The 57,671-nt window shown below is 42.4% G+C and carries 48 protein-coding genes; 26 read left to right on the top strand and 22 right to left on the bottom strand.

What is annotated here, in order from left to right:
- Positions 1–192: 192 nt before the first annotated feature.
- A complete protein-coding gene (locus tag KUV50_RS11885; RefSeq protein WP_222580375.1) occupies positions 193–936 on the top strand; it encodes a glycosyltransferase family 39 protein in 744 nt (247 codons plus the stop codon).
- Positions 937–1,169: 233 nt separating this feature from the next.
- Positions 1,170–2,042, top strand: coding sequence for a bile acid:sodium symporter family protein (locus tag KUV50_RS11880; RefSeq protein ID WP_222580374.1), 873 nt, complete (start codon positions 1,170–1,172; stop codon positions 2,040–2,042).
- 27 nt (positions 2,043–2,069) lie between these two features.
- On the opposite strand, the gene KUV50_RS11875 is transcribed toward KUV50_RS11880, so the two are convergent.
- The 11 genes from KUV50_RS11875 to purS all read right to left on the bottom strand — a co-directional run bounded on the left by KUV50_RS11875 (position 2,070) and on the right by purS (position 11,201).
- Positions 2,070–2,267: a hypothetical protein gene (locus KUV50_RS11875; RefSeq protein WP_222580373.1), complete on the bottom strand. Its 198-nt coding sequence runs from the start codon at positions 2,265–2,267 to the stop codon at positions 2,070–2,072.
- A gap of 199 nt (positions 2,268–2,466) precedes the next feature.
- Entirely contained in the window at positions 2,467–3,642 is a 1,176-nt protein-coding gene (locus KUV50_RS11870) for a glutamate-5-semialdehyde dehydrogenase (protein WP_222580372.1), read from the bottom strand.
- 232 nt (positions 3,643–3,874) lie between these two features.
- On the bottom strand, positions 3,875–4,180 hold the full coding sequence (locus tag KUV50_RS11865; protein WP_222580371.1) for a metal-sulfur cluster assembly factor: 306 nt from the start codon (positions 4,178–4,180) through the stop codon (positions 3,875–3,877).
- 15 nt (positions 4,181–4,195) lie between these two features.
- Positions 4,196–4,630 (bottom strand): SufE family protein, encoded by a 435-nt coding sequence (locus tag KUV50_RS11860; RefSeq protein WP_222580370.1) that lies wholly within the window; start codon positions 4,628–4,630, stop codon positions 4,196–4,198.
- Between the two features lie 2 nt (positions 4,631–4,632).
- Positions 4,633–5,880, bottom strand: coding sequence for an aminotransferase class V-fold PLP-dependent enzyme (locus KUV50_RS11855; protein ID WP_222580369.1), 1,248 nt, complete (start codon positions 5,878–5,880; stop codon positions 4,633–4,635).
- Between the two features lie 117 nt (positions 5,881–5,997).
- Positions 5,998–7,323: a Fe-S cluster assembly protein SufD gene (gene sufD / locus KUV50_RS11850; protein ID WP_222580368.1), complete on the bottom strand. Its 1,326-nt coding sequence runs from the start codon at positions 7,321–7,323 to the stop codon at positions 5,998–6,000.
- 26 nt (positions 7,324–7,349) lie between these two features.
- Entirely contained in the window at positions 7,350–8,105 is a 756-nt protein-coding gene (gene sufC, locus KUV50_RS11845; protein ID WP_222580367.1) for a Fe-S cluster assembly ATPase SufC, read from the bottom strand.
- A gap of 36 nt (positions 8,106–8,141) precedes the next feature.
- Complete coding sequence (gene sufB / locus KUV50_RS11840) at positions 8,142–9,587, bottom strand: Fe-S cluster assembly protein SufB (RefSeq protein ID WP_222580366.1); 1,446 nt, start codon at positions 9,585–9,587, stop codon at positions 8,142–8,144.
- A gap of 296 nt (positions 9,588–9,883) precedes the next feature.
- Positions 9,884–10,126, bottom strand: a complete 243-nt coding sequence (locus KUV50_RS11835) for a hypothetical protein (RefSeq protein ID WP_222580365.1) — start codon at positions 10,124–10,126, stop codon at positions 9,884–9,886.
- A gap of 131 nt (positions 10,127–10,257) precedes the next feature.
- Positions 10,258–10,947: a 16S rRNA (cytidine(1402)-2'-O)-methyltransferase gene (rsmI, locus tag KUV50_RS11830; protein ID WP_222580364.1), complete on the bottom strand. Its 690-nt coding sequence runs from the start codon at positions 10,945–10,947 to the stop codon at positions 10,258–10,260.
- Positions 10,947–11,201, bottom strand: coding sequence for a phosphoribosylformylglycinamidine synthase subunit PurS (gene purS, locus KUV50_RS11825; RefSeq protein WP_222580363.1), 255 nt, complete (start codon positions 11,199–11,201; stop codon positions 10,947–10,949). Before purS ends, rsmI begins: the two co-directional genes overlap by 1 nt.
- A gap of 324 nt (positions 11,202–11,525) precedes the next feature.
- Here purS and KUV50_RS11820 point away from each other — a divergent pair, with 324 nt between their 5' ends.
- The 9 genes from KUV50_RS11820 to KUV50_RS11780 all read left to right on the top strand — a co-directional run bounded on the left by KUV50_RS11820 (position 11,526) and on the right by KUV50_RS11780 (position 24,925).
- Entirely contained in the window at positions 11,526–12,338 is an 813-nt protein-coding gene (locus KUV50_RS11820) for an SDR family oxidoreductase (RefSeq protein ID WP_222580362.1), read from the top strand.
- Positions 12,339–12,400: 62 nt separating this feature from the next.
- The gene (uxuA, locus tag KUV50_RS11815; protein ID WP_222580455.1) at positions 12,401–13,546 is read left to right on the top strand and encodes a mannonate dehydratase; all 1,146 of its coding nucleotides are present in this window, start codon (positions 12,401–12,403) and stop codon (positions 13,544–13,546) included.
- Positions 13,543–14,526: a TRAP transporter substrate-binding protein gene (locus KUV50_RS11810; protein WP_222580361.1), complete on the top strand. Its 984-nt coding sequence runs from the start codon at positions 13,543–13,545 to the stop codon at positions 14,524–14,526. Before uxuA ends, KUV50_RS11810 begins: the two co-directional genes overlap by 4 nt.
- Positions 14,523–15,005 (top strand): TRAP transporter small permease, encoded by a 483-nt coding sequence (locus tag KUV50_RS11805; RefSeq protein WP_222580360.1) that lies wholly within the window; start codon positions 14,523–14,525, stop codon positions 15,003–15,005. Before KUV50_RS11810 ends, KUV50_RS11805 begins: the two co-directional genes overlap by 4 nt.
- A complete protein-coding gene (locus KUV50_RS11800) occupies positions 14,995–16,299 on the top strand; it encodes a TRAP transporter large permease (RefSeq protein ID WP_222580359.1) in 1,305 nt (434 codons plus the stop codon). Before KUV50_RS11805 ends, KUV50_RS11800 begins: the two co-directional genes overlap by 11 nt.
- A gap of 203 nt (positions 16,300–16,502) precedes the next feature.
- Positions 16,503–17,876, top strand: coding sequence for a DUF1080 domain-containing protein (locus KUV50_RS11795; RefSeq protein ID WP_222580454.1), 1,374 nt, complete (start codon positions 16,503–16,505; stop codon positions 17,874–17,876).
- Between the two features lie 66 nt (positions 17,877–17,942).
- Positions 17,943–19,346 (top strand): glucuronate isomerase, encoded by a 1,404-nt coding sequence (uxaC, locus tag KUV50_RS11790; RefSeq protein ID WP_222580358.1) that lies wholly within the window; start codon positions 17,943–17,945, stop codon positions 19,344–19,346.
- 227 nt (positions 19,347–19,573) lie between these two features.
- The gene (locus tag KUV50_RS11785; RefSeq protein WP_222580357.1) at positions 19,574–20,614 is read left to right on the top strand and encodes a LacI family DNA-binding transcriptional regulator; all 1,041 of its coding nucleotides are present in this window, start codon (positions 19,574–19,576) and stop codon (positions 20,612–20,614) included.
- A 357-nt stretch (positions 20,615–20,971) separates the two neighbouring features.
- Positions 20,972–24,925: a T9SS type A sorting domain-containing protein gene (locus KUV50_RS11780; RefSeq protein WP_222580356.1), complete on the top strand. Its 3,954-nt coding sequence runs from the start codon at positions 20,972–20,974 to the stop codon at positions 24,923–24,925.
- Positions 24,926–25,661: 736 nt separating this feature from the next.
- Here the strand turns inward: KUV50_RS11780 and KUV50_RS11775 are convergent.
- Positions 25,662–26,663: a glycosyltransferase family 9 protein gene (locus tag KUV50_RS11775; RefSeq protein ID WP_222580355.1), complete on the bottom strand. Its 1,002-nt coding sequence runs from the start codon at positions 26,661–26,663 to the stop codon at positions 25,662–25,664.
- Between the two features lie 1,011 nt (positions 26,664–27,674).
- Here KUV50_RS11775 and KUV50_RS11770 point away from each other — a divergent pair.
- The 10 genes from KUV50_RS11770 to KUV50_RS11725 all read left to right on the top strand — a co-directional run bounded on the left by KUV50_RS11770 (position 27,675) and on the right by KUV50_RS11725 (position 38,216).
- Positions 27,675–29,066, top strand: a complete 1,392-nt coding sequence (locus KUV50_RS11770) for an anthranilate synthase component I family protein (RefSeq protein WP_261395153.1) — start codon at positions 27,675–27,677, stop codon at positions 29,064–29,066.
- Positions 29,067–29,083: 17 nt separating this feature from the next.
- A complete protein-coding gene (locus KUV50_RS11765) occupies positions 29,084–29,680 on the top strand; it encodes an anthranilate synthase component II (RefSeq protein WP_222580354.1) in 597 nt (198 codons plus the stop codon).
- On the top strand, positions 29,677–30,669 hold the full coding sequence (gene trpD, locus KUV50_RS11760) for an anthranilate phosphoribosyltransferase (RefSeq protein WP_222580353.1): 993 nt from the start codon (positions 29,677–29,679) through the stop codon (positions 30,667–30,669). The genes KUV50_RS11765 and trpD overlap by 4 nt, the downstream gene beginning before the upstream one ends.
- The gene (trpC, locus tag KUV50_RS11755; RefSeq protein ID WP_222580352.1) at positions 30,669–31,469 is read left to right on the top strand and encodes an indole-3-glycerol phosphate synthase TrpC; all 801 of its coding nucleotides are present in this window, start codon (positions 30,669–30,671) and stop codon (positions 31,467–31,469) included. Before trpD ends, trpC begins: the two co-directional genes overlap by 1 nt.
- Positions 31,466–32,074: a phosphoribosylanthranilate isomerase gene (locus KUV50_RS11750; RefSeq protein ID WP_222580351.1), complete on the top strand. Its 609-nt coding sequence runs from the start codon at positions 31,466–31,468 to the stop codon at positions 32,072–32,074. Before trpC ends, KUV50_RS11750 begins: the two co-directional genes overlap by 4 nt.
- On the top strand, positions 32,058–33,242 hold the full coding sequence (gene trpB, locus KUV50_RS11745; RefSeq protein ID WP_222580350.1) for a tryptophan synthase subunit beta: 1,185 nt from the start codon (positions 32,058–32,060) through the stop codon (positions 33,240–33,242). The genes KUV50_RS11750 and trpB overlap by 17 nt, the downstream gene beginning before the upstream one ends.
- Entirely contained in the window at positions 33,235–34,023 is a 789-nt protein-coding gene (trpA, locus tag KUV50_RS11740; protein ID WP_222580349.1) for a tryptophan synthase subunit alpha, read from the top strand. Before trpB ends, trpA begins: the two co-directional genes overlap by 8 nt.
- Positions 34,020–35,039 (top strand): 3-deoxy-7-phosphoheptulonate synthase, encoded by a 1,020-nt coding sequence (gene aroF / locus KUV50_RS11735; protein ID WP_222580348.1) that lies wholly within the window; start codon positions 34,020–34,022, stop codon positions 35,037–35,039. The genes trpA and aroF overlap by 4 nt, the downstream gene beginning before the upstream one ends.
- A gap of 140 nt (positions 35,040–35,179) precedes the next feature.
- Positions 35,180–36,277, top strand: a complete 1,098-nt coding sequence (locus KUV50_RS11730; protein WP_222580347.1) for a PorV/PorQ family protein — start codon at positions 35,180–35,182, stop codon at positions 36,275–36,277.
- 136 nt (positions 36,278–36,413) lie between these two features.
- The gene (locus tag KUV50_RS11725) at positions 36,414–38,216 is read left to right on the top strand and encodes a hypothetical protein (RefSeq protein ID WP_222580346.1); all 1,803 of its coding nucleotides are present in this window, start codon (positions 36,414–36,416) and stop codon (positions 38,214–38,216) included.
- Between the two features lie 269 nt (positions 38,217–38,485).
- Here the strand turns inward: KUV50_RS11725 and KUV50_RS11720 are convergent, their stop codons facing one another.
- From KUV50_RS11720 to KUV50_RS11695, 6 genes are all read right to left on the bottom strand, one after another.
- Complete coding sequence (locus KUV50_RS11720) at positions 38,486–39,049, bottom strand: c-type cytochrome (RefSeq protein WP_222580345.1); 564 nt, start codon at positions 39,047–39,049, stop codon at positions 38,486–38,488.
- Positions 39,050–39,074: 25 nt separating this feature from the next.
- Positions 39,075–39,689 (bottom strand): SCO family protein, encoded by a 615-nt coding sequence (locus KUV50_RS11715; RefSeq protein WP_222580344.1) that lies wholly within the window; start codon positions 39,687–39,689, stop codon positions 39,075–39,077.
- The gene (locus KUV50_RS11710; RefSeq protein WP_222580343.1) at positions 39,682–41,430 is read right to left on the bottom strand and encodes a cbb3-type cytochrome c oxidase subunit I; all 1,749 of its coding nucleotides are present in this window, start codon (positions 41,428–41,430) and stop codon (positions 39,682–39,684) included. Before KUV50_RS11710 ends, KUV50_RS11715 begins: the two co-directional genes overlap by 8 nt.
- Positions 41,431–41,436: 6 nt before the next feature.
- Positions 41,437–41,886, bottom strand: a complete 450-nt coding sequence (locus KUV50_RS11705; protein ID WP_222580342.1) for a cytochrome c oxidase subunit II — start codon at positions 41,884–41,886, stop codon at positions 41,437–41,439.
- A gap of 303 nt (positions 41,887–42,189) precedes the next feature.
- Positions 42,190–42,783: a Crp/Fnr family transcriptional regulator gene (locus KUV50_RS11700; protein WP_222580341.1), complete on the bottom strand. Its 594-nt coding sequence runs from the start codon at positions 42,781–42,783 to the stop codon at positions 42,190–42,192.
- Positions 42,784–42,843: 60 nt separating this feature from the next.
- Positions 42,844–44,262, bottom strand: a complete 1,419-nt coding sequence (locus KUV50_RS11695; RefSeq protein ID WP_222580340.1) for a sulfatase — start codon at positions 44,260–44,262, stop codon at positions 42,844–42,846.
- Positions 44,263–44,476: 214 nt separating this feature from the next.
- On the opposite strand from KUV50_RS11695, the gene KUV50_RS11690 reads away from it, so the two are divergent.
- From KUV50_RS11690 to nth, 3 genes are read left to right on the top strand one after another with little or no spacing between them, the layout of a single operon-like run.
- Positions 44,477–45,526, top strand: a complete 1,050-nt coding sequence (locus KUV50_RS11690) for an RluA family pseudouridine synthase (protein ID WP_315899962.1) — start codon at positions 44,477–44,479, stop codon at positions 45,524–45,526.
- 3 nt (positions 45,527–45,529) lie between these two features.
- Positions 45,530–46,573 (top strand): acyl-CoA reductase, encoded by a 1,044-nt coding sequence (locus KUV50_RS11685; RefSeq protein ID WP_222580339.1) that lies wholly within the window; start codon positions 45,530–45,532, stop codon positions 46,571–46,573.
- On the top strand, positions 46,570–47,202 hold the full coding sequence (nth, locus tag KUV50_RS11680) for an endonuclease III (RefSeq protein ID WP_222580338.1): 633 nt from the start codon (positions 46,570–46,572) through the stop codon (positions 47,200–47,202). The genes KUV50_RS11685 and nth overlap by 4 nt, the downstream gene beginning before the upstream one ends.
- 291 nt (positions 47,203–47,493) lie before the next feature.
- Here nth and KUV50_RS11675 read toward each other — a convergent pair whose 3' ends face one another.
- Positions 47,494–49,842 carry a BamA/TamA family outer membrane protein gene (locus KUV50_RS11675; RefSeq protein WP_222580337.1) on the bottom strand — a complete coding sequence of 783 codons (2,349 nt, stop codon included), beginning with the start codon at positions 49,840–49,842 and terminating at the stop codon, positions 47,494–47,496.
- A gap of 224 nt (positions 49,843–50,066) precedes the next feature.
- Between KUV50_RS11675 and KUV50_RS11670 the strand changes: the two genes are divergently transcribed.
- Positions 50,067–50,840 carry a TrmH family RNA methyltransferase gene (locus tag KUV50_RS11670; RefSeq protein WP_222580336.1) on the top strand — a complete coding sequence of 258 codons (774 nt, stop codon included), beginning with the start codon at positions 50,067–50,069 and terminating at the stop codon, positions 50,838–50,840.
- A gap of 44 nt (positions 50,841–50,884) precedes the next feature.
- On the opposite strand, the gene KUV50_RS11665 is transcribed toward KUV50_RS11670, so the two are convergent.
- On the bottom strand, positions 50,885–51,967 hold the full coding sequence (locus KUV50_RS11665; protein ID WP_222580335.1) for a TlpA disulfide reductase family protein: 1,083 nt from the start codon (positions 51,965–51,967) through the stop codon (positions 50,885–50,887).
- The gene (gene purL / locus KUV50_RS11660) at positions 51,964–54,198 is read right to left on the bottom strand and encodes a phosphoribosylformylglycinamidine synthase subunit PurL (protein ID WP_222580334.1); all 2,235 of its coding nucleotides are present in this window, start codon (positions 54,196–54,198) and stop codon (positions 51,964–51,966) included. The genes KUV50_RS11665 and purL overlap by 4 nt, the downstream gene beginning before the upstream one ends.
- 434 nt (positions 54,199–54,632) lie before the next feature.
- Between purL and KUV50_RS11655 the strand changes: the two genes are divergently transcribed.
- A complete protein-coding gene (locus tag KUV50_RS11655) occupies positions 54,633–55,562 on the top strand; it encodes a DUF3078 domain-containing protein (protein WP_222580333.1) in 930 nt (309 codons plus the stop codon).
- 108 nt (positions 55,563–55,670) lie between these two features.
- Here the strand turns inward: KUV50_RS11655 and KUV50_RS11650 are convergent, their stop codons facing one another.
- Positions 55,671–57,398, bottom strand: a complete 1,728-nt coding sequence (locus KUV50_RS11650; protein WP_222580332.1) for a dynamin family protein — start codon at positions 57,396–57,398, stop codon at positions 55,671–55,673.
- Positions 57,399–57,671: the final 273 nt, after the last annotated feature.

The raw sequence follows: 57,671 nt of genomic DNA, 5'->3' as shown, positions 1-57,671 counted from the left end.
ATTGGACTGCCCAAATACCTTTCGCTAAAGTATTACCATGTATGTTGTGCTCTTCGCAAGACCAACAAATGATTAAAAATAAGTAGATCAAGGATAGATTTTGGAACTTCGAAAAAAGTTTGAAGTCATATAGCAAAAATTATAATTCTATATATTTGATGAAAAATGTAGAAATATATTATCTATATACATATGCTTCACAAATATGTCACCCTGTTTGTTTGTCTATTATTCATTCTTCGTCTGGCTTTTACCACCCAGCCCCCCATAGGATATGAACACACCTGGCGTCAATCCACAGGACTAATGTATGCCCGCAATTTTGTGGAGACCGATGCGAATTTTTTCCATCCGCGGATTGATGATAATGCCGGCGGAACCGGTATTCTGGTGCTGGAAGCTCCGATTTTGTATTATGGGATGTACTTGCTTTCTCAACCCTTTGGGTATCAGGATTGGTACGGCCGGCTGATCAATCTCATCGTATCTTCTTTGGGGTTGTATTTTTTCTTTTTGCTCGTTCGCCGATTTTTCACAGAACGCGTGGGTTTCTTTGCGACATTAATCCTGACCACGTCGCTGTGGTTGATCTTTTCGCGCGAGACCATGCAGGATACCATGGCTGTTTCTTTTCTCTTTATGGCGTTGCACTTTTGTTTCAATTACTTCAGCCGAGGTGGATGGAAAAATCTGGCCGGTTATGTCCTACTGGCTGCCCTGGGCCTGTTAGCAAAGTTGCCGGCTGGTATGTATTTACTTTTTCCGCTCATCTACTTGTTGAAGTACTCCGTGGATAAACAAAGAATCATCAACTGGGGGTTGATCACCTTAGTCCCGGTCGCCTTGTCCTGCCTTTGGTATTTTGGCTATGCACCCTATGCCTCCGAAAAATACGGGTATTGGCACAATGTCGGTGAATCATTTCCCGATGGATAAAAAATAAATCGTGCGTTTTTCACCCATTTGATTGCTGTTAAGTAATGAATGCCTTGTTTGATTCATGCAGGAGATGCATGGTTCTAGCGATAGATATAATTGAGCTTCTGGTAATCGCTGCCGATTCGGAGCTGGAAGCTTCAGCTACTTTTTGACTCAAGTTCAAAACAACTGTGACTATTTAATATATTTTATTATTTTACAGGCAAAATCTAAACCTCAATTGTAGAAGTATGGATAGTATATCAAATCTAATCCTGGCCATTGGCTTAATGTTGGTGATGTGGGGTATGGGGCTTTCCCTGGTTGTTGACGATTTTAAGCGGGTGGTGCGCTATCCCAAAGCCATGGTTATCGGACTGGTCAGTCAGCTTGTGTTACTTCCTCTGATCGGCTATGCGCTTGTTCTTCTGATGAATGTTCCGGCTGAAATTGCCGTTGGCGTAATGATTCTGGCAGCGTGTCCGGGCGGGGCTACCTCCAATCTAATTACCCACCTTTCCAGAGCGGATGCGGCATTATCAGTCTCATTGACAGCCGTTACCAGTGTGATCACCGTAGTGACTATTCCTTTGATTGTGAATTTTGCCATGGAGTCTTTTTTAGATCAATCGGAGATGATTCGTTTGGACTTCCTGGAAACGATCGTAAAAATTAGCATGATCGTACTAATTCCGGTAGCGCTTGGCATGACTGTCCGTCATTTTTGGCCGCACGTTGCGAACAAATTGGGTAAAACGGTCCGTATTGCTTCCGCAGCAATTCTAATCCTGATTATAGTAGGTGTCGTGATCAAGGAAAAGGATGTGTTGCCGGGTTATTTTGTGGATGCTGGTATTGTGAGCTTATTGCTCAACATTACAACCATATTGGTAGGATTCTTTTTGGGCCGGGTGTTTAGTTTGAGCCCACAGCAATCGACGAGTATCTCCATAGAATCAGGGATGCAAAATGGAACCCTCGCCTTGGCTGTTGCGGGTGGATTACTGAATAATGCAGCCTTTGCTATTGCGCCAGCGGTCTACAGCATCATTATGTTTTTCACGGCCGGCATGATCATATACTGGGGAGTAAATAACTTACCTGCTCCAAAAACTGAGATCTAAAAATGGGTGATCTATAACTGACGCCGTTTATTTACGTCCCATTACTATCACGCCAACAATTAAAAGGATCACACTGATAATGACCGGTGTCCAGTTTGCTGAACTGACCCCAATATCCAATCCAAGAAAACTAAAAGTTTCTGAATCTTGCGCGGCCTGAATCCCAAAAATGATGGTTCCTAACAGACCTATTACCGTTAATATAATTCCAATTGTATTTTTCATACGTGAAAACTAAAAAGAAGAAATGGGATTCCTAAAATAGAGACCGATCAATTTTGACTGAATTGTGTGATTTCGTCAACATTTGTATCAATTCTATCAAAACGATGATCTGTTAGAAATCCCTGGGCACTTATTTCATCAACCAAGATGATTTACAGTTGGTCGCAAACCGGATACATACCGTAATCTCCGGACTTATTTAGTCGCGGGTGTGTCCGTCACCAAAGACGTAATATTTGTTAGTGACGAGTTGTTCCAAGCCAAGTGGCCCTCTATGATGAAGCTTGTCCGTACTAATAGCCAGTTCGGCACCCACACCCATAGCTCCCCCATCGGTAAAGCGCGTGGATGCGTTGTGGTAGACGGCAGCACTGTCTACTTGTTCCATAAACCGGTGCGCAGCCTCGCTATTTTCAGTCAATATGGCGGTAGAATGTCCGCCGGAATATTCGTTAATTTTATCAATTGCTTCATCCATGTCGTCCACGAAATCAACCAGTATCTTCATTGCCAAAAACTCTTCGTACCAAATGTCCCCGTTTTCCGATGAATCTGAATCTGGTGTAATCACTTCCACACCATTTTCTTTCAAGGTGGCGAGCAAGCTTTTATACCTGGATTCCAGATCAGTTGCATTTTTATTGATTAGAACTTTGTCCAGCGCGTTGCATGCAGATATTTTATCGGTTTTCGCATTGAGGATAACCTTCATGGTTTTATCCCAATCGGCATCCGCATCAACATATAAGAAGTTGTTTCCACGACCACTGACCAACACAGGGCATTCTGCGTGTTCTTTGACAAAGGCGATTAATCGCTCACCGCCTCTGGGCACGATCAGATCTAATTTTTGATCCGGGTTTTTCAAAAACTCCTGAGTCGCCTGTCGATCCATGGTGAATAATGTGATCCAATCTTTATCCAATCCGTTTTCTTCCAGTGCCTGATGCCACAAGTCGACCAATACCTGGTTACTGTGGATTGCTTCTTTACCTCCTTTAAGTAGTATTTTATTGTTGGCTTTAAAAGCCAATACGGCAGCTTCTATGGTGACGTCTGGCCGTGATTCATAGATGATCATAATCGTACCAAATGGAGCGGTCCGGTTAATGATTTGTAATCCCGTATCCAGCTTACGTTCTGATTTTGTGACACCTACCGGATCATCCTGGTCCTTGACTTCCCGCACGGACCGGATCATATCATCCACTTTCTTATCGTCAACGATCAACCGGTCATATAGTGCCTGATCATCTCTCTGGAAGGCATCCAGGTCTTTCTTGTTTCCTGCTATAACTTGGTCTCTTTTCTGATCCAATAGGTTGATCATAGACTGTAGAACCTGATTCTTCTTCTCTGTGGTAAGTAACTTCATATACTGATTAAAAATTTATAATATAACTTTATACTGATTAAAAATTTATAATATAACTTATGGTGTTCCATCCAATTATCTAATGCCACCTGTCAAAGATTGTTCTATACAACCGGCTGCTTTTTATTATTTAAATTATGGTGTAAAATAGAATTTCAATGGAAAGCCCGTTGAAATTTCATTGGATGGCAGATCCAGACTTAAAGATGAGGGTGCTGATGGCGCATTGAAATTAAAGAAAATCCAATTCCAACTTGGCTTCTTCACTCATCATATCCATGGTCCAGGGTGGTTCGAAGGTCAGGTCAACATGAACATCAGTCACCTCTTCCAGCTCGCTGATCTTTTGCTGTACTTCCATGACGATCTGACCTGCAACCGGACAAGCCGGAGCGGTCAAAGTCATGACAACGAACACAACATTGTCATCTTTAATCGTAATATCATATACCAGCCCTAGTTCATAGATATTTACCGGAATCTCCGGGTCTTCTACAGTGTATAGTACTTCTATTATTTTATCTTTCAAAGTGGCCATATCATTCGTATTTTGTTATTTTATCTTTTGCTGTTGTAGTGCGACGGCATACAACTTCATTTGTTTGATCATGGCAAGCAAACCATTCGAACGAGTAGGGGAGAGGTGGTTTTGTAGTCCTATTTTCTGGATAAAGTAGAGTTTGGATGATGCAATATCTTCGGCTTTATGACCCGAAAGTACTTTTATCACAAGACTAACCAGTCCTTTTGTAATGATCGCATCACTGTCTGCTGTGTAAAAAACCTTGCCATTTTTTTCTTCTGCGTGCATCCAGACTTGAGACTGACACCCTTTTATCAAATGTTCGTCTTTTTTATATTGATCATCGATGAGCGGCACTTCCTTGCCGAGTTGAATAAGCAATTCATATTTGTCCATCCAGTCATCAAAATAGGAGAACTCCTCAATAATCTCATTCTGCTTTTCGTCGATCGTCTGTTTGTCCATAATTATCCCAACATTTTCTGGGCTTTCAAAATTCCTTCTTTGAGTTTATTCACGTCCGTTTTATTATTGTAGAAGGCGAACGATGCTCGGACCGTTCCCGGAATTCCATAAAAATCCATAATGGGTTCGGTACAGTGATGCCCGGTGCGCACAGCTATTCCCAATTTGTCCAGGATTTCACCTGTATCAAAAGGATGAATCCCATCCAATAAAAACGAGATGGCACCCGAACGATGTTTTGGAGTTGCTACAAACGATAAGCCATCGATGGCTGCTAACTCATCGACCGCATGGCTGATCAGCTTTTCCTCGTATTGACGAATAGACTTCAATCCTACTTTTTGGACGTATTTAATGGCAGCATCCAACCCGATGACCCCGGCTATATGTGGAGTTCCTGCTTCAAACTTAAAGGGCAGGCTGTTGAAAGTGGTCTTTTCAAAAGATACCGTTTTGATCATTTCTCCTCCTCCCTGATAAGGGGGCATCTTGTCCAGCCATTTCTCTTTTCCGTAAAGAATCCCCATTCCGGTTGGTCCAAAAACTTTGTGGCTCGAAAATGCCAGAAAATCCACGTCCAGCTTCTGGACATCGATCGTCATGTGTTGGATGGCTTGTGCACTGTCAAGCATCACCGGAATATCATGCCGGTGGGCCAGTTCAATAATTTTTTCTACCGGATTGACCGTGCCAAGCGCATTGGACACATAGGCCAGCGAAATAATTTTTACTTTATCATCGAACAGTTTTTCATACTCTTCCATGATTAGATCGCCATCCTGACCGATTGGAATCACGCGCAATTCTGCTTTTTGTTGCTCACAGATTAATTGCCACGGCACAATGTTGGAATGGTGTTCCAGCCCGGAAATAATTACAGCATCCCCTTCCTTTACAAAAGCCCGACCAAAACTGGAAGCCACCAGGTTGATGCTTTCTGTCGTTCCTCTGGTAAAGATGATTTCGTGCTCGTGCTCTGCATTGAGAAATTGACGCAATGTTCGACGCGCCTCTTCAAATTGATCCGTGGCTTTCTGGCTAAGATAGTGCACACCCCGGTGCACATTGCTATTGTCGGCCGAATAATAATTTGAAAGTACATCGATAACCGCTTGCGGCTTTTGGGTCGTGGCGGCATTATCAAGATACACCAGCGGTCGCCCATACACTTCCTGATGCAGTGCTGGGAAATCCCTTCGATATTGCGTAATATCGTTTATGGTCGAATCTATAGTAGACTTTTTTATCATTGGTTTTGATTTCCTGTTGTCATAATGACAACATGCCACGCGAATTGTTGAAGAACGACCGCAAAATAACGTATTCACTACTACCCGGTAAAGAGCAACAGCAGTCGCAATCGTTCCTTAGGAAATCACGCCGGTCATTACCTTGTCAATTTCTTCATTGAGCATTGCTTTGATTTCTTCATCAACCAATTTTTCAGTGACATCAAAAGCAAACGCATTAACCAACATACTTTGGGCATCTGCCTTGGACAACCCCCGGGCTCTTAGATAGAACAAAGCCTCATCATCCAATTGGCCTATGGTTGAACCATGACTACATTTGACGTCATCGGCAAATATTTCAAGCTGAGGCTTGGAATAAATCGCCGCATCATCACTAAATAGGATGTTGTTGTTCTGCTGAAACGCATTTGTTTTTTGAGCAATGGAGTGAACATAAACCTTACCGTTGAAGACAGCTCTGGAACGGTCCGTCAATATTCCTTTATACAATTGATTGCTTTCACAATCTGGCTCTCTGTGATTCACCAAAGTGTGGTTGTCAACCAGTTGGTTCTCATTGGTCAGATACAAACCATACATATGAGATTCAATGTTACTGCCGTTGATATCCAGATTGAGATTATTTCGCACAAAATTCATCCCAGGCAGTGTAAATGTATAGTTGTTATACAGACTGTCTTGTTTTTGCTCGACTTCGGTATGTTCGACCATGCGCAGATTGCTGTGCGCTTTTTGCAACTTAATGTGGTGAAGCGTAGCATTTGGTTCCACTAAAATTTCGGTGGCACTATTTCGAAAGCTAACAGGGGCATGACCAGAGTGGTAATAACTTTCAATAATTTCTGCTTCCCCGCCTTCTTCGACCACGAAAATATTCTTCGTGATGTTGAATTGTTTTTGCTCTCCGCCGGCATAATGAACCAAATGAATCGGATGATCGATTTTTACATTTTTGGGAATATGGATGTAAATTCCCTTTGTAAATAAAGCGGTATTCATAGCCAGAAAAGGATTGGCTCCGTAATTTCTGGATTTTGAAAGTCGCTCTTTTACGGTTGGCTCCCGAAGAACGTCAATAATGGGTGCGATGGTACATTGCGAAGAATCCGGTAATTCGGATTGTTCCGGATCAAACCGACCATTGATCATTACAATCTTATACCCAGGTAATTGTTTGCCAAAATATGGCGCATCTGCCGGTGCTATGGTGTTTGTATCCTCCTGATCTACTTCAAAAGGTTCGTTGAGGTATCGTTTGACGGGTGTATATTTCCAGTCTTCATTCTTCAATGTAGGAAATCCACTTTCCTGAAAAAAGCTAAAAGCAACTTCACGGATAGGTACCAGATAATCGGGCTTGTCGCAAACCTGACATTCGGATACTCCTTGATAATCATTCAGAATTTGCTCTCTGAATTCCACATCTATTTGAGCTAACATAGGCTATATTTATTATTATTTGATAGTTAGGAAGTAACTGGTTCTTTTTTGAGCCAGTCATATCCTTTTTCTTCCAATTCCAGTGCCAGATTTTTGTCACCGGAACGTACAATTTGACCATCGTTTAAGACATGGACAAAATCAGGTACGATATAATCCAACAAACGTTGGTAATGGGTAATAATGATAAACGCTTTATCTTTGGAATGAAGTTTATTCACGCCATCTGCAACTATGCGTAAAGCATCTATATCAAGGCCGGAATCAGTTTCATCCAAAATCGCTAAAGTAGGATCAAGCATGGCCATTTGAAATATTTCATTTCGTTTCTTTTCTCCACCGGAGAATCCTTCATTTAAAGATCTGTTCGCCAGGGCAGAATCAAATTGAACCAGCTCCTGCATTTCACGTGTTCGTTTTAAAAAATCACGTGCTGAAAGTGGCTCTAGTTTTTGATGCTCACGAACCTCGTTCACTGCGGTTTTGAGAAATGAAATATTGGATACTCCTGGAATTTCTACCGGATACTGGAAGGCCATAAATACACCATCTCGAGCCCGGATTTCCGGATCCATATCGAGAAGATCCTGTCCCTTGTAGGTGACATCGCCATCAGTGACTTCAAATTCTTCTCTTCCTGCTAATACCGAAGCAAGAGAACTTTTCCCCGATCCGTTGGGACCCATTATGGCGTGAATTTCGCCTGCATTTACTTTAAGATTCAGGCCTTTGAGAACCTCATTGCCATCAATTACCGCGTGGAGGTTTTTTATTTCCAACATATTATTCGTGTTAATTTTAGATTGCTTAATAAATATTTATCCGACACTGCCTTCCAGGGTAAGGGCGAGAAGCTTTTTGGCTTCGACCGCAAATTCCATTGGCAATTTACTGAGTACTTCTTTCGCATAGCCATTGACTATAAGAGCAACTGCTTTCTCAGGATCAATGCCCCGCTGGTTTAGATAAAAAATTTGGTCTTCACCAATTTTTGAGGTTGTAGCTTCGTGTTCCAGCATGGCTGTTTTGTTCCTGGATTCGATGTACGGAAAGGTATGGGCACCACATCGATTTCCGATTAGCAGGGAATCGCATTGGGTGAAATTCCGTGCTTTGTGGGCGCCTTTTCCGATCTGGACCAGACCCCGGTAACTGTTATTACTGTACCCAGCAGAAATTCCTTTGGATATTATTCGGCTTTTTGTGTTTTTGCCGATGTGGTTTATTTTGGTACCTGTGTCAGCGATCTGTTTGCCTTTGGTTACAGCCACCGAATAAAACTCACCAACCGAATCGTCTCCCTTTAGAATCACGCTCGGATACTTCCATGTGATGGAAGAACCGGTTTCCACCTGGGTCCATGATATCTTGGAACGATCTCCTTTACAAATTCCTCGCTTGGTTACAAAGTTGTAAATTCCTCCCTTCCCTTCTTCATCACCAGGAAACCAGTTCTGAACGGTCGAATATTTGATTTCTGCACCTTCCATGGCGACCAGCTCGACGACGGCGGCATGAAGTTGGTTTTCATCACGCTGGGGTGCTGTACATCCTTCGAGATAGCTGACATAGCTGTCTTTTTCTGCGATGATCAGCGTACGTTCAAATTGTCCTGTATTTTGAGCGTTAATTCTGAAATACGTCGATAGTTCCATCGGACAACGAACCCCTTCCGGAATATAGACAAAGGAACCATCAGAGAATACTGCTGAGTTCAATGAAGCGTAAATATTATCTGAATATGGAACTACGGTACCCAAATATTTGCGTACAAGCTCCGGATGGTTTTTGACTGCTTCACTCATCGAGCAGAATATAATCCCAAGTTTTCCTAATTCTTCTTTATAAGTGGTGGCTATGGATACACTGTCGAACACTGCATCAACAGCTACACCTGCCAACAATTTTTGTTCTTCAAGTGGAATGCCCAATCGTTCATATGTTCTGAGCAATTCAGGATCTACCTCATCGAGGCTGTCATATTTTGGTTGATCCTTCGGCGCTGCATAATAAGAGATGCCTTGAAAATCAACATCAGGTGCTTTAAAGTTCTGCCATTCAGGCATTTTCGATTTCAGAAAAGCCTGATACCCTTTCATTCTCCATTCCAAGAGCCACTCCGGTTCTTCTTTTTTTGCCGATATAAAGGCTACAACTTCCTCATTGAGCCCTGGAGGTAAAATATCCATGTCAATGTCCGTCACGAATCCATGTTCGTATTCCCGGGTGGTAAAGTCATCAATTATTTCATTTTCGGTTCTCATTGTCCTTATTTTTTAAGCGGTTAAAAGCCCAACATGTCTGTAGATTCGAAAACATTCTTATAAAACAGATTATCATGTTGATAGCCAATGTGGTAAATTAGATTTATAAGGCAGGCCTTCTAACCTTGTTTCCATGTGAATTCCAGTCGCCAAAGTTAAGCCCTTTGACCCGATTAACAAAAGTATTTGGGTTATGTTTATTCAGAATTAATATAAATACGAGGAATTGGTAGAAGAATTGGACAGGAATTATCAAAGCAGATGAGTCTGATTTTTTATGGAAGATTAGGATTGAATCAGAAGGCATCATTTTTCGGTCTATATTGTTGATGGGGGGAGAACATTGGGGAGTGTGATCTGTCCGTTTCCATATTATCCTTAAAGGCGCCCATCTCGTCCTTGAAAAGGAGCGTTTCATCTTTGAAGACCTTCATTTCATCTTTGAATTCTTTCAGTTCTGTTGAAAGAGTAGCTAGTTTTTTATTAGTTTGTTCAGCCTGATTGTTGACACGCTCAAAACTGCTTTCTGTGTTAACCATAAAGCGTTCAAATGCATTTTCAAGATTGGTGACCCGTTCATTTACATTTACCGCTATTGGATTTGTTGCTTAATATGAATTCAATTGATCAACTTGTACGGAATAAAGATATTTCCAGTGGATAAAATAAATTAATCTTCCACCGGCGGCTCATAGTCCTTTCCGGCAATGACTACAACCATTTCTCCTTTGATGGAGTCGCGTTCGTCCAGGATGCCTTTGACTTCGCTGACGGTTCCACGGATGTATTCTTCGTGGATTTTAGTTAATTCCCTCGCGATACATACCAAGCGGTCATTCCCCAGATAGGTTCCACATTCCATCAGGAATTTTTCGATTCTGTACGGGGATTCATAAGCTATGATTGTCTCTTTGCGGGTAGCGAGATTTTCCCATTTCTTTTTCCGGCCTTTTTTGTGTGGAAGAAAACCGGCAAAATAAAATTGATCTGAAGGGAGTCCGGAAGCGACAAGTGCTGCTGTGAGAGCATTGGGACCAGGGAGGCTGGACACAATAATATCTTCTTCTGTACATGCTCGAACCAGTAAAAATCCAGGATCAGAAATGCCCGGCATCCCCGCGTCTGAAACCAAAGCGACTTTTTTGCCTTCTTTTAAATGAGTGAGAACGGCATTGAGTTTTTTCTTTTCATTATGTTGATGGTAGGAGGTCGTTCTTGCATCAATCTCATAATGTCGCAAAAGGATTTGTGTCTTTCGGGTATCTTCTGCCAGTATATAATCAACAGACTTTAGTACTTCGATAGCCCGGACGGTAATGTCTTCCAGATTTCCAATCGGTGTAGGTACCAGGTATAGCATTAGGAGAGAGGTTCTATATTGAATTCATATTTTTCCATGATAAGGTTGGCCAATAATTTTTTGCAAGATGTATCAACAATCTTTTCCGCTTCTTCCTTGGAATCTGCGTCAACGATCATTTCAATATATTTCCCAATCCGAACTTGATCTACCTCATGAATACCAATATTGGGTAAATTCTTTCCAACTGTTTTACCCTGGGGGTCGAGCAGTTCAGCGTGAGGCATGATCTTTATTTCAGCTTTGTATTTCATGGTGTAATTGTATAATGAATCGCAAATATATTCAATATCCCCTAATAACAGGAATTATTCAGTGGAATTCATTGGGAGTATTGCTGCGCGGTTATGGGTTTTGACTTTTGCTCAATTGAATTGGTAATCAGCAACTGTACAATATAGCACATGAGGAGGCGTCTATCTCTCCATCCGTGTAAAGCAATAAGATAGAGCTGGCGGAATTTTAAGTTTAATTCCCTAAAATTTGGTTATGTAATCTTTTTTGATGTAGTTTTAGCTCAAATTCTTAGAAAGGAATACCTTTGAAATTTCATAACTTATCTAAAAACTTAATCGAAATTGTCCACATTTAACATTCAGGGAAAGAAAATTGTCATATCTGGAGGTACCGGAGTTCTGGGACAGACTGCTGTCTCATATTTTTTAGCACAAGGCGCAAAGGTTTGCATACTCAATCGGAATCCTGATAAACTAGAGAAATTATTAGAGGACTGGAGAGATATTTCCGGGGACGTATTTGGTTTTTCCGGCGATGTAACCGATGAGAAATTTTTACAAAAGGTTCGGGCGGGGATCGTAGAACGTTGGACGTCCATCGATGTGTTGGTGAATGCAGCAGGAGGCAATATGCCTGGAGCGGTTATTCAGCCTGATAGTTCATTTTTTGATGCCAGTGTTTCTGATCTTCGTAAAGTATTTGATCTTAATTTGATGGGAACTTTATTGCCAACCTATGTGCTGGCTGATCTTTTTCCGAAAGACAGTCATAGTAGTGTGATTAATTATTCGTCCATGTCGGCTGACCGGGTGATCACAAGAGTTCTGGGGTATTCAATGGCGAAAGGGGCCGTTGATATCTTTACCAAGTGGCTGGCTGTGGAATTTGCTACAAAATACGGTGAACGGATCCGTGTCAATGCTGTGGCCCCTGGTTTTTTTCTGACTGAGCAAAATAAAAATTTATTAACCAATACCGATGAAACACTAACTTCTCGGGGAGAAAGTATCATTCAGAATACACCGTTTGGACGATTTGGTAGAGCAGAAGAATTGAATGGAATATTACAATTCCTTATGAGTGATGCATCGTCCTTCATGACGGGGACAGTGATTCCGGTGGATGGTGGATTTAGTGCCTTTAGCGGCGTATAGGTTAGCGATTATTGATTACAACAAAATATAATATAAAAGTGGAATACATTTTTACACATACGATGCGGTGGTATGGACCTGACGATGCAGTAAGTCTCGCCGATATAAGACAATCAGGAGCAACGGGAGTTGTTACAGCGCTTCACCACATACCCAATGGGGATGTATGGTCGATGGAAGAGATTGAAAAAAGAAAATCAGAAGTTAATGAAGCTGGTCTGGATTGGCATGTCGTGGAGAGCCTTCCGGTTACCGAGGCGATGAAACTAAATCTTCCGGAAGCAAAAACCCACATTGAAAACTATAAAAAATCAATACGTAATCTTGCCATAGCCGGAGTCAAGGTCATTACATATAATTTTATGCCTGTATTGGACTGGACACGAACCCGGTTGTATCACGAATTGGAAGATGGTTCGCTGGCGCTATATTTTAGTATAGTTGATTTAGCCGCTTTTGATTTATATATCTTACAGCGTGAAGGAGCGGCAAACGATTATACCCCACAGATCATCGAAGAAGCTCGGAAACTGTTCGGTGAAATGACGGATAAAGCTAAAAAAATTCTTGCCCGGAATATTTTGGCCGGACTCCCCGGTTCTGAAGCAGGTTATGATCTAGCTACATTCAGAGACCGATTGGCAATGTATGATACAGTTAGTGCTGACCAGTTGCGTAGGAATCTGATAACTTTTCTAGAAGAAGTAGTCCCCGTCGCAGAAGAAAACGGTGTGTCACTGGCTATTCACCCGGATGATCCGCCTTTCCAAATCTTTGGAATTCCCCGTATTGTCAGCACAGAGGCAGATTACGATGCTTTTATTTCGGCAGTTCCATCAATTGCCAATGGCTTGTGTTTTTGTTCTGGTTCACTTGGGGCTCGAAGAGATAACGACCTGACGCATATGATGACCAAATATAGGGATCGAATACATTTTCTGCATCTCCGAAGCGTCGAATTGGTTGATGATTATCATTTCTATGAAGCCGATCATTTGGAAGGAAATGCTGATATGGTGTCTTTAGTAAACGTATTCAGTAATGATAACCGGTTCGTATATATGCGACCGGATCATGGGCATGCGATGATGTGCGATTTGGCAAACCGAAATACGAATCCGGGTTATACGGCGGTAGGTCGTATGAAAGGTTTGCGTGCGATTATGGGTATAGAAAAAGCGATCCTTCAATTAAATCAAAAATCATGAAAAGAATCGGATTCTTGTTGGTAGCTGTTTGGATATCCCTTGCCTTTTCGTGTCAGAAGAACGCGCAGCAAACTACGATTATCCTGGGACACTCGTTGCCCACAGCACACCCGGTTCATAATGCTATCATGTATTTTGCCGATCAAGCCTTTGCCAATTCAGATGGGAAGTTACAAATTAAAGTATATCCAAATAGTCAACTGGGGTCCGAACGGGAGGTTCTGGAATTAGTTCAAATCGGGAGTGTGGGGATGACCAAAGTAAGTGCAGGTACCATGGCAAATTTTTCTCCTAAATACCGTGTACTTGGAGTTCCTTATCTTTTCAGAGGAGAAGAACACGCCTGGGATGTTCTCGAGGGTGAAATCGGCCGGGAAATCCTGGATAGCGGACAGGAATACTTATTAAATGGATTGGTATTTTATGATGCAGGTAGCCGGAGTTTCTATACCAAAGATGTACCTATACGCACAGCAGAAGATGTGAAAGGATTGAAACTGAGAGTGATGAATGATCAAATGGCTATCGAGATGGTTAATTTGCTCGGTGGTTCCGCGACGCCCATGTCGTTTGGTGAATTGTATACGGCGCTTCAACAGGGGGTGGTCGATGGCGCAGAGAATAACGCTCCATCGGTCGTTTCTTCGAATCATTATGAAGTATGTAATTACTATACTTTAGATCGACACACCATGTTGCCCGATGTACTGGTCGTAGGTATGACTGTTTGGGAAAAACTTGATGACAAAGAAAAAAGCTGGCTTATGGAAGCGGCTAAGGCATCGCTTGTAGAAGAAAAGAAATTATGGCGTAAAGCGGTAGAAAGCGATATGAAATTCCTCAGAGAACAAGGAATGGAAATCATAGAACCTGACGCAGATTCATTTCGCGAAGCGACAAAGCCCATGAAAGATCGGCTTAGAGCTAATCCAGTGTTAGGTGATCTTCTTGATCGTATTGAAAATCTTAATAAATCATGATATCAGTTTTGAATAAAGTCACGGAGAATATCCTGGTTGGCGTATTCTTTGTGATGACCCTAAGCGTCGTCTGGCAGGTCATGAGTCGATATTTATTTAATATATCGGCTTCCTGGACCGAAGAATTGGCTCGATTTTGTCTGATGTGGCTGGCGGTTCTTGGAGCAGCCTATATTACCGGGAAAAGAGGTCATATTGAAATTGACTATTTCTTTGACAAGTTTTCCCCATCTCAAAAAAGGAGGTTGGATTATTTTGTTGAAACACTGATTTTGATATTCGCCGTTGTGATTTTGATCATCGGGGGTGCTTATTTGATGTATATGACATTTTATCTTGAGCAAAAGTCCCCGGCATTGCAGGTCCCTCTGGGTTTGGTTTATTGCATACTGCCAATAAGCGGAGCATTGATGGTGGTTTACACTATCGATTACATGAAACAAATTAAGAACATAAACTACAGCATCAATGAATCCTGAACTGATCAGCATACTGATACTTTTTATCACATTTTTTGTGCTGCTTTTTCTAAAAGTCCCTGTAGCATTCAGTATTGGGATATCGACAGCCATCACCTTGTTGATAAGCATCCCCTTTTTACCTGCTGTAACAACGATCAGTCAAAGAATGATTACCGGGTTGGATTCTTTTGCTCTGTTAGCCATCCCGTTTTTTATACTTGCGGGGGAAATTATGAACAGAGGCGGAATAGCCCGACGGATGATTAATTTTGCCAAATCTTTAATCGGCTCACTGCCTGGTGGATTGGCTTTTGTAAATATTTTATCTGCCATGCTGTTTGGCGCAATTTCAGGTTCATCAGTAGCTGCGGCTTCCGCAATTGGGGGTATTATGACTGATCGGATGGTAAAAGATGGTTATCCGAGAGGATTTACAGTAGGTGTCAACATCACCTCAGCTTCTACAGGGTTAATTATACCACCCAGTAACGCACTTATAGTTTTTGCGCTTGCTAGTGGCGGATCCGCTTCAGTGGCTGCTTTATTTTTGGCCGGGTATATTCCTGGCATACTGGTTGGTCTTGCTTTGATGGCGGTCGCTTACTATTATGCCAAAAAACTTGATTTGCCAAGAGCCGAGCGGGTGTCTTTTGGTCAGTTGTGGAAGGATTTCAAGGGCGCATTTTTTAGTTTACTCATGCTGGTAGTAGTCGTAGGTGGAATCGTGTTTGGCATTTTTACTGCGACAGAAGCAGCAGCCATCGCAGTGGTCTATGCTGCTGTATTGGCTTTGGTGTACCAGGAGATAAAAGTCTGGGATTTTAAAAGAATTTTACTGGAAAGTGCCAAAACCAACGCAGTGGTGACGTTTCTGATAGGAACATCTATGGCGATGTCCTGGTTGTTTTCTTTCGAAAGTTTCCCGCAGTTTATATCAGAAATATTGCTCAGTAATGTGAGCAATCCAATTATTATATTTTTAATTATTAATCTATTGTTGCTTATCGTAGGAACATTTATGGACCTGACGCCGGCAGTATTGATTTTCACGCCTATCTTTCTACCTTTGGTTACGGAATTAGGTATGAGTCCGGTGCACTTTGGAATTATTATGGTGCTGAATCTTTGCATCGGGTTATGTACGCCACCGGTTGGATCGCTGCTGTTTGTGGGAAGTGGAATTGCGAAGGTCAAGGTCACTGAAGTTATTAAACCTCTTATACCCTTGCTCTTAGCCATGGTCGCAGTGTTGATGCTGATAACCTATGTACCTGAATTGGTCATGTGGCTGCCCGAGTTGTTTGGATACTGATTAGAGAGTAAGGGCTGGTAGTAGTGCGCTGTGTTTTTAAAGGCGTGTTGCGACAGGAACTCTTAAGGAAGTAGAACAGTAGAACAAGACATAACCCATAATTCAGTAGATGATCCTACGTAGGACGAAACTTTTAAACGACTCAATAAATAATTAATTCAATAAATAATTTATAAAATATTGATATGAAAACATGGAATAAAATGATCTGGGTCATTATAGCGGTGGTACTTACCGGCCATTTTGGAGTAGCTCAAGAGGATGAACATTGGGTACCTTTATTTAATGGTGAGAATTTTGATGGATTTACGAAATTAAACGGTACCGCCAAATACCACGTAGAAGAAGGTCAAATGGTGGGTGTATCGGAAACGGGCACACCCAATACCTTTATGGCGACGGAAAAAATGTATGGGGATTTCATCCTCGAATTTGAGGTTCGGGTGGATGCCCGGCTTAACAGCGGGGTGCAAATCCGATCCAACAGTATCCCTTCTTATCGAAATGGCCGTGTGCACGGATATCAGGTGGAGATTGATCCGAGCAGCCGAGCATACAGCGGTGGAATTTACGATGAAGCACGTCGGGGATGGATCTATCCGTTGTCGCGCAATCCAAAAGGTCGAGCCGCTTTCAATACTGGTGGTTGGAATGCCTACCGGGTGGAAGCCATCGGGCCTTCGATCCGGGTATGGATTAATGGGGTTAATACAGCCAACCTCATCGATGATATGACCGCTGAGGGTTTTATCGGATTTCAGGTTCACGGCATTGGTGATAATAAAGATAAGGAAGGTGCAGAAGTTCGTTGGAGAAACATACGAATATCAACCACTAATCTGGATCGACACCGATGGGAAATGGATCCGGATGTCGTGGAGATCAACCTTATTCCCAACACCCTCAGTAATCAGGAGATCCGAAGAGGCTGGCGGATGCTTTGGGATGGTAAAACGAGCGAAGGATGGGTCGGTGCAAAAATTGACGAATTCCCTCAAAAAGGTTGGACGATGAAAGATGGGGAACTGATTGTAGAATCCAGTGGGGGAGCAGAATCACGGAATGGGGGTGACATCATCACGAAAGATAAATTTTCTGATTTTGAACTCTCCTTTGAATTTAATATTACAGAAGGGGCTAATTCAGGTGTGAAATATTTTGTAGACCCCAACCTTAACAAAGGAACCGGTTCAGCAATTGGTCTGGAGTATCAGGTCCTGGATGATAAAAAACATCCAGATGCCAAAAAGGGGGTCAGTGGTAATCGAACTGTTGCTTCGTTGTATGATTTGATCCCGGCTCACAATCTTTCGGTCCCAAGCCGATCAAAACCCTTTAACGGAGTAGGGAATTGGAACCGAGGTCGTATTCTAGTCAAAGGAAATCATGTAGAGCATTGGTTAAATGGATTTAAGGTGCTCGAGTATGAACGCCGAACACCCGCTTTCCGAGCTTTGGTCGCTTACAGTAAATACAAGGATTGGCCAAACTTCGGAGAGTGGGACGAAGGCCACATTCTATTGCAGGATCACGGTGATCGCGTCGCTTTTAGAAGTATTAAAGTACGTGAATTTTAGAGTCAGTATTGTGAAGTGTCAGCCTTCGGCATGGAATCACATGAAATATAAAAATCAAATATTGTTATGAGTAAATTTTTGGATAAGAATTTCATATTGGAAAACAAGTACGCAGAACAGCTGTACTTTGATCATGCGAAGGACATGCCGATTATTGATTATCACAACCACCTTCCACCCAAAGATATCTACCAAGAAAGAGTATATAAAGACATCACCGAAGCCTGGTTAGAAGGCGACCACTACAAATGGAGGGCGATGCGGGCCCTGGGCGTTGAGGAAGAAAAAATTACCGGTAAGGCTGGGTCGAGGGAGAAATTTCGAGCCTGGGCTGAATCCGTACCATATACCATGCGCAATCCATTGTATCATTGGACACACATGGAATTGCAAACCTATTTCGGAATCGAAGAATTACTTCATGGAGGAAACGCCGATAAAATATATGACCAAGCTTCGGAAATGCTCAATGATTCTGATAATTCCACCGTTCGGCTGTTAGAAAAGAGGAATGTTGAAGTGGTCTGCAGTACGGACGATCCAGCCGATTCGCTGGAGTATCATATCGAGTATCGAGACCATCCAAAAGGAAATTTTCAGATGTTTCCTACTTTTCGGCCCGATAAGATCCTTCGAATCGAGTCCGATGACTATCTGGAATATTTGGAAAAACTTGGCGCCACGGAAAATGTTTCTATTCATTCCATTGAAGATTTAAAGCAAGTTATTGAAAAACGGGTGGACTTTTTTGCTGCCCTGGGTTGCCGCGCATCAGATTACGGATTGGATCGCATTTATTCCGTACCTTACACAGAAGGTGGTGTTAAGGACCTTTTCGAAAAAAAATTGGCCAATCAATATGTGGACGCACAGGAAGTAGCAGAGTTCAAGTCCTATATGCTGGAATTCTTATGTCGGGCATATGATAAAAAAGGATGGGTACAGCAATTTCACCTCGGTTCATTGCGCAACAACAGCGACCGTATGTATCGCGAACTTGGTCCGGATACTGGGTTTGACTCTATGGGCGATGAAAATCACGCAAAGAGCATATCGCGGTTGTTTAATACCTTGGATTCCTCTGATTCATTAGCTAAAACCATTCTGTACAATAATAACCCGAAAGATAATGCAACTTTTGCCACGATGGCTGGTAATTATAACGACGGCAAAACGCGGGGAAAAATGCAATTTGGATCCGGGTGGTGGTTTTTGGATCAGAAGCGAGGCATGGAGGATCAGATCAATACCCTTTCGGAAATGGGCCTGTTATCACTTTTTGTCGGAATGCTTACGGATAGCCGGAGCTTTTTGTCTTTTCCACGTCATGATTATTTCCGCCGCATTCTCTGCAACATAATTGGTAACGATTTGGAAAAAGGTTTACTCCCCGTGTCCGAAATGGATTTTTTGGGCAAGATGGTGGAGGATATCTGCTATTATAACATTAAGAATTACCTTGATGTCTGAGCATTGGTTTGAATGCAAATGAAGATTTAGTAATCTACTTTAGAGACCCAATTTTTTTGGGGCCTACATTGGAATCCTTCATTATAAAACAATAAGGGTGTGAATTGTCTTCAAAGGATATATGTCTTGTCAAGCGCTCCTGTCAAATGGAAAAATATTGATCCGGAAGTACTGCGAAAGAGTAGAAGTGAACACGGAGTTGATTTCCCACAAATTTAGTATATGCTATGAGAAAAAAGAGTCAAAATAAAGCCTGCACCATTATTGACATTGCGGAAGCTTTGGAAGTTTCTGCTGCAACTGTATCACGCGCACTCAATGATCACAATGATATCAGCCTTGCCACAAAGAAACGGGTCCGTAAAATGGCTGATCAAATGGGGTATCAACCCAATCGCATCGCTGCCGGCTTGCGTCAAATGAAATCCAATACAATCGGAATAGTGGTGCCTATGTTTACAGCTATTTTTCATTCTTCAATGATCACGGTCATTCAAAACAGATTGTACGAATATGGGTACCATGTATTACTCTGTCAATCCAATGATTCTTACAATCTGGAAAAAGAACTCGTAAACACGCTTTATTCTTTTCGGGTCGATGCGATCGTATCAGCAATAACTCTATTTACGGAAGACTATTCCCATTTCCAACCATTTGTCGATCGGGATATTCCAGTCATCTTTTACGACCGGGTGCCGACACAAGACTTTCCCGCTCATTTTGTTATCAGTGATGACTTTCGGGGAGGGTATCTGGCCGGTCAACATCTGGCAGATGTGGGGGTGGAGAATCCGGCATTTATCTGTGGCCTAATGAGCTCCAACCTTTATCAAAAAAGAGATGCGGGTTTTCGGAAAGCGTTGAATCAGTCGGGCATAACGCTTAAAGAAAATCAAGTTTATTACCAGGAACTGACCCTTGAGAATGCATTGGAAACCTGCCGGAAGCTTTTTGATGTTCCCCATCCCCCTGATGGAATATTTACCGCCAACGATACCACCGCCATTGCTGTTTTAAAATTTGCTATAGAACGAGGAATAAATGTGCCTTCAGATCTCAAATTAATCGGCTATTCCAATGACCCCCGTTCAGCCATCGTGGAGCCTGCTATTACCACGATCGATCAGAATATTCCTAAAATGGCAGATAAAGTGGTGGAAAAAATATTGACCCTGCTCGGAGTAGAAGATCTCATTGAGATCAGACCCGGCCTGGATCAAAGAGAACTGGTAGATGTGAGTCTGGTGCGCAGAATGTCGACCTAAAAATTTGTGCGCAAGGATTTTAGATTGCGAAATATTGAACACAGAATGAGGAAAGTCAGACTGTATGCATTCTGAAATGTTTTCAATGTGTGTTTGTACTAAGATGTTCGACTTTTTCATCGTCCCATCTGAATCAGGTCTTTTGCAATAGGCCTTTCTTCCCCGACAACATTTTTTTGTCTGTGCTTCATGCCCGGAAGTCAACCGACTAATTATTTTTTATAGGGTAATAATCATTAATGTGTACCGAGACTGTATTTAATGGTTAATATATTAAGTATTTACGTAATTTGGCAAGGTTATTGTATCCATTGCATTGTCTGGTTTTTATCAACCAACTCAAAAATCTAAGGTGCAATGAAAATATTACGCAGAAAATTTATAGTTTATAGTACGAGACTGTTTATTTCAGCTCTTACGATAGCAGTATTGGGTTTACTCCCGAAAATGGCGGGGGCACAAGTTCCCGGTTGTACAAAATTTTCGGTCGGATTTCAGTCTGACGGACAATCCGTTATAACAGCACGGCAACTATTGGAAAATGAACCGGAATTACCGGTTTATCTCACCATTCGTGCGTCCAATCACAATACCATCTATGAGGGACAGATTACAGATCTGGATGCAGATATTAAGTTGGAATTGTGTGGGTATATCACCAAAGAATTGATTTATGAACTTCGGAATGAAGCCGGGTTTTGTAGTGATACATTGCTGATCAGTATCCCGCCTCCTCCACAAATGTCTGGACGTAAGGTCGAAGTACTATGCTCGGACGCTTTGGTTGCACCAGGTGCACTCATAGGCGATACCTTTCCCCATATTGAATACCCATGTGGACCGATTCCTGAACTGAAAGTGGTCGAAGATTTTCAAGAAGTAAAGGATTGTCAGAATTATGATCAGCCTATACAGCAGGTTATTTATCGTGAAATTGAGGGGTATGACAACTGGGGACAGCGGTTTTCCACGGTTGATACGATAGTGGTTTATAAACAACCTGAAATTACGGCGTATCACATCGCCTTAGATACAGTATACAATTTATACTGTGGCGAAAATGAAATTTTTGGACCCCAGATCTTGTTCGAAAATCCGATATCAAAAACCCTGGATACATTACCACTGCTTAAAGCAGTCCCGGCATCCGGACGTCAAGTGGAATTCATAGCCTCCTCATTTGCATCCATGTGCAATATGAGTGTAGAAGTGAACAGTACACTCATCAATAACACCAAGTGTGTGAAGCAATATGCTGTCCAACTGGAATTTGATCAGGAATGCTACTATGCGGATGGAACTCGGCCACTGGCTTCCAAACCCAAAAAAGGGTTGATTCGTATGGAACGAGGCCGATACCGAGCTTCTTTTAGTGTGATTGACATCGATACCTTGGCCCCAGTGATTTCAGTAGAACAACGTGTGGTGACTTCGTACACAGGATCCAGAGGTTGCGAAGCATCTTTGAAAGTACCTTCAATGACGATCAATGAAGAGTGTTCCGGGGTACGGCGGGTTACTGCTTCGGTTCCGGGGTATTTTACGGTCAACTTGGAGCAAAACAGAATGGGAGAATGGGTGCCGGATGAAAATGTGATTTTGCCAAAAGAAGGCCGGGTAATTATGGATAATGATACCATCATTGAAAATGCCTTTAAAGTTTATGTGGAAGCTTCGGATAGTTGTGATTTGACCTCCGTAGATTCATTTTATGTTCGTGTGGTGGATGACACCAAACCCCATGTTTCTATATTGCAGAACATTCGTGTCGGGTTGACCGGAGAGCTGACCTGGATTGATGTGTCGATCATGGATGAAGGGAGTTTTGACAATTGCGGCGTTGCTATGGTATTGGGACGACGAACGGATTGGGCCACAGCAGCTCATGTGGAGTTGTGCGATGGTTTGGAGACGGATGCCAGGGTCAATCCGGTGGAAGCGCATTATGCTTCATTCTTAGATGATTTAAAATATAGTAATGAATCGTGTACCAACTGGCTGTATGAAGAATGGCAAAAGGATTCCATGCGGGTGTGCAATGAGACATTACCGGATAGCCTGTTGCCACAAATCGGCGGCGGGTGGACCACTCAGATACCATTTACCTGTGAAGATGCATGTCAGGAAATCGAGGTGGAATTATTAGTTCTGGATAATTGGTGTAACTGGAGTACGATGCGAACGACTGTCAAAGTCAGAGATAAGCAGCCGATATCCCTGGTACAAGATTTAAAAAGTAGCGTGACCATGAATTGCTCCTCTTTCACAAATTACTACGCTGATGTGGTGAATCGGGCTAGTGTTTTGAATAATTACCCAGCCCACGATACCGCGCGAATTGCCGCTTTTGCAGCTTTAGATTCTCTGATGGGAGGTTATGTCAGTGTGTGGCAAGATTTGGATGGCCAAATGACAACCAACGATGGTCATAATGTAATTCCTTCTGAACATCAGGTAATAATTAAAAAAGACAATTGTGAGAATTATACGCAGCGAAAATCGGTAGAGGTATTTGATGAAAATAAGGGCGAGTTTGTGAGCCGAATGCAGGATGTTCCCATGACTCGTACCGTGACGGCGAATGAAGAGATTGAAAATGGAATTGTAGCGGTTAATTGCTCTTCTTCGACGTATGAGAAAATATTTGTTGATATCAATGAATGTGGCATAGGTACGATTCGCCGCCGGTTTTATATTGCTGCCGGCTGTGGGGAAACCGGATCTGGAGATTGGTTGTCTAAAAATGAAAACCGGATCGAGTATGTCCGGGAACAGGTGATCTATGTAGAGCCGGATTGTGAACTGGGGGCCGGAATGCTGGATATGCCCGCCGCCGTTTCAGCTGTAGATGTGTGCGAAATAGAAAAAAGTGCAAATGGCAATTACATCGGAGAATTACACCCTGATTTTACTGGATGGCCCAAGTATACCTGGGATAAGTCATGCCGAGATCTCGGTATTGGTTATCAAGATAAATTGTTCCGATTGTTCGGAAACAATGCGATTGGCCAGTGGAAGCTGGTGCGTAACTGGAAGATTACGGATCAATGTGAGGATACTGATGACGGATCGGTTCTGAACTATGAGCAGATATTAATCATCAATGAACTGGATCAATGCGATAGTGCGGCCAACCACTATGTAATTAGTGGCCGAATACAGGATCCGGGCGGGGCCCCTATTGAAAACGTATCTATTCGGTTGCACGATGGTGATGATGAGCGACTGGCCGCCCATTCTTCGATTCAGGGTACCTATAGTATTTCGGCTGATAAAGAACAGGCATACAAAGTTATTCCATACAAGAATGATGAAATGCTGAAAGGAATATCAACTTTTGACCTGGTCATGATTCAAAAGGACATCCTCAATATCAAACGGTTGGACAATGTTTACCGTCGGATTGCAGCTGATATAAACAACAATGGGGTGATTGATCCGGCAGATATCATCGAACTTCGAAAAGCGATCCTTCGTCCCGATTTTAAGTTTTCCAATAACACGAGTTACCAATTCCGGGCAGCGGGTTCCAAGTCCAATTTTGGAGACATCGAAAATCTGGACCAAAATACCAATATTGATTTTGTCGGTATAAAAATAGGAGACGTCAACTTTTCGGCTAGTACGGCGGTTCCTACTTCCCGAAGCAGAGGCATGAATATGGTATTACAGGATCAGTGGCTGCAAAGTGATGTTACTTACCGTATTCCCGTCCGCAATAACCGGGCCATGGATGTCCTTGGATTTCAGTTTGAATGGGATCTGAATGAGCAGGATGTAGCATCTGTTTCTCTGTCATCAGGGAGCGTGCAGGTCTCTACCGAAGACTATGCAGTGCTTGACGAGGGAAAATTGACCGTGTCTTGGTTCGATATCGATGAACGGTATTTTGATCAGGGCGAGGTTTTGTTTTACATAAATATAAAAACGAATCGACGAACCACGCTACAGGAGCTGATCCGTCCGTCCTCAGAGGTGCTGAAAACCGAAAGCTATGTGGAACCCGGTATTGTTAAAGATTTAAGCTTTACTTTTCGTGACATGAATCGATCGGTGAGTCATATACAGAATATACCCAATCCATTCAAGGACCGGACGATGATCCGCTTCGAACAGGATCGGGCTGAAACGGTCGTAATTGATGTGCACGATGTCACCGGAAAGATGGTTTTAAACCGTCGTATTGAGGGGCAGAAAGGGTTCAATGAAGTGATTATTTCAGGGTCGGAATTGCACGGACCGGGGCTGTATTATTATCGGATTTCAACATCGGATCAACAGTGGACCAATAAAATGATTTATATCAGGTAAACGACAGATCTATTCCGTATCAATGTAATAGCAAAGAAGCTCGTTTCGATCTTTCATTTTACAAGAATTATTAGTTTTTAGATTACTCAATCGTTAAAAAGGTCTCTGATTGGCAGGGGCCTTTTTTTATGAGGGTGTGGCTCTTTCCGCTGGGATCGAGGGAAGCGAGTGTCCCACACCTGAATTTGCGCTCGTGTGTGACACATGGATAAAAGCCTTGAATGAAGCGAGTCATCCACATCTGAAACCACCAAGAACATTCTCAACAGAATATGGGATGCCCTACCAATACAAATCGCTTACACGGCAATGAAACTTTTAATTTCAACCGCACAACCTTGAGTCAGGTAAGCTCGTCTTTCTTTATCTCAAGTTGACATGGAAAAACTCTACCAATCATTCGGAGTACCTAAAATAACCCAATATTTTTCTGTCCCATTTCCATTAGTTGGTATATTAACAATTTCCTATCTATGAAATTTCACTCCAATTGTTGAAAAGCGAGCAGGACAAATCTGCCTGGAGTTTAGTTAGGTTGCAGCCTTGTTTCAGATCTGGCAGGATTCTTCTTTTGCTCTTGATAAAACCTTTTACCAATATTCTACGATAAACGAAAAAAGCAAAGCGGTTAAACCACACTTTTGGGTGCCGGGCTCTGTCAGATCTATTACTGTCCTAATATTTCATATCCAGCACAAATATCTAAATAGCCTCTATTATAAGAGGTGACTCCAGTTTATAGATCCAGGAGGTTATTAATTTTTTGATCGACCTTTTTCGGGTCCAGTGCGGTCAGGCATTTAAAGTGCCCCTTTGGACATTGGTCATTGCCCAATTTGGAACAGGGATGGCAGGGGAGGTTTTCTTTTTCCAAAATGACAGAGTTCTGGATTAAATGTTTGGGCAAATAGGGGGTCATGCCCAGTTCGGGTGCGGTTGCACCCCACACAGATAAGATCTTTTTGCGGAAGGCAGCAGCCATATGCATGGTCGCTGTATCGTGAGAGATGACGTAGGTGGCATCATCTAATATTTTCCCGGTGGTATGTAAATTACATTGGTTGACCATATTGATACACCGACTTCCTAGATGGGCTTGAATGGTTTCGGCGGCTTCTGTTTCCGTTTTACCACCCAGTAAAACGAGGGGTAGGGGCAGATTGCCGAAATGTCGGATAATGTGCTCTGCAGGCATTTTCTTGGTCGTGTAAGTACCACCAATACCATAGGCTATGTATCTTTTGACTGATAGCGGGTTTTTGACATCGGAACCATAAAAGTAATCGAGACCTTCGCCATCATCACTTATTCCAAGGGCTTTTAGCGCCTCCAGATACCGGTCAACAAGGTGTCGTGGTTCCTTCATCCAGTCGCGATGGAAATTAACCAGAAACCATTTCTCTATATTTCTTTTGTCAAATGACAAGGTGGGTTTTCCCAGCGATCGTTTAAAACGCCATGTTCGAAGGTTTTTATGCAAATCAACTACGAGGTCAAAATTTTCTGATTTTAAAATCTGTGCAATCTCCTTAAAATTATCTTCATACCGATGAATGTGATCGATGTAGGGGTTGTGTTCATTGACAAAACTGTATGTTGCCTTCGTCAGCCAATGAATCTCCGCATTAAAGTGGTTCTTCAACAGACGGAACACCGGACTGCACAATACAATATCTCCGATGGAACTGAATCGGATGACGAGAACTTTTTTCGGGTGATTTGGGAGTTTCCTTGCCATGAGCGCAAGATAATTATAATGTACCAAAAGCATCATGCTATTGGTATATTATCCAACCTTCGAATCTGGAATGTTGGTTGAGTTTGTGAAGGCAAGAAGGCGAATTCGTATTAGGAAATTTAGATTTTCAGGAACTAGAGCCTATGGCCTGACTTCTTGTGCCCTTGAATCACCCACTTAGAATACTGTTTCAAAAATATCTGTGAGGCTGTGATATTAAAAAATAAAAATGTAATTTCGGGGTAAATCCGATGATTGTCCTGAATGACCCATAGAAATAGGTGGTTCAAAAAACCCTGACGTAAAAACAATCGGATTTCAAGACCAAAAAGTGGTTGGCTCCCAAAAGAATTTCTTGGTTTTCCACAAAATGTGGAAAACTTTCAACTATATTAGCAGCATAAAATAGAGAAATGGCCAGCGAAATACTGATCGAACCGTTGTATTATTGAATGATTTGTTGTGGAAAGATCTAATGTTCGATTCTGCAGAGTTGATTGTCAATAGGCTAGGCATGTGTGAAAAAATATATAAGTATTTTAGTAAAATAATTGGTGCAAAAATTAATATTGGCAAACTATTTGCATCTACAGAACCATACGTTGCTTGAAAATAATGTTATCCCAATGAAACATTTTGGAAACCTTTGGGGTTATTAGAGGTAAGATGTGATATATGTAAATTAAGAATATATAGTTTCCGGCACATCCAATGGAGCCGGTGATAAAGATCGTAGTTTTCTTGTTTTGAGACCTTAGTAGAAATTGCCCGAATTTGTATTTACAAATTTGGGCATTTCTCTTTTTGGTTTAAAAATTATTTATTAGGTTTGTCCTGATGTTTTAAAATATGAATAATGATTTTTAACGCAAATACAAATTGGTGGTGGCTTTCAAATCTCGAGGGATCTGGAAGTTAGCCAATTGTATGTGCATTAAAAATTAAAAGCAGCTTGTTGGTCCTTCCGGCAAGCTGTTTTTTTTTAGTTTAGATTCTAAAATTGTTGTCAAAATGAAAATATATACCCGCTCTGTTCAGATGTTGTCCGACCAGCTAACGCCGGTGAGTGCTTTTCTTAAAATCAGGGACATTACTGAGAAACCCTGCTTGTTGGAAAGTAATGATTACCAATCGTACGAAAATTCCAGATCCATTATCGGATTTGATCCATTGATAGAAATTTCGTTGGAGAAGGGGCGGCTTATGGTGACCACGCTGGGCCGGAAAGAAAGTATTGCTCCTGGAGGAATGGCTAGCATACCGGCTCTATTGGATCAGATAAGAACCACGATCGTGAATGAAGGAGAAGGGGTTGAGGTCAATGGTTTTCTTGGGCACACGAATTTTGAATCTGTTCGTCATTTTGATTCTGTCAAGATGGAAAAGGGTGAACATCATTTGGGAATTCCCGATTTACATTATTTTTTTTACCGGTATTTAATTGTATTTGATCACTACAGGGACAAAATGACGCTGATCGAAAATGTCCCCGATGGGGGTGTTTCTGATTTGGCTAAGATCAAGAAGATACTTCTGATGGGACACTACGAAGAGAAGAAATTCAGCCGGACCGGATCCAAGAAAAGTAATATGACCGATGAGGAATACCGGGATATGGTAAGTAAAGGTAAACATCACTGTCAGGTAGGAGATGTCTTCCAGATTGTGCTTTCACGTCAATATCAACAACCTTATCAAGGGGATGACTTTACCGTCTACCGCGTACTGCGTTCCATTAATCCTTCGCCTTATTTATACTTTTTTGACTTTGGTAATTACCATATTTTTGGCTCTTCCCCGGAGTCACAGTTAAATATAACCGATGGAAAAGCACAAGTGAACCCAATCGCTGGCACCTATCGCCGGACGGGGAATCATCAAGAGGATCTGAACCGAGCCCGGGAATTGACCGAAGATCCCAAAGAGGTCGCTGAACATACTATGTTGGTTGACCTCGCTCGAAATGACCTGGGGCGGCACTCCACGGATATTCAGATCAAATCATTGATGGAAATCCAATATTTTAGCCATGTGATCCACCTGGTATCTACGGTTCAGGGACAATTGCCTTCCGCATTCAATCCGTTTCGGATATATGCGGATACCTTCCCAGCCGGTACCTTATCCGGCGCACCAAAGATCAGAGCTATGGAATTAATTAATCAATATGAGAAAACACCCCGGGGACCGTATGGTGGCGGCATCGGTTATTTTGGCCTCGACGGCAATGTGTCTCAAGCCATCGTAATCCGTTCGTTTGTCAGTAAGGATCAGGTCCTGTATAGTCAGGCTGGTGCAGGCATTGTTATTTCGAGTGATGAGGAGAGTGAACTACAGGAAGTGAATAATAAACTGGCTGCTCTCAATACCGCCCTCGAACAAGCAGAACAAATTTTGTCATAAGTTAGATGTGCTATAAAATGAAAATATTACTCATAGATAATTACGACTCCTTCACGTTCAATCTTTATCAATATCTGACCGAGATTTCAGATCATGAAATTGAGGTTTTTCGAAATGATAAGATTCAGATAGAGGAAGTAGATGCATATGATATTATCATATTGTCTCCTGGACCTGGTGTTCCTAAAGATGCAGGCCATATGCCAGCGATCATCGACCGATACAGATCTTCCAAACCGATTTTGGGGGTGTGCCTGGGACACCAGGCGATTGGTGAATCGTATGGAGCAGAGTTGATTAATCTTTCGACGGTTTATCATGGCGTAGACACCGCTTTGAATATTTTAGACAATGGCGATCTTTTTGATCAGATTCCGGATGGGATCCGGGTTGGCCGATATCATTCGTGGAGCATCAAAAAAGGAAGTACTCCGGAAGAAATCATCATCACTGCATTGGATGATGAAGAGGAGATTATGGCATTGCGCCATCGCCACGATCCGGTTTTCGGGGTGCAATTTCATCCCGAATCTATACTGACACCAAATGGAAAAGATATCTTACGAAATTTTTTAAAAGAAGCAGAACGTTTCATCAATCAGACAGCATCATGAGACATTACTTAGAAAAATTATACGACGGCGGCTTTTTAACATCCCGGGAAGCCTACGGAATTATGAAGGATATTGGCGAGGGACAGCGATCCAATGAGATTCTATCTTCTATCTTGACCGTATTTCGAATGCGTCCGATCACCCCGGAAGAATTTGCTGGTTTTCGTTCTGCTATGTACGATCTTAGTAATCAGGTGACCTTTGATGCTGACCATGCTATTGATATCGTTGGTACAGGGGGCGATGGAAAAAACACATTTAACATATCCACACTGTCTTGTGTGGTATTGGCCGGTGCTGGATACAATGTTACGAAACATGGGAACTATGCAGCTTCTTCCATTTCGGGATCTTCCAATCTTCTGCAGAAACTGGGCTATGAATTCACCAATGATCAAGACCAGTTGCAACGTCAACTTGATAGTTACAATCTCTGCTTCTTGCATGCGCCTTTGTTTCATCCTTCGATGAAGTATGTAGCTCCCGTACGAAGCGCGCTGGGTGTAAAAACGATTTTTAACATCATGGGTCCGACGATTAATCCAAGTAAACCCAAGGCTATATTATTGGGGACTTATTGTAAAGAGGTGGCAGACCTTTATGCTGAAGTGATGGAATTATCCGATTATCAGTTTTCCATCGTTCATTCAGTGGATGGGTATGATGAAATTTCCCTGACGGATGATTTTTTACACTATACGCGGGACTATAAGACCCTGCGTCAACCGGGAGAACTGAATCTGCCAAAGGTGCGTCAAGAAGAGCTATTTAGCGGTGATACACTAGAGGAAGCCCGGGACATTTTTCTGGCTGTATTGAAAAACGAGGCTCCGCAGGCACACACTAATGTAATATTAGCAAATAGTGGTATTGCTATTCATACATTATTTCCCGAAAAAACAATCCAGGAAGGAATGGCGGAAGCCAAAGAAAGCATAGAATCGGGAAGAGCTTATGAAAATTTGAAAAATCTACTGAACAACCAATAATGGATATTTTACAGAAAATAAGAAAGCAAAAAGAAAAGGAGGTGGCAGAGCGAAAATCTTTATACCCGCTGAAATTGCTTCAGAAAAGTATGTATTATGACGTACCTGTCGTTTCGTTGGCGCATTACATACAGCGAAAGGATAAGTCCGGAATCATCGCTGAATTTAAGAAAAAGTCGCCCTCTGAAGGATTTATTAATCAATATGCAGATGTTGAAGCGGTGACCATGGGGTATATGCAGTCTGGTGCTTCGGCGCTGAGTGTATTGACCGATGAGACCTTTTTTGGTGGGTCCTCTGAAGATCTTAAGACGGCACGAACCTATAATTATTGTCCCATTTTACGCAAAGACTTTATCATTGATGAATACCAGATTCATGAGACAAAATCGATCGGGGCCGATGCGCTTTTATTGATTGCAGAGATGCTTACAGGGGAAGAAGTGAAACGTTTTTCGGAGACGGCACATGAGATTGGCCTGGAAGTCCTCCTGGAAATTCATGATGAAGATGAGATTTCAAAGTATGCAGAAGGAATTGCGGTGATGGGGGTGAACAACCGGAACCTGAGAGACTTTACGGTAGACATTCAGCATTCGATTGATCTCTATTCCCGACTACCTGCAGAACCAGTGAAGATTTCGGAAAGTGGTATCCACGACGCCAGGGACATGATCCGACTGTATAAAGCAGGTTTTGAAGGATTTCTCGTTGGCACCCAATTTATGCGTACCCCACATCCGGCAAAAGCATGCCGGTCGTTGATCGAAGCATTTCAAAAAGAAAGACAATCCCGATGAAAGTAAAGGTATGTGGCATGCGGGATCCCCAGAATATTCAGGCTGCTGAGGCTTCCGGAGTAGATCTTATGGGGTTTATTTTTTATGAAGGCTCCAGCCGGTTTGTCGGAGCCATGGATCCAGTGATGACGACGAAAGTTACGCGGGTCGGTGTCTTTGTTAATGAAGAAATAGAACGCATCCAGCATATAGCCAGGCAATGGCAGCTGGATATTATTCAGCTGCACGGAGATGAATCCCCATCCTTTTGCCAGCAAATCAAAAATCTGGGGCTAAGGGTAGTGAAGGCGTTCGCCATAGATGAAACGTTTGATTTTGCACAGCTCCGAGACTATGGGGACCACGTGGACTATTTTTTGTTTGATACGAAGGGAACTAATTACGGAGGAAATGGGGTGCTGTTTGATTGGGCATTGTTGTCAAAATACAATGAAGATGTTCCGTTTTGGCTCAGCGGAGGAATTCATCCGGGGGTGACGGAAGCGATATCCGCGCTTGATTTACCCGGATTGGTTGCGGTAGATGTAAATAGCGGTTTTGAAGAAGAACCCGGTTATAAAAATATTAAAAAATTAAAACGATTTACGGATGAGATACACCATTGACGATCGTGGATTTTACGGAAATTTTGGGGGAGCTTATATCCCCGAGATGCTGCATGCTAATATCGAAGAGCTGCAACAGCGGTATGTTGGTATTATTGAAGACCCCAAATTTCAAAAAGAATTTCACGATCTGTTGAAAGATTACGTGGGACGACCGTCCCCTTTATACTTTGCGAAACGGTTGTCAGAAAAGTATGGGAGTCGGCTTTATCTGAAGCGCGAAGATCTCAATCACACCGGTGCACATAAAATTAACAATACCATCGGGCAGATTCTATTAGCCCGTCGATTGGGTAAAACCCGAATTATTGCAGAGACCGGCGCTGGTCAGCATGGCGTAGCGACCGCGACAGTTTGTGCTTTGATGGGGATGGAATGCATTGTATATATGGGAGAAGTTGACATCGAACGCCAAAAGCCCAATGTGTTCCGGATGAAGATGCTGGGCGCGGAAGTACGACCGGCGCGCAGCGGTAGTAAAACCCTAAAAGATGCTACCAACGAAGCAATTCGGGACTGGATCAATCATCCTGTGGAAACACATTATATCATCGGATCAGTCGTCGGGCCACATCCTTATCCCGATATGGTAGCCCGATTTCAGTCCGTGGTGTCCCATGAACTGATGATCCAAATGGAAGAGAAAGAAGGACGGAATTATCCGGATCGGATAATTGCTTGTGTGGGTGGAGGATCCAATGCAGCTGGAGCGTATTATCATTACCTGGATGATGAACGGGTCAGGTTGGTGGCCGTAGAAGCGGCTGGCGAAGGAATCCATTCCGGACGATCAGCGGCAACTTCGGTTTTAGGTACGGAAGGAATTATTCATGGCAGCCGGACGCTTTTGATGCAAACCAAAGATGGACAGATCACCGAGCCTCATTCGATATCGGCCGGTTTGGATTATCCGGGAATTGGTCCCATGCATGCGCATCTGATTCGGACAGGCCGGGCCGAGGTCGTGTCAATCACCGATCAGGAATCGGTCGAAGCGGCCATGGAACTGAGCCGGCTGGAAGGAATTATCCCGGCGTTGGAGTCTGCGCATGCTTTGGCTGCCTTAAAGTATCTGACTTTGGATTCTGACGAAACCACAGTTATCAGTTTAAGTGGCCGGGGAGATAAAGATTTGGCTACATTTATGAAATACCTCGATGATGAATAATATAACTATGATTTTAAAAGATCGGCAAAGCCCAGCGCTCAATATCTATTTTACAGCCGGATTTCCCGAATTGGAAGATACTGTCCCGGTGATCCGGGCATTAAGTGAAAGTGGTGTTGACCTTATTGAGATAGGCATGCCTTATTCCGATCCCATGGCCGATGGACCGACCATTCAACAAAGCAGTGCCCGTGCACTAAAAAACGGAATGAGCATGGAAGTTTTGTTTGACCAGGTGGCTCAGATATCTGAGAAAGTGAGTACACCTTTAATCCTGATGGGATATCTCAATCAAATGATCCAATATGGAGAAGAAAGATTTTTAAAGCGGTGTCGGGAGACAGGGATATCCGGGTTGATTATACCCGATCTTCCCCCTGAATTGTATAAAATGCAGTATCAAGAAATGTTCCGGAACCATCAAGTAGAGATCATATTCCTGATAACGCCGCAGACCTCTGAAAAGCGGATCAGAACGATCGATGAATTATCGGATTCATTCATCTATGTTGTTTCCGATTCTTCAATTACTGGAAAATCGACAGAGATTTCGAAGGAACAGATTGCATATTTTCAACGGATTCAAAAAATGAAACTTCGAAATCCGACGTTAATAGGATTTGGAATCTCTGATCATCAAAGCTTTAGTCAGGCTGCTGAATATTCATCTGGAGCGATTATCGGGAGTGCTTTTATCAAACGTTTGGATAAAGAGTATGGTGAGAAAGGTATCGATGAAGTTGTCACTAAGTTTGTTAATGAAATAAAACATGGCGCATGATTATCCAAACTGACTCAAATATTACGAGTGATCAACAAAAGAAGATTACGCAACATCTCGAACGCATTGGCTATTCATGGTCTACGGTGACCACGCAATTCCGCCAATACATTATTGCGGTAGGGAACCGACCTTTTGATATTCGCCGGGTGGGCCAACTCTCTGGTGTAACGGACGTCCACCGGGTCAGTGATCCCTATAAATTAGTTTCCAAAAAATGGAAACTGGATTATTCTGACATCAATATTGGTGATGATTTGGTTATTGGACCAGACACCTTTACCATGATGGCAGGTCCCTGTTCTATTGAATCCGAAGCTCAGATTGAGTCTACAGTAGATCATTTGGTCAAAAATAATATTCCTGTAATGCGTGGCGGCGTGTACAAACCACGCTCATCTCCGTATTCCTTTCGCGGACTGGGCATGGATGGATTAAAATTGTTTGCTCAGTATTGCCGGGAACGAGGAATAAAAATAATCACCGAGGTGATGATGGTAGAACAAGTGGAAGAAATGCACGATTATGTCGATATCTTTCAGGTAGGTGCGCGGAATTCCCAAAATTTTAATTTGCTAGATGTGTTGGGGGGAGTAGATAAGCCGGTTCTTCTGAAGCGGGGTATGAGCATGACCATCCCTGAACTGCTCCAATCTGCAGAGTATATCTTCTCCAACGGCAATGAAAAAATTATCTTGTGTGAACGCGGGATTCGTACGTTTGAAAACTCGTACCGGAATACGATGGATATCAATGCGATAGCTATATTAAAAGAACGCTCTCACTTGCCGGTAATCGCAGATCCATCACATGGTGTTGGAATCCGTAAATATGTGGATAAAGTGGCGAAGAGTGCTGTGATGGCCGGAGCAGACGGGGTGATCATGGAAGTCCATGAAGTACCCCAACAGGCTTTTTCTGATGGACAACAGACCTTGGACTATGTTCAGGCGGAGCAATTGTATAAACAATTGCGGGAACTTTATCAGCTTCGAGAATCGTTCGACCGGGCGTAAAAGCTCAAAGCTCAAAGCTCAAAGCTGAGGCTGAAGGCTGAAGGCTGAAAGGGATAAGCTGAAGGGGTCACGAAAAAGGGGATAGAAGATGAAAGATAGGATAGGCTCAAGGCAAGAAAATTAAAAGATATGGTTGAAGTATGAAAATAGTAAAACTTTGGTTGGGACTTTTGGTTTTTTTTGGTGCATCAAGTCATTCCCTTGCTCAACAGATCTATAGCAATGATTTTTTGAATATTGGCGTCGGTGCGCGATCTCTTGCAATGGGTCGGGCAGTAGTATCCACCGAGACTTCGATTCAGGCAGCTTATTGGAACCCGGCAAATTTGAGCACCGGTGATGGTCCCATGCAGCTCAGTGCCATGCATGCGATATGGTTCGCCGGCGTGGTGAACTATGATTATCTTGGAACCGGTTTTAAATTGGGTTCCGACGGGAAGTCCTATGGAGCCGTTTCCATGATCCGTATGGGTATCGATGATATTCCCAATACTTTACACCTTTATGGACCGGATGGCCGAATCAATTATGCGAACATCCGATCATTTTCAGTCGCAGATTATGCATTTCTTTTCACATATGGCCGCCAATTGGGGGATAGTGATTGGAGGGTAGGTGGAAATGTAAAAGTGATTCGCAGGGTGTTGGGCAGCTTCGCTAAATCATGGGGTGGGGGGCTCGATCTTTCGGTGGCATATTCCGGAGAAGATTTTCGATTCGGTGCAGTGCTCCGGGATGCTACATCCACATTCAATGCCTGGTCTTATAGTTTTACATCGGATGAAATTGAAATTTTACACAATCTGGGAAATACCGTTCCTGAGTCCGCTCAGGAAGTTATCCGACCTTCCTTATCCACAGGAGTCTCATACAAATATAACATGAATGAGAATTTGGATGCCACTGTGGCGTTGGATGCTGATGTAACCTTCGATGGGCGTAGAAATACCTTAATTAATACCGATGGCATGAGCATCGAGCCTCATATCGGCATCGAACTGAGTTCGAGGAACATCTTGTTTTTGAGAACCGGTATTTCTTCCATCCAACGTCGGAAAAAAATAAACAATCCCACAGCCAATGAATACTTTATCCAACCCAATATGGGGATCGGATTGCAACTCGGTCGCATTGGGATCGACTATGCATTGGCCTTTCTGAATGAAAATGATGGAAAAAGCTCATTGAGTCATGTCTTCTCAGCACATTATACGCTGCAGTCCAGGTCATCCGAGTAATTTACTGTGTTATATAAGTTTTTGTCATGTATCTTATTCAGATAAATTTGTCTTAAATAAATACAGACATTGTTGTCTTTAAATATTTTTACTCATCTTCGCACTAAGCTTCACAGGATAAGTAAAAACAAACCTTATGAAAAACAGTCTTCATACTTTTCACATTCCGGTTATGGGCATCGGATTTACCGTTGACACCCCCCTGAAGGTAGCTCCCTTTGGCATAGATTCAGTCATCGCCATTGGAGATGACGGGCTCCTCGAAAAAATGCGCAAGATGTATTCGGAAAAATTTTCTCTTGACTATCGGCCGATATCCAAAAATTCGCCCGATGCTAGGGCAAACCGGATTACGGCCTATCTGAATATGGTTCAAACTTTGGTGACAAACAAATGGCGAGAGATGCAAAGCAATACCCATAAACTGATTACGAATGTGGCAGAAATTATTGAGATGTTGCCTGATAATCATAGCTTGGTTTCTGAGTTTCAAAAGTTGCGAACTAATCTTCCCAGAAATACATCGGAGTTAAAACGATTATTTAACAGGATTACCTTGGGTCGAATCGATGTCAATATCATGACAAAACTGGATAAAGAGAACTATGTGAATGGCGTGGAACTTCCCCGGGAGTTCAATGATGCGCATGCTGCATTGCGAGGCTATGCGCAGAGTGACCTAACTTCAGCCATCATTTTTTCAGCAGGCATGAATCCCAGGTTATATAGCTATTTGGAAGAATTTGAAGACTTTTACCCTGATTCTGAAGGAGGAATGAAAAAAGAAATTATCCTAAAAGTCAGTGATTTTCGATCGGCATATATTCAGGGGTTATTTATGGCTAAAAAAGGATTATGGGTTTCAGAGTTTCGGGTGGAATCCGGATTGAATTGCGGTGGCCATGCATTTGCTACAGCAGGGCATCTGATGGGGCCGATTCTCGAAGAATTCAAAGAGAAGAGAAGAGATCTGATCCAGACGATTCATGAAAAATATGTCGAAGCATTGGGTAAAAAATCTAGGTCCGTACCTAATCAAATTCCTGAGCTTCGGATTACGGTACAAGGTGGGGTCGGAACTCCGGAAGAACATCAGTTCTTGATTGATAGGTATCAACTGGATTCGGTGGGCTGGGGAACCCCGTTTTTGTTGGTCCCGGAAGTGACCAATGTCGACCAGGAAACCCGTGATAAGCTCAAAGAAGCACGTGAGAAAGACCTTTATTTAAGCAATATTTCCCCACTCGGAGTTCCATTTCACAGTTTACGGAACAATTCCAAAGATGAAGAAAAATTAATGAATATACGGAAAGGCCGGCCCGGTAGTGCTTGTCCGAAAGAACTCCTATCGCTTAATAAAGAATTTACGGATAAACCCATATGCACTGCTTCACGTCAGTACCAGCGTTTGAAACTTCTGGAACTGGAACGAAAACAACTGAGCCCTGAAAAGCGCAAGAAAGAAGAGGAAAGAATCACTGAAAAGTCATGCATTTGTGTCGGTTTGGGCACTGCTGCATTAAAAGTCAATGGTATAGATACCCGACGAGAAGGTCCCGGCGTATCGATATGTCCGGGGCCCAATATGGCTTATTTTTCTGAAGAAGTTAATCTGCAAACGATGGTGGATCACATTTATGGAAGAGGTGGGTTAACCGTGCGTGCAGACCGGCCTCATATGTTCATAAAAGAATTGTCTTTGTATCTGGCTTATTTTGAGAATGAACTCAAAGAAATTGAAGGATCATTAAGCACAAAGCAAGAAAAGTATTTCAATAAATTCGCACAAAATTTAAAACAGGGTATAGCGTACTATAAAAATATATGTACGGAATGCACAGACCATTTCAAGGATGACCACGACTTCATTAAGACGCTGGATAAGAGCATGGATCAGCTTGAAGAGAATTTACGCAGACTTCATACCATTTGTATTTGACAATACCGTAAATGCGGAGGTATAGCTTGAGTTACATCGAGATTCATTGACCAAAAGAATCGAAGAATATTTGGAGTATTTCCGGCATCCATTAATTCAAATCGAAAAATCTTCTACAAGCAGTTGTTTTATAAAATGATATCGCCTGATTCAGATTTTACTTCCAATTTGCCCGGACGGTTATTCGCATTTATTTTCATCATGTAATCATGATGCAGAATGATATCACAAACCATGAATACTCAGAACTGATATCCATTCGCCATCAATCACAGTTCTTCCTGGGGAACGACAACCTCTTTCCGCGCTTCCTTTAAGGCATCGTTGGCATAGGTAAAGCCAACTAAGGTCGCTATTAATAAGAGTACTGTAATGGTCATCGGTATCCAAAAAATCATATCACCAAAGGTAAACTGTCGATAATTCGCGCCATAGAACTCTTCCGGACGTGGGATGGGATGTGTACTGGCAGTTTGTGAGGCCGCCTCTTCAGCTTCACTGTCAATGTGATTAAGAATCGCAGTGATTTCTTCTGTACTTAAGTGTGGATGTGATGGCATGGGGACTTTGTTAAACCGATTGAACAGTTCAACGGCAATGGGGTCACCGGCTTGGATCATCTCCTGGGAATTAATGATAAATCCATACAGCCAGGCACTATCCCGGCGTTCTGTGACACCTTTTAGGGCTGGACCGACCAAGTCCTGCTCGATGCTATGGCAGGAGGCACAGTTTTGTCTAAAAAGTGCCTTGGCATCTTCTTGTGCCAGGCTGGGTGTCACATTGAGTATAAACATGAAAATGACGCCCAAGAAAAAATCTGTTCGTTTCATTGAATGCAATAGATTGTCCATATTTTTATAATTTATACTCTTTTTTGAGTTTTTTAATTGATTCCAAGACCATTTGATTTGCTTTGGGACCGGTACCATTAATGATATCCCGGATCCGGTGTTCCGGGTCGATAATCATAATATTTTCTGAATGCAAAAAATCACCTTCGTCCCCGGCACCTTCGGAGGCAGAAAGCAGAAAATCTTTACGTGCCAGGCGATATATTTCTTTTTTTTCGCCCGTCAATAAAAACCAAGAATCTAAGCTGGCGTTGTATTTTTCACCATATCTATACAACACGTCCGGGGTATCTCTTTTAGGATCTACGGTCATACTGATTGTAACAATGGATTCATCATTTCGCATCAAATCATGTACTTCCTGAATGTTTTTCATCACCTTCGGACATACGATCGGACAGCTGGAAAAAAAACAATTTACGATCCATATTTTACCATCGTGCTTTTCAGAATGAAAAGAGTGTCCCTGCTGATCGGTCAGACTAAAAGAACTCACAGTATGATCGTCATCCCCATAGACTGGCAATGGGGTATTGTTTTCTAATACTTCGAAAATACCGTATCCGACGGCTGTAAAACCGATAATTACAAGAAAGAAATAGAATATTCCCTTATTCATCTTGATTTAAATTGAGTGTTTCCCCCTCATCCACTTCTCCCACATCTTGCTTATGCAGCTCCAGTGGAATCGGATTTTGCGGCGCATATGGCGGTGCCTCCTTACCAGTATATTTCATAACATTAAATATAGCCGGTACATAAGCCACCAAAATAAGCAGGAACATAATGACGAGCCAGGGTTTGAAACTATTCAAAAACGGGATCACTTTTTCCTGGTGATAGGTGCGGTATGTCGGGAAAGATATATAGCTTTCCTTGGTCTTTTTGGCAAAGAGCAAATCGAGTAAAACGATGAAAAACAGACCTGCCGCTGCGAACAGTATTACACCACCGATCACTGTAGTTCCTGTAGTCCATACCCAGTCCGGTCGATATAAAGGACTGTCCGGGTCCATGTAGCTGATGCCCATGTTCGTTCGTCGTGGTTCACCACGGAGTCCGCCGACCATCAATCCTGTTGAAAATATAAACATTCCAATTGTCCACAAGTAGGGGATGGCATTAGTTATTCGTTTTAAACGGACTTCTTTCCCTGAAATACGCTCCAGTAAATAAAGGCTCATACCGATAATTCCCAGAAAAGTAGGACCTGCGACTGTCATATGAAAATGGCCGGGTAAGAATGCTGTATTATGTACCAGACTATTTAGAGAATAGCTCGCATTGATAATTCCGGTAATTCCACCAAAAATAAATATAATCAATCCGCAAATGAGGTAAGAGAACAAGTATCTGTCTTTTTCAAAGTAAGGCAACTTGGCCATCCAGCTGAACCAGTTTTTCCTTTTATCTCCTCGTTTCCATGCCGCATATTCCAAGGAAGCTGCAATCGTAAAAGCGGTTATAAAACTAGGTAAAGCTACACCATAGGTTAACAAAGACTGGAAGTATTTCACACCTTGCGTAATAGCTGGCTCAGCAAATTGGTGATGTGTTCCTACAGGTATAGAAAATACCAGGAAGAGGAAAAATACCAGTTTTCCGGCGTTATCCGAATACAGCTTTCCGCCTGCCAGCGTAGGCAGCATAACGTAGTACATCAGATAAACAGGCAGCAAAAAGAAATAAACCAATGCATGTCCAAAAAACCAGAACAAGGTTCTGGTCAATGGGATATTGACCGTAGCTGTTATACCCATAGACCAAGGTAGTAATAACACGAGGGTAGAATACGCCACCGGGATGGAGCAGACAAACCACATCGTAAAATTCACCATGGTGGCGACCACTGCCAGAGGTGTTCTTTCTCCTTTGTGTTCTCTGCGCCACTTGCGATATATGCCCACCCAACCGAAAAACGCGACCCAGGAGCCTGCTATTAGCAGTGCATTGCCCACATAGAATAACGGATGGGCTTTCATAGGCGCATAAAAGGTATATAACACGGATGACTCACCGGCCAGAATCGTAGCGATAGTCATGATCGTTCCCACGACCATCATTACCGCAGAAATCCAAGCAGTAGTCATATGCATCTTAATCCCTGTGTAGTACGACATGCAAATATGGCCAAAGGCCACTGCAAAGAAAATGGTCAATACCAGCGCATTTATTACCCCGTGCAGGGTAAGGCCTTGGTAATACTCCAGGGCTGCAAATGAGGTTTGTGATATCATTCCGGATCGGTACAGTGTCTGCATCAGACCGTGGTAGATACCCAATGTCAGTAAAATCAGTGGAACGCTTAAAAGTAAAAGGCTCAGTCTTTTTTCTGACTTCCTTAGGTTGATCTTCATCATAGTAGATTAGTTGTTGGGATAGTTAACAATGATTTCACCCATCATATGCTGATGGCCTGAACCGCAATATTCATGACATACTATTTTATAGACACCTGGTTTTTTAAACGTTACTGTCTCTTTGTTAATACCACCAGGTACTGCCATCATGTTTAGTGATACGTCATGGATGTTCAGACCGTGCACGACATCTTTGGAAGTGAGGTATATATCCACTTCTGCTCCCACCGGCAGTCGTATTTCACTGGGTTCAAAACTCCACATTTGTGCCAGTGCAAAAATCTGATATAATTTATCGTCCAGTTTTTCTATCCGGGGCTGGGTGAACGATTCATCGTATGGTATACACTCTGGAATGCCTGTAGCGTAGGTGAACGAAGACCGGAGAATGGCGACCATAAAAATAGCCAAAGTGATTCCAGTCAGGACCATAATTCTTATTTCGTACTTATCCATGTTGGGTTAAAATTTTGATACTTGCAAAAAGTATGCGGTAAAGAATACAATAGCTGTTAAGATTAGAATTAAAATGAGAAACGCTACGGCTCCTCTTGGTATAAAGTCTTCATCTTTCGGTTCCATGCGGTTAATGTTTTAGTAGTTCAATGTGGAAAGTTCCGGTACGATCAATGTTGGATTAGCCACAAAAATACAATATGCCTATGTCCTCTTTTATGATCTATGTCATAATACTCATAATATAGAATAAAACTAAATTTTAGCGTAATAATTTTTAATATGGCAAATGATTACTATGGTTTAACGAATTATTTTACCACCCTGAACGTTAAGAATGTTCTGTTCTTTGAGTGAACTGATGGTTCGGATGACCGTCTCTACCCGCAATCCGACCAAATCACCGATTTGTTGCCTGGTCAAAGGCACCTTATAATTTTCGTGTTCTTTATAGCCCTCTTTTTGTTTCATATAGTCTATGAGTGTTAAAATGCATTTCTCCGCCTTTTCATTGGAAATGACCTGTGCCATGGTCGCTTTATAATGAAGACGCAAGGACAATCTTCGGAGAAGAACGGTGTAATAATGCGGGTAAGCGGAAAGAAACTTTAGAAATTTATCTTTGGGTAGCACGATCAGATCAGTTTGTTTCATGGCATGTGCGCTGGCCGGATAAGCAATATCCACAAATAATGGTGGTTCACCAAAGCTTTCACCGCTTTGCATAATGCCCTGGATAAATTCTTTCCCATCGTCATTGATCGTGGACATCTGTACCTGTCCTTTCTTGATCTGATAGAAATTTCTGGCGTATTCTTCTTGCTGAAATATGATTCCTCCGCTTTTTATATGATCTATTCGACCCCCATGCTGAAGAAGAAGCTTCTCTGGTATCATTTGAACGTTTTTCTGTGAATATCGATAATGTCATTAGCTGAAGAAATAAACGTATTTTATCTATTCTGCATAATTTGGATTTAATTTCGGAAATTGACCATGATTACTTTTGATCAGAGATTTAAGGTCACTAAACATGGCTGCTGCGATGTCCGGATGTTTTGCACGTACATTGATGCTTTCACCTGGATCTGAGTGCAAATCGTATAGTTCAACGACGCCTGATTCGTAAAAATGAATGAGTTTCCATCTACCCTGTCGAAGTGCTGCTCCTGGTTTCCAGCCACTACCATGGTAATGGGGATAATCCCAAAACAACAGGCGCTGAGTACCTTGTATGCCTCCAAATATGTCGTATCCATCCATGGCGTCCAGTGATGATGGATCCCAACCGGCTGCACTCCATAGGAGAGGAAGTAGATCCTGATGTGTGGTAGGTACATCTGTGTGCGAAATCATTCGGGGTTGGTCTGGGCGGTGAATGATTTGTGGGATGCGAATTCCTCCTTCATAAGCCCAGCCTTTTCCGGCGCGAAGCGGCCTGTTGCTGGTTGGGATTTTCCAGTCCCGAATCAGTGTGGATAATCCTCCGTTGTCTGAAGTAAACAGAAATACTGTATTTTCCCATAATCCCATTTCTTTTAGGGATTGGATGAGTTTTCCAACATTCCGATCCATCGCGGACACCATGGAGGCATAGTCAAGATTGTTCTGATATAAAAGACTGACTCCATCATGTTCTGGATAAGTCACATCCGGGATGGTGAGCGAATCATAATCCGGTCGATCTTCTTTACTTGCTTGGATCGGTGTATGGACTGTATAGTAGGATAGAAAGGCGAAGAAGCGTTCATTTTTATTTTTTCGAATGAACCCGATCGTTTCTTCGGTCAATCGGTCGGTGAGATATTCTCCTTTGGGACCGTCTGTTAATTTAGGGTTTTTATACGGAGCATAATAACCGTTTGGAGGCTGTCCTTTGTGAATCCCACCAATATTGATGTCAAAACCCTGGTGTTCCGGGCCATGTGATTCTCCGCCTAGATGCCACTTGCCCGCAAAAAATGTGTGGTAACCGACTTCTTTGAAATATTCAGCTATGGTTTTCTCCTGAAGCGGTAACTCATTCCTGATTTTTGGTCCGAGTAGAGGTTTGTCCTTCGGAGCGGATCCTGGAATCCAGTCCGTGATACCAAGACGAGTTGGATTTTTACCTGTCATGATGGCTGCCCGAGAAGGGGAGCACACCGGATGTGCAGAGTAAGCCTGTGTGAATACGGTGGCTTTGGATGCCAATTCATCCAGATGAGGCGTTTTATATAGAGCACTCCCTGCGTAGCCTACATCTGTCCAACCGAGATCATCAACAAGGACCACAACGACATTTTTCTTAGAGTCCAAATTCTGAGCATGCATCGTATTAGGCAAAAAACTACCTGTTGCAAGGATTAAAAGTAAATGGAAAAAAAATTTTTTCATGATCATATTATTTTATGACACGAGGTATGGAAATACACCTCTTACCACGTCATGTTTTGCTTGTCAAGATAGTCAGTTTTATAAATTTAGTAAATAGTTGTGAAACCACTTCAAAATAGAAACACATAAAATCTTGTATTTTTGCATCGAATAAGTCCATTTTGGATGATTGCAGTCGTTAATTCACCTGTAAATAAGCCTAAAATATATCAATGTGAATGTATCCGGTTCTGATGAGGAAATGAATGATGTACGAACGATCGTGGTCGACCCCGGTCAAGCCCTGTTGCGAATAGATAAGTTTCTGATGGATCGTTTGCCACAGGTCTCCCGCAACAAAATTCAGGAAGGCCTCCGGGATCAGCGAATACTGGTCAATGGTGGGAAAGTCAAACCCAATTATAAAGTGCGCCCTGACGACGAGATCACTATCGAAACACCGGTTAATGACGAATACGACGGAGAAATTGTTCCTGAAAATATACCGATGGATATTCGATATGAAGACGAGTATCTGATGGTCGTACACAAACCGGCTGGAATGGTGGTTCACCCGGGTTATGGAAATTATTCAGGTACGTTAGTGAACGCGCTGGCTTATTACCTCGATCATCATGCGTTACCCGTATTACCGGGAAACGAAGCGGACCGTCCGGGGCTGGTGCACCGGTTGGATAAAGACACAAGTGGAATGCTGGTTATTGCCAAAAAAGAAAATGTTTTGCAACAATTGGCTGCTCAGTTTCACGATCATAAACCAGATCGGCGATATTTGGCGATCGTGTGGGGTAGCCCTGAACCGAATGAAGGTACTATACGTAAACCAATCGCCCGGCATCCCAAAAATCGGTTGATCTTTACGGCCGTGGAAGAAGACAGTGCACTGGAGGGACGTGAGGCAGTGACGCATTACAAAGTAATTAAAGATTATTATTATATTTCCCTGATAGAATGTCGGCTCGAGACAGGCCGAACACATCAGATCAGAGTGCACATGGAGTCTATGGGACATCCGGTATTTAATGATGTCCGCTATGGAGGGGATCGGATTCGGAAGGGCACCATATTTTCAAAGTACAGGCAATTCGTAGAGAATTGCTTTTCCACCTGCCCACGACAAGCTTTACACGCCCGATCGCTGGCATTTGTACATCCGATAACCCGCAAAAAAATGTCTTTTTCATCCGAACTGCCTTCGGATATGCACGAACTTTTGCACAAATGGGACCGTTATGTTAAGGATCGATCACAAAAAGAATTGTAAATTATGGTAAAGAAAAATAGGATGATCAACGCTTTGCTGGAACTGGGGAAAAAAATCCAAGACCGTCATCCATTGTTGGAGGCTACTATTCACCGGACCTCTTTTCATAATCCCTGGTTTGAAAAATCCAACTATTGGAAAGCATTGGATGCTTTGGCAGAATCTATGCTTACCAGGGAGGAATTAACCAAATGGTGTGATACCTATCAATTTCCCGTCCCCGGTGAACACGGAAAAACAGTAGGGCTGATCTTTGCGGGTAATATACCATTGGTCGGGTTTCATGATTTTGTTACCGTGTATCTTTCCGGCCATGCAGCCGAGATAAAATTGTCCAGCAAAGATCCGTATGTGTTTCCAGCGATTTTGGCACTTCTGAGTGAACAGGATTCCGATGTAGAACACCGTATAAAAATCGTTGAAAAACTGGAAAATCATGAGGGTGTCATCGCGACCGGGTCCAACAATACCAACAGATATTTCGAAAAATATTTTGAAAGCTATCCCGCTTTGTTGCGGAAAAACAGAACTTCGGTTGCTGTATTGGACGGATCTGAATCTGCGGATGATCTAAATGGATTGGCGCATGATATCTTTGATTACTTTGGTTTAGGTTGTCGGAATGTCACCAAACTTTATGTGCCGGAAGGCTATGATTTTGATCCATTGATTCAGGCGATGAATCCTTTTGCCGCGTCCATGAACAATATTAAATACAAAAATAACTATGATTACAATCTGTCGATCGAGCTGTTGAACCGGAGTGATATCATTTCTACGGAATTTGTGCTGCTGAAACATGTACCCGAGGAGTTGTTTTCTCCGGTTGGGATGATATTTTATGAAGCATATGACTCAGTGTCTCAATTGCACACTGCGTTGGTCCAGTTGCGAGAACAACTTCAGACTGTGGTTGGGAAGTATCCGGTAGCGGGGGTATCCCACAGTGGTTTTGGAGAAACGCAGCGACCAGGGTTGTTTGATTATCCGGACGGCGAAGATATCGGACATTTTTTATTTGATTTATCTTGTAAGACTGTATCATGACACGAAAAGAGCGAGCTGCTAGGATCGGGGTGATCCTTGATGAATTGTACCCCGAAATGGAAATTCCATTGCACCACAAGGATCCCTATACCTTATTAATAGCAGTACTACTTTCCGCGCAGTCAACCGATAAAAGGGTTAATCTGACGACGCCTGCTTTGTTTGAGTTGGCGGATAACCCATTTGATATGGCCCGGGTATCTGTAGAAGACGTGCGTGCCATTATACGTCCGGTGGGGTTGTCTCCTCAAAAATCCAAGGCGATCGTTAAACTTTCACAGATTCTCGTTGATAAATATGATGGCGAGGTTCCCGCTGACATGGAGTTGCTCGAAGAATTGCCCGGGGTAGGGCATAAGACAGCTTCTGTGGTCATGGTGCAGGCATTTGGAAAACCTGCCTTTCCTGTGGATACACACATCCACCGACTGGCTTACCGGTGGTTGCTGAGTACTGGACGTTCTGTTAAGAAAACTGAGGAACATTTGAAGAAAGCCTTTCCGATGGAAGAATGGGATCGGCGTCATCTACAGATGATCTATTTTGGCCGGGAGTATTGCCCGGCACGGGGACACCAGCCGGAAGAGTGTCCCATTTGTTCTGTGTATGGCCGAAGATCGATGTTTTAGAAATTGAAGTGTTGAGGTGTTTATTTGTTGAGGTGTTGAGTCAAAGTGTAGCACAATCAATGGATCTGCCACTGCTATGATCTTATGACGAGGTAAAAAACGGAGGTTTAGCTGGAAATACACCGCGTATTTTGACGAAGAGAATCGAAGAATTTTTCGGAATATATGCGGCAATTATGAATTCAAATGGTACTGGTTGTGGGAAAAGTGCAATTCCGGCTACAACACCACAGCGGTCTTAATCCCTGACAATTCGGCTCCCTAGCACCTAACTGTACAGCGTCCTTACCTCTAAAAAGGCATACTAATCGCCAGGTTTAGATTTGATTTTTTGAGATACTGTCCAAAGGAGGAGTAAGCCCAATAAGAGCCATTGTCTTGTCGGTAGGGGAGTTTTAGTTTTATTCCCCAGTCCAGCCGAAGGGTGAAAAAAGTAAGATCCATGCGTATTCCAGTACCCGTTCCGACAGCAAATTCTTTCCAAAAATCGGAGGTGAACCGACTCTCTGGTTGATCAGATTTTCCCAAGATCCATATGTTACCTACATCAAGAAATAGAGCGCTGTTCAGACGCCAAAAAAGAGGAAACCGGTATTCTGCATTCATTTCTATTTTTAGATCACCGACATTGGCATACGGTTGATTAGTTCCTGAAAGTGCGGTGGAGTCCTGAAGTGATCCAGGTCCCAATTCTCTGATCCGCCATGCCCTCATGCTCGAGGGACCTCCCACAAAAAACTGTTTGACAAAGGGAACCGATACTGATCCGGTCAGAGGTGTAGCGATCCCAATATTCAGACGAGAGGCGAATGAGGTGGTAGCTGATAAATCTTTTAAAAACCGCCCATCCAAATCAACCTTGAAGTATTTTGCAAAATCAAACTTGTTGAAGAGTTGGAAGGTATCCCTAAATCCATTAGTGATGGCATTGGCAGCCAGGATTTCCAATCCTGAAAACTCCATCGACCCGTAAAAAGAAAATTGCCGCTGGGCGTAGTCTTTTCTTCCGACGTGGGTGAATTGGGCATTGCTAAAGAGTAGACTTGTAAATATTTGTGGATCCAGTGATTTTCGGACAAATTGCCGGTCTTTGATCTCCTCAATAAAACTGGGAAATAAATCTGGTAAAAAGACATTCAACGAAAGGTTGTTGACTCTTAGGTTGTTCCGACCTGCAGCCCAGTTGAAATTGTTCCCCGCCTGCCATAAAAAGGAATGGTATTTATACAATTGATCCGTGTAAACATATTCATAGTTCAGATCGATCGTGCTGATCCCGTTTGATTGCAGTATGGAATAAAAATCCGGCGATACACCCGAGAGGAGTTCATACATTTTAAAATAATCTACGAAACGTGGCATAATTAAATTGTTCCGAAACCCGGCGATAAAGGTTTGAACCGTGGATCTTTCTGTCGTATCAGACTGACCGAAAGGATTAAATTCGGTCTGAAACTGGAGTCCCATGGTATAGGTTTCCCCGCCGCCAAATGTATTTCGATTGGACAGTTCCGGCCCTACGGAAACACCCAATAATGACGAACGGGAGCTATACTCGGTATTGTTGAGATCGAAATCAACTTTAAATTCGTATTTTTTCGAAGGCTGTAAGATAAAATAGATGTTCAGCACATTGGGGTCTTCCGGTGACGGAATGCGTTGGACCACCACGGATGAATAGATATTGTAACGGACAATATTTTGTCGCGCTTTCTCCAATGCTTCTGCACTGAACAAATCCCCATTGCGAAACGGGATGGATTGGTTCATCACCTGCCGGTTCAAGGACTTTTCTTTGTCAAAATTCAGATGCTGAATGGCATCGATGGTAGCGGTATCACTCGCTGGCTCAAATGCAAATGGATTGTAGTTGTGATCGACCACAATATCTCCAAACCGATACCGGCGAAGTCCAATGCTGTCTGCATCATTTAATATTTCAAAATAAAGATCTATTTGATCAGCCAGTTTAATGGCTTGCGGTCGTTTTGAAATATTCAGTGATGTAAAATAAGGATACCCATTGTTTTGCATAATGGAGGCAATCCTGTTTTTTTCCTTTTCGTAAGCTTGAAGAGAGAGTACGTCATTTCTTTTCAAGAACGATTCATCGTTGCGATTTTCGATTAATCGTTTGATCGTTTCATTGGGGTAACTTACTTTTTTGCTGGCAATGGTGTACAGCGGGCCGGTATTTATGGTATAGGATATAGTGGCTTTTCGTTTTTTTATCTGATCAGAAAAGAAAACCTGCGCATCATAATACCCTTTGTCCATGACGTACCGTTTAATGACGTCGGACGCCTGACCGCCGTGGCCTTGTTTGTAGATACTTGGTCTAGTGGCAGCTTGCTCGTAAAAAAAATGATTGAGTGTGCCCGTATCAGCGTCCTGGTATTTATAATACAACCAGATGCGCCAATTTCGATTTTCTATCCGTTGGAGCGTGTCGAGATAATAGATTTCATTTTCAAGTATCTTTTTTTGTCTGGATGCCACGGGACCGTTAATGTTAATGGCATAATCCGAAAGTAAATATTCATCTTCCGCCAGAAATTTGGTCACGTTGCATGATGACAACATGAAAAGCCCCCCGAACAATAAAAGACATGAATATATAGCCGCTTTTTTACTTTTCATGAAATGAAAAAGTGATGAAAATCAGATAATAAATCATTGAACGATTCCTTCACATCAATCTGTTTTACGGCTTTTTAAATACTGCTGAGCTCAACTTCTTCTAACTTTTTTATAAGCGTGTCGCCCAGCCTTTTTCCAATGTTGGGCAATGTCATGCGGTAAAATTAATAATTTGTTGTTAATTCACATCATAACAATTTTTCAACCACTAAAGTAACCATAAGATGTTTCCTATATTGTCCAGGAATCAAATAAAGTTTATTCGGTCCTTAAAACAAAAGAAAAACCGGTATAAATTTAAAAATTACGTTGTCGAAGGGGAAAAATTGATCATGGACCTTGTCAGGCACAGACCGTCGCTGATTCAGTATATAGTCATAGATGATGGCATCAGACACCTGTCGTTTCCAGACGGAATATCGGTATATCAGTCAGACCATCACTCATTTCTCGAACTTTCTAATTTGGTTACGCCGCAGGGGGTGATGGCAGTGTGCGCAATTCCGGATCACTATTTCAGATCAATTCAGCGAAATCATGCATTTGGTTTGTATTTTGATGGGGTACAAGATCCGGGAAATCTCGGCACCATGCTTCGTGCAGCCGAATGGTTCGGTGTGCCCCATATTCTGATCGGACCCGGAACCGCAGACCCTTTTAGCCCGAAAGTTGTACAGGCTGCCATGGGAAGCCATAGTTATCTCACTATGGTAAAATGCAGTCACCAGGAATTGTCTGAAACTTCCGGCGCGATAATATCAGCCGTCATGGATGGTGAGGATGCGTTTGAATATGCCTGGCCACGTACTGGTGTTTTGGTATTGGGTAACGAGGGTCAGGGAATTTCAGCTACTGTCGCGAGATTATCGACAAACCGGATAACATTACCCGCTGCGGCGGGTGCTCAGACTGAATCTCTCAATGTAAGTATGGCGTGCACGTCATTATTGACACTGCGGCATAAATATCAGCAGAGCAATAAGCAAATGCGACTATAGATCTGGTCAAGAATAAAAAGGTCTGTGATAAATTACGCTCTTTCCTAAAGCAATTTTTGGATTTCTTCTTCCATATTTGCTCTGGGATTTAAAGCTTGGATTTTTCCTTCCCGATCAAGTAAAAAAGTTGCCGGAATAGCCGTGATGCCGTATCTTCGGGCAGGTTCAGACTGCCAATACTTCAGATCACTGACGTGAGACTCCCATGCCAGACCATCCTGCTTGATTGCATTGACCCAGCGTTCTTTCTGACCGTTTCTATCCAGAGACACAGAAAATACAGTGAACCCGTCATCTTTGTATTTTTCGTACAATTTTACAACGTGCGGGTTTGCTCTCCGACATGGACCACACCAACTGGCCCAGAAATCCAAAAGAACGACCTTCCCTTTAAGGTCAGACAAACGCATTATTTCGCCGTCCGGATTGGGCAATGCAATTTCAGGTGCTGGTTGTCCCAGCTGCACGGCGTACTGACTAGAGTTGTTGGTAGATTCTTTTAATTTTGCATCGTAAAATGCCACAAACTCTTTGAATTCACTCACATATGGGGATCCGCGTAAATCTGCATCTACCTTATTGACAATTTTTCGCACATCTGCGTAATCTTCCGGACTACCCATCAGGAATGATACCCCAGTCTGGATAGCAATCAAACTATTCTCGGTTTCATTCATGTATCGCACGATCTCAGATTTGGGCCATTTATCATTGACCATATTGTAAAATGCAATAATCTGAAGACCAGTTTCTTTTGAACCGCTTAGTTCAAAATCATATTGGTCTATCGTACTAAACTTCCCATTGATCTTAATATCTGTATCTTCTCCCGTGAGTACAAAAGAAGCGCCTTTGTTTGCAACGGAAAATTGATAAATAGCCTGGGGTATAGGCTCTTCAGAAGTCATGGAAAAATTTCCCCGTTGATCGGCCTGGGTAGACATCACCAAAGCCTTTTGGCCTTTGAGTGATATGCGATAAAGCGCTACCGGTTTATTCGCACCGTCAATTATTTTTCCCGAGATGGTCAGCCGTTCACCGTCGGTCGTACTTTGATCGGTACTATTACACGCCCATATAAAAAAAAGCCCTAGACTGGCCAGAAGTCCATATTTCAACAATTTCATTGTTCCAGTTTTTTACCTAATAAATCATTATATAATTCTTTCCACTCTGACACCGGTCCGAAATCGATCTCATTGACCAAAATGGATGATTTCTCCACGATACCAATTTGTTGTATGGGAACAGAATTCTGGTTCGAAATGTTATGTAATTTGTCTAAATTTTCTGGCTTTATACTGACAATAATTCGGGACTGGGACTCGCCAAATAGAAAACTATCCATTCGCACTGGGGGATTGTAGGTGATTTTGGCTCCCATATTATTTTCAAGGCATGATTCAAGTAAGTTGGTAAACAATCCACCATCCGAAATATCATGAGCAGATTCAAGCAACTTTAGTTTGTTAGCTTCGTATACGGTCTGTTGCACATCATATTCATCCTCCAATGAGAAATAGGGGGCTTTTGAATCCGTGATCCCATGATGCCAGGAAAGGTATTGTGAATTGTTTAAATCAAAGATCTCCTTACCAATCATAACGATCAGATCGCCCTCATTTCTAAAGCTGGAGGTGAGGTAATCATCGGTATGTTCCAGAATGCCAAGCATCCCAATGACTGGTGTCGGTTTGACAGGTTCTACTTTTCCATCCAGTTCAGTTTGATTGTAGAAACTGACGTTTCCCCCTGTAACCGGCGTCTCAAACCGCCGGCAAGCTTCACTCATGCCTTTTATTACGTGGACAAATTGCCAATAAACTTCTTTGTTATAAGGATTGCCAAAATTGAGGCAATTCGTAATAGCCACTGGTTGGGCTCCACTGCAAACTACGTTTCTGGCTGCTTCCGACACTGCGATCATACCTCCGATATAGGGGTCAGCATACACAAAATCAGAGTTGCAATCCACACTCATTGCCAAGGCTTTGGATGTTCCTTTGACGCGAATCACAGCTGCATCCGAAGCCTGGTTGGTTCCCATGTTATTGATCCGGACGGTGTGGTCATATTGTTCATAGATCCATCGCTTCGATACCAAGCTAGGGGATGTCATAAGATTCTTTGCGGCGGATACATAGTCTGTAGGTGCATCGATACGATCTTCAGTGTAATCTATTAATTGGGAATAATACGTGGCTTCTTCATATTCTCGATCATAGACTGGGGCTCCGCCGCCCAAAACCAATGGATCTGCTGGAACATCAGCGACAATCTTACCTTTGTGCCAGAATTCGACGTGTCCGTTATCAGTTACCTCACCTATTTCTTCACATTCGAGATCCCATTTGTCAAATACTTTGAGTAATTTTTCTTCCTCTCCTTTTTTGCAAACGATGAGCATTCGTTCCTGCGATTCAGAAAGCAGGATTTCGAAAGGTTCCATATTATCTTGCCGGGTGGGGACTTTATCTAAGTTGATTTTCATACCCGTACCACTTTTTGCACTCATTTCACTGGTGCTGCAAGTGATGCCTGCTGCGCCCATGTCCTGCATCCCCACGATACTTCCGGTCTGGATTGCTTCGAGACTGGCTTCCAGTAAAAGTTTTTCCTGGAATGGGTCACCGACCTGTACAGCAGGTAAGTCATCCACGCTGTCTTCGCTGAGATCAGCCGATGCAAATGTGGCTCCGTGAATGCCATCTTTACCCGTCGCTGAACCCACAATAAAGATTGGATTACCGGGTCCGTCTGCAATGGCAGATACTGTATCACCCTCCTTTACTGTACCTACGGACATGGCGTTGACAAGAATGTTTTGATTGTAACAATCATTGAAATATACTTCTCCACCGATGGTGGGAACGCCTAGACAATTGCCATAATCGCCGATTCCTTTGACCACACCCCGAACAAGGTGCCGAGTATGGGGTCGTTCTACATCGCCAAAACGGAGTGAATTTAATGCAGCGATAGGTCGTGCACCCATTGTGAAAATATCACGATGTATGCCACCGACACCCGTTGCTGCACCCTGGTAAGGTTCTATAGCTGAAGGGTGATTGTGTGATTCAATTTTAAAAGCACACCCGAGTCCGTCGCCGATATCTACCAGTCCGGCATTTTCTTCACCGGCTTCCACCAACAAATGTTTTCCTTTGTTGGGTAGTGTTTTAAGATACTTGATGGAATTTTTATAGGAGCAATGCTCAGACCACATGACGGCAAATATGCTGAGTTCCGTGAAGTTGGGATGGCGTCCCATGATCTCAAGAATTCGATCGAATTCATCTTCGGTTAAGCCCAGTTTTTTTGCAATTGCAAGATCTGGCATATTTTGATTTTCGTTCATCAGTGATCTGGTTTTTTAATTTGAGGCAAAGATAGAAATATTTTAATACAATACCCTGATCATGGTATGACTTACCTGTAGCAAAAACTGAGCCTAATCCGGAAGCATTCAGCATCTCGCACCATACTTTGTTCTCAATTCAAATGGGGTTAGCTGGCGAAGTCAAATCATGCTAGTAAAAAAGACAGTCTAAATTTTGAAACAGCTCAAAACTGAATTTATCTCTTATAATTAAAAGGAATATATGTTAGGAATTGGTGTCAATATCCTTGAAAACCATCTTTATTTACATTAAATAAATATTTCATGTCTATTAGCTTTGATTAAAAACTATTTTGAGCAATATTTGTATCCAAAGTACACGTTGGTATTATCATCCATAAGAGTTCAAAAATTTCATTTATTCTATGCGCCAGCTTCACTTAATTTTCTTCATGGTATGTTTGCATGCAGCCACTGGATATAGTCAGGAAGCAGCTCAGGACACGACAGAAGAAAAGAAAAGTTATTGGAGTTATTCCAATATTGGAAATTTATACCTTGCCCAAATAGCCTATAGTGACTATTGGAAAGGTAGTGGATATAACAATATTAATGTTTGGGGAGACTTTGACTGGAAAGCTAAATACAAAAAGGAGAAGAGCAACTTTACATATAATTTTAATGTCCAATACGGGCTGATGAAAAGAGATGAGCAAGAGTGGACAAAAAACAGAGATAAACTGGAAATGAGTGGTAATTATTCCCAACAGTTTTCGAACAAAATGTTTTTATCGGCTTTGATCTCTATGCGGACTTTTTTGTCAAATTCATATAAGTTTAACAAACAAGGAATGAAACAACACCTCAACGGTCGTTTTTTCTCCCCTCTGACGATTGATATCGGTTCGGGCCTCAATCTGAAAACACTGGAATCAAATGATCCCGAGAAGAAAAAGAAGAATACCAATAAACTTGACATTTACTACACGCCGATCAACAGTAAGATAACGATCGCTCCTGATTCTATTCTAGCTGCTCAGTATTTACCTGAAAAGTTTCGGGCAAAGGGGTATCGGATGGAGTTGGGAAGCCTGATCAAAGTAGTGGGGAAGTTTCAGCTCATGAAGAATGTGACGCTGACTTCCAAAGCGGATTTTTTTACGAATCACCTGGATGATTTTGGTAATTTTGATGTCAATCTTGAAAGTCAGATCAGGATGAAAGTAAACAAATCAATTTCAGTGAACATATTGGGCAATCTGGTCTACGACGAAGATATTCTTTTTGACATCTTGGATGAAGACGGCGAACCTACAGGACACAAAGGTCCCCGAACACAGTTTAGTGAATCCATCAACGTAGGAATAACCCACAGTTTCTAATTTAGGCTTACTAAGAAAAAACAGGTATCCTGAACTACAGGCAGTTTCTTATTCCGGCTTTTATACTTGTTCGTACTGCACGACAGAACACCCGAAATAGGCGTGAAATTAAAGATGAGCCAACTTCTTCCGGATTGTTTTTTGTTCTGAATCAATGTGATTGTAGTTCTCCTGCATGAGTTGTAGCTCTTTCCCCTCTTCTTCAAGCAACTGGTCAAATTCGATAAATTGGGTTTCTATTTTATCTTTGATTTGCTGGATGTATTCATTTAACTTGAGGGTTAATTCGTTTTCTATTTTTGACCGTGTCAATTTGATTTCTTCGGAGAACCTCCGAAGTATTTTGCCTCGTTTAATCCCGGTTGTAATACCTGCGAATAATAATCCGATGCCGGTGATCAGGCCACCAGTGATGTCAAACACAGCGCCATTCGTGACGGCTGTCAAAATAATTCCCACTACGGCAATCCCGCTTCCTGTTGCTAGATTGGGACTGATTGACGAGCTTTCTTCGACGAGTTTTGTGTCAACAAAGTTTTCTGAGTTGCGAATAAAATTATGAAAGGATTCTTGCAACTCTTCAATGATCAGTCGACGGCGTTCGGCTATATGACCAAACAGTTCGTCATTGTCTTTGAGTATAGTTTTATTTTTCAATATCTTAAGTTCAACAACCTTCGCCATGTTTTGAATATTGTCCGCCAGGTCACTGACCCCTTCATGGAGTCGGTCTGTCATTTCAATTTTAAGATTTTTATCGAGATCTGTTTTGATCTCTGACAACCAGACCTGAGGGGATTCGTTCTTATTGAAAATGGATTTAAATGACTTCCCTACTAATCGAAAGAAGGAAAGTCCGTCTCGTAATTCCCGTTCACTAATCATGGTTGCTTTGTCGTAACCCGTCAGTAGATTGTGAATCAGAGTTTGTACTTGGTTTTGGGACTTTAAAACATGTTCGTGCAGGGTTTTATCGATTTCTTTCCGGAACAACAAATCACTCTCATATTGAGCCTGGCGTGCTTTTAACCCGGCGTTGATCTTTTCATTGAGCGTGGTAACCAGTTCAAGGAGGTTTTCTATTTTCAACCGAAAGGCATGAATGCCGGTGATATTTTCCTTGAGGTATTTTCTAAGCGCCGGATATCCGCTAAGGTCATGGTTGCCTTCCAGCTCCTGAAGTGCTGATACAGCAAAAACGTGTGGTTCAGGGACGTTGTGTTTGGCTGCTTCTTTACGAACGCCTTCCAGGTTGATCTGTAAATCATTTTCATTCAACAGGTCTTTTTGTTGTAGGACAAAAATGACTTTCTTCTTCCATTCCTGGTTAATGAAGGATAAAAAGTCCCAGGCACTTTTCCGGTAGGGGTTTTTGGCCTCAAAAACAAACACTACCAAATCGGATACCGGCACAAACCGTTCGGTGATTTCCTGATGATGCTCCACGATGGTATTGGTCCCGGGGGTGTCTACGATGGATATTTCCTGAAGAATGGGGTCAGGAAAGTAGATTTGTTTGAGGAATTCATTAATGATGACTTCATCATGAACATCGCCGTACTTTATTTGCTGAATGGTGTCGGTTTTGGGATCGGGTGCCACAGCGCATATTTCTTCATCAGTACTGAGTAAGGCATTGATGAAACTACTTTTACCCGCTTTGACTTCACCAACTATAACGAACAAGAACGGCTCATCCATCCGTAGTCGGAGCTCCTGAATGGTCGACAAGGTTTCGCTGTTGTCAATTCGGCTGGATTGCTCAGCCAGTTTATCTACCAGTGTTTTGATTCGTTCAAAGTAGGGAAGAAGCTTTTTTTCCGTTAATGCGGCCATTTAATCTGAATTTTGACATAAAGATAAGGATAAATAGTTAATTGGGGCCTTGCTCATTTGAGACGGTGCATCGCCCTGTACCTTGTGCCCCGACTAAGCCGAGGCTTCATTCGCTCCTCTCCATCAAATACGGATTTACCATCTTTGGTCTGTGCGTTGCACTCCGACTATATTCAGTCATTCCTTGCATCTGCATAAATCAAAACCCATGAATTTTGCGGGTTTGAATCGACGCTCTGGTTTTGTGAGAGGATGAAAATTCTGAAAATGAAT

This window comes from Membranihabitans marinus (assembly GCF_019802045.1).
Classification (GTDB): Bacteria; Bacteroidota; Bacteroidia; order Chitinophagales; family Saprospiraceae; genus Membranihabitans; species Membranihabitans marinus_A.
This window is presented reverse-complemented; position numbering and strand designations above follow the sequence as displayed.

Excerpts from the sequence above, each read along its gene's own strand:
- KUV50_RS11665 (WP_222580335.1), bottom strand. The coding sequence starts at position 51,967 with ATGAAATTGTTGAAATATGGACTTCTGGCCAGTCTAGGGCTTTTTTTT.
- KUV50_RS11705 (WP_222580342.1), bottom strand. The coding sequence starts at position 41,886 with ATGGATAAGTACGAAATAAGAATTATGGTCCTGACTGGAATCACTTTG.
- KUV50_RS11855 (WP_222580369.1), bottom strand. The coding sequence starts at position 5,880 with ATGATAAAAAAGTCTACTATAGATTCGACCATAAACGATATTACGCAA.
- KUV50_RS11860 (WP_222580370.1), bottom strand. The coding sequence starts at position 4,630 with ATGGACAAACAGACGATCGACGAAAAGCAGAATGAGATTATTGAGGAG.
- KUV50_RS11770 (WP_261395153.1), top strand. The coding sequence starts at position 27,675 with ATGAAAATATATACCCGCTCTGTTCAGATGTTGTCCGACCAGCTAACG.
- KUV50_RS11715 (WP_222580344.1), bottom strand. The coding sequence starts at position 39,689 with ATGAATAAGGGAATATTCTATTTCTTTCTTGTAATTATCGGTTTTACA.
- trpD (WP_222580353.1), top strand. The coding sequence starts at position 29,677 with ATGAGACATTACTTAGAAAAATTATACGACGGCGGCTTTTTAACATCC.
- KUV50_RS11865 (WP_222580371.1), bottom strand. The coding sequence starts at position 4,180 with ATGGCCACTTTGAAAGATAAAATAATAGAAGTACTATACACTGTAGAA.
- KUV50_RS11650 (WP_222580332.1), bottom strand. The coding sequence starts at position 57,398 with ATGGCCGCATTAACGGAAAAAAAGCTTCTTCCCTACTTTGAACGAATC.
- sufB (WP_222580366.1), bottom strand. The coding sequence starts at position 9,587 with ATGAGAACCGAAAATGAAATAATTGATGACTTTACCACCCGGGAATAC.
- KUV50_RS11720 (WP_222580345.1), bottom strand. The coding sequence starts at position 39,049 with ATGAAACGAACAGATTTTTTCTTGGGCGTCATTTTCATGTTTATACTC.
- rsmI (WP_222580364.1), bottom strand. The coding sequence starts at position 10,947 with ATGCTATACCTGGTACCTACACCGATTGGAAATCTGGAAGACATTACC.
- nth (WP_222580338.1), top strand. The coding sequence starts at position 46,570 with ATGACACGAAAAGAGCGAGCTGCTAGGATCGGGGTGATCCTTGATGAA.
- KUV50_RS11810 (WP_222580361.1), top strand. The coding sequence starts at position 13,543 with ATGAAAAGAATCGGATTCTTGTTGGTAGCTGTTTGGATATCCCTTGCC.
- sufD (WP_222580368.1), bottom strand. The coding sequence starts at position 7,323 with ATGTTAGCTCAAATAGATGTGGAATTCAGAGAGCAAATTCTGAATGAT.
- KUV50_RS11710 (WP_222580343.1), bottom strand. The coding sequence starts at position 41,430 with ATGATGAAGATCAACCTAAGGAAGTCAGAAAAAAGACTGAGCCTTTTA.
- KUV50_RS11750 (WP_222580351.1), top strand. The coding sequence starts at position 31,466 with ATGAAAGTAAAGGTATGTGGCATGCGGGATCCCCAGAATATTCAGGCT.
- purL (WP_222580334.1), bottom strand. The coding sequence starts at position 54,198 with ATGAACGAAAATCAAAATATGCCAGATCTTGCAATTGCAAAAAAACTG.
- aroF (WP_222580348.1), top strand. The coding sequence starts at position 34,020 with ATGATTATCCAAACTGACTCAAATATTACGAGTGATCAACAAAAGAAG.
- sufC (WP_222580367.1), bottom strand. The coding sequence starts at position 8,105 with ATGTTGGAAATAAAAAACCTCCACGCGGTAATTGATGGCAATGAGGTT.
- KUV50_RS11695 (WP_222580340.1), bottom strand. The coding sequence starts at position 44,262 with ATGAAAAAATTTTTTTTCCATTTACTTTTAATCCTTGCAACAGGTAGT.
- trpC (WP_222580352.1), top strand. The coding sequence starts at position 30,669 with ATGGATATTTTACAGAAAATAAGAAAGCAAAAAGAAAAGGAGGTGGCA.
- KUV50_RS11870 (WP_222580372.1), bottom strand. The coding sequence starts at position 3,642 with ATGAAGTTACTTACCACAGAGAAGAAGAATCAGGTTCTACAGTCTATG.
- KUV50_RS11785 (WP_222580357.1), top strand. The coding sequence starts at position 19,574 with ATGAGAAAAAAGAGTCAAAATAAAGCCTGCACCATTATTGACATTGCG.
- trpA (WP_222580349.1), top strand. The coding sequence starts at position 33,235 with ATGAATAATATAACTATGATTTTAAAAGATCGGCAAAGCCCAGCGCTC.
- KUV50_RS11775 (WP_222580355.1), bottom strand. The coding sequence starts at position 26,663 with ATGGCAAGGAAACTCCCAAATCACCCGAAAAAAGTTCTCGTCATCCGA.
- uxuA (WP_222580455.1), top strand. The coding sequence starts at position 12,401 with ATGCGGTGGTATGGACCTGACGATGCAGTAAGTCTCGCCGATATAAGA.
- purS (WP_222580363.1), bottom strand. The coding sequence starts at position 11,201 with ATGAAATACAAAGCTGAAATAAAGATCATGCCTCACGCTGAACTGCTC.
- KUV50_RS11670 (WP_222580336.1), top strand. The coding sequence starts at position 50,067 with ATGTTTCCTATATTGTCCAGGAATCAAATAAAGTTTATTCGGTCCTTA.
- KUV50_RS11805 (WP_222580360.1), top strand. The coding sequence starts at position 14,523 with ATGATATCAGTTTTGAATAAAGTCACGGAGAATATCCTGGTTGGCGTA.
- KUV50_RS11835 (WP_222580365.1), bottom strand. The coding sequence starts at position 10,126 with ATGGTTAACACAGAAAGCAGTTTTGAGCGTGTCAACAATCAGGCTGAA.
- KUV50_RS11800 (WP_222580359.1), top strand. The coding sequence starts at position 14,995 with ATGAATCCTGAACTGATCAGCATACTGATACTTTTTATCACATTTTTT.
- KUV50_RS11780 (WP_222580356.1), top strand. The coding sequence starts at position 20,972 with ATGAAAATATTACGCAGAAAATTTATAGTTTATAGTACGAGACTGTTT.
- KUV50_RS11700 (WP_222580341.1), bottom strand. The coding sequence starts at position 42,783 with ATGATACCAGAGAAGCTTCTTCTTCAGCATGGGGGTCGAATAGATCAT.
- KUV50_RS11875 (WP_222580373.1), bottom strand. The coding sequence starts at position 2,267 with ATGAAAAATACAATTGGAATTATATTAACGGTAATAGGTCTGTTAGGA.
- KUV50_RS11675 (WP_222580337.1), bottom strand. The coding sequence starts at position 49,842 with ATGAAAAGTAAAAAAGCGGCTATATATTCATGTCTTTTATTGTTCGGG.
- KUV50_RS11655 (WP_222580333.1), top strand. The coding sequence starts at position 54,633 with ATGGTATGTTTGCATGCAGCCACTGGATATAGTCAGGAAGCAGCTCAG.
- KUV50_RS11730 (WP_222580347.1), top strand. The coding sequence starts at position 35,180 with ATGAAAATAGTAAAACTTTGGTTGGGACTTTTGGTTTTTTTTGGTGCA.
- KUV50_RS11795 (WP_222580454.1), top strand. The coding sequence starts at position 16,503 with ATGATCTGGGTCATTATAGCGGTGGTACTTACCGGCCATTTTGGAGTA.
- trpB (WP_222580350.1), top strand. The coding sequence starts at position 32,058 with ATGAGATACACCATTGACGATCGTGGATTTTACGGAAATTTTGGGGGA.
- KUV50_RS11885 (WP_222580375.1), top strand. The coding sequence starts at position 193 with ATGCTTCACAAATATGTCACCCTGTTTGTTTGTCTATTATTCATTCTT.
- KUV50_RS11765 (WP_222580354.1), top strand. The coding sequence starts at position 29,084 with ATGAAAATATTACTCATAGATAATTACGACTCCTTCACGTTCAATCTT.
- KUV50_RS11685 (WP_222580339.1), top strand. The coding sequence starts at position 45,530 with ATGGTAAAGAAAAATAGGATGATCAACGCTTTGCTGGAACTGGGGAAA.
- KUV50_RS11725 (WP_222580346.1), top strand. The coding sequence starts at position 36,414 with ATGAAAAACAGTCTTCATACTTTTCACATTCCGGTTATGGGCATCGGA.
- uxaC (WP_222580358.1), top strand. The coding sequence starts at position 17,943 with ATGAGTAAATTTTTGGATAAGAATTTCATATTGGAAAACAAGTACGCA.
- KUV50_RS11880 (WP_222580374.1), top strand. The coding sequence starts at position 1,170 with ATGGATAGTATATCAAATCTAATCCTGGCCATTGGCTTAATGTTGGTG.